This window comes from Tepidisphaeraceae bacterium (assembly GCA_035998445.1).
GTDB lineage: Bacteria > Planctomycetota > Phycisphaerae > Tepidisphaerales > Tepidisphaeraceae > DASYHQ01.
Genome location: DASYHQ010000018.1, coordinates 340,321 through 397,846 on the forward strand (window position 1 = coordinate 340,321; position 57,526 = coordinate 397,846).

Annotated in this window: 52 protein-coding genes and 1 tRNA gene (2 of these 53 running past the window's edge); 38 read left to right on the top strand and 15 right to left on the bottom strand. The window is 64.9% G+C overall.

Features of this window, described 5'->3' with window-relative positions:
• The 3 genes from aspS to VGN72_08150 form a co-directional block, all read left to right on the top strand.
• Window positions 1-846 carry the 3' portion of an aspartate--tRNA ligase gene (aspS, locus tag VGN72_08140; GenBank protein ID HEV7299319.1) on the top strand. It extends 960 nt beyond the left edge of the window, so the window shows 846 of its 1,806 coding nt (coding positions 961-1,806); its start codon lies beyond the left edge, outside the window; it ends in the stop codon at window positions 844-846.
• Between the two features lie 587 nt (window positions 847-1,433).
• The gene (locus tag VGN72_08145; GenBank protein ID HEV7299320.1) at window positions 1,434-1,853 is read left to right on the top strand and encodes a CidA/LrgA family protein; all 420 of its coding nucleotides are present in this window, start codon (window positions 1,434-1,436) and stop codon (window positions 1,851-1,853) included.
• On the top strand, window positions 1,850-2,560 hold the full coding sequence (locus VGN72_08150) for an LrgB family protein (GenBank protein ID HEV7299321.1): 711 nt from the start codon (window positions 1,850-1,852) through the stop codon (window positions 2,558-2,560). Before VGN72_08145 ends, VGN72_08150 begins: the two co-directional genes overlap by 4 nt.
• Before the next feature lie 573 nt (window positions 2,561-3,133).
• On the opposite strand, the gene VGN72_08155 is transcribed toward VGN72_08150, so the two are convergent.
• Complete coding sequence (locus tag VGN72_08155) at window positions 3,134-5,035, bottom strand: chloride channel protein (protein HEV7299322.1); 1,902 nt, start codon at window positions 5,033-5,035, stop codon at window positions 3,134-3,136.
• Window positions 5,036-5,118: 83 nt separating this feature from the next.
• Between VGN72_08155 and mnmA the strand changes: the two genes are divergently transcribed.
• Window positions 5,119-6,252, top strand: coding sequence for a tRNA 2-thiouridine(34) synthase MnmA (gene mnmA, locus VGN72_08160; GenBank protein HEV7299323.1), 1,134 nt, complete (start codon window positions 5,119-5,121; stop codon window positions 6,250-6,252).
• A gap of 248 nt (window positions 6,253-6,500) precedes the next feature.
• On the opposite strand, the gene VGN72_08165 is transcribed toward mnmA, so the two are convergent.
• The gene (locus VGN72_08165; protein ID HEV7299324.1) at window positions 6,501-7,253 is read right to left on the bottom strand and encodes a DUF1361 domain-containing protein; all 753 of its coding nucleotides are present in this window, start codon (window positions 7,251-7,253) and stop codon (window positions 6,501-6,503) included.
• A 251-nt stretch (window positions 7,254-7,504) separates the two neighbouring features.
• On the opposite strand from VGN72_08165, the gene VGN72_08170 reads away from it, so the two are divergent.
• The 3 genes from VGN72_08170 (at window position 7,505) to VGN72_08180 (ending at window position 10,636) form a co-directional block, all read left to right on the top strand.
• On the top strand, window positions 7,505-8,155 hold the full coding sequence (locus tag VGN72_08170) for a sigma-70 family RNA polymerase sigma factor (protein HEV7299325.1): 651 nt from the start codon (window positions 7,505-7,507) through the stop codon (window positions 8,153-8,155).
• 99 nt (window positions 8,156-8,254) lie between these two features.
• Window positions 8,255-10,114 carry a polysaccharide biosynthesis/export family protein gene (locus VGN72_08175; protein HEV7299326.1) on the top strand — a complete coding sequence of 620 codons (1,860 nt, stop codon included), beginning with the start codon at window positions 8,255-8,257 and terminating at the stop codon, window positions 10,112-10,114.
• 123 nt (window positions 10,115-10,237) lie between these two features.
• Window positions 10,238-10,636: a hypothetical protein gene (locus VGN72_08180; GenBank protein ID HEV7299327.1), complete on the top strand. Its 399-nt coding sequence runs from the start codon at window positions 10,238-10,240 to the stop codon at window positions 10,634-10,636.
• 624 nt (window positions 10,637-11,260) lie between these two features.
• On the opposite strand, the gene VGN72_08185 is transcribed toward VGN72_08180, so the two are convergent.
• Both VGN72_08185 and VGN72_08190 read right to left on the bottom strand, forming a co-directional pair.
• Window positions 11,261-12,217 carry a dihydroorotate dehydrogenase gene (locus VGN72_08185; GenBank protein HEV7299328.1) on the bottom strand — a complete coding sequence of 319 codons (957 nt, stop codon included), beginning with the start codon at window positions 12,215-12,217 and terminating at the stop codon, window positions 11,261-11,263.
• A 35-nt stretch (window positions 12,218-12,252) separates the two neighbouring features.
• Entirely contained in the window at window positions 12,253-13,221 is a 969-nt protein-coding gene (locus tag VGN72_08190) for a dihydroorotate dehydrogenase electron transfer subunit (GenBank protein HEV7299329.1), read from the bottom strand.
• A gap of 495 nt (window positions 13,222-13,716) precedes the next feature.
• Here VGN72_08190 and VGN72_08195 point away from each other — a divergent pair.
• Window positions 13,717-13,790 (top strand) — tRNA-Val (locus tag VGN72_08195).
• Here the strand turns inward: VGN72_08195 and VGN72_08200 are convergent.
• Entirely contained in the window at window positions 13,764-14,180 is a 417-nt protein-coding gene (locus tag VGN72_08200; protein ID HEV7299330.1) for a hypothetical protein, read from the bottom strand. The genes VGN72_08195 and VGN72_08200 overlap by 27 nt on opposite strands.
• A 16-nt stretch (window positions 14,181-14,196) precedes the next feature.
• On the opposite strand from VGN72_08200, the gene VGN72_08205 reads away from it, so the two are divergent.
• The 6 genes from VGN72_08205 to VGN72_08230 all read left to right on the top strand — a co-directional run bounded on the left by VGN72_08205 (window position 14,197) and on the right by VGN72_08230 (window position 19,357).
• A complete protein-coding gene (locus VGN72_08205) occupies window positions 14,197-15,294 on the top strand; it encodes an ATPase, T2SS/T4P/T4SS family (GenBank protein HEV7299331.1) in 1,098 nt (365 codons plus the stop codon).
• A 187-nt stretch (window positions 15,295-15,481) separates the two neighbouring features.
• A complete protein-coding gene (locus VGN72_08210; GenBank protein HEV7299332.1) occupies window positions 15,482-16,726 on the top strand; it encodes a type II secretion system F family protein in 1,245 nt (414 codons plus the stop codon).
• Window positions 16,723-18,015, top strand: a complete 1,293-nt coding sequence (locus tag VGN72_08215) for a type II secretion system F family protein (GenBank protein HEV7299333.1) — start codon at window positions 16,723-16,725, stop codon at window positions 18,013-18,015. The genes VGN72_08210 and VGN72_08215 overlap by 4 nt, the downstream gene beginning before the upstream one ends.
• Window positions 18,016-18,018: 3 nt before the next feature.
• Window positions 18,019-18,414 carry a hypothetical protein gene (locus tag VGN72_08220; protein HEV7299334.1) on the top strand — a complete coding sequence of 132 codons (396 nt, stop codon included), beginning with the start codon at window positions 18,019-18,021 and terminating at the stop codon, window positions 18,412-18,414.
• Entirely contained in the window at window positions 18,411-18,926 is a 516-nt protein-coding gene (locus VGN72_08225) for a hypothetical protein (protein ID HEV7299335.1), read from the top strand. The genes VGN72_08220 and VGN72_08225 overlap by 4 nt, the downstream gene beginning before the upstream one ends.
• The gene (locus VGN72_08230) at window positions 18,923-19,357 is read left to right on the top strand and encodes a hypothetical protein (protein HEV7299336.1); all 435 of its coding nucleotides are present in this window, start codon (window positions 18,923-18,925) and stop codon (window positions 19,355-19,357) included. Before VGN72_08225 ends, VGN72_08230 begins: the two co-directional genes overlap by 4 nt.
• An 18-nt stretch (window positions 19,358-19,375) precedes the next feature.
• Here VGN72_08230 and VGN72_08235 read toward each other — a convergent pair whose 3' ends face one another.
• A complete protein-coding gene (locus VGN72_08235; protein ID HEV7299337.1) occupies window positions 19,376-20,257 on the bottom strand; it encodes a sigma-70 family RNA polymerase sigma factor in 882 nt (293 codons plus the stop codon).
• A gap of 230 nt (window positions 20,258-20,487) precedes the next feature.
• Here VGN72_08235 and VGN72_08240 point away from each other — a divergent pair, with 230 nt between their 5' ends.
• The 16 genes from VGN72_08240 to VGN72_08315 all read left to right on the top strand — a co-directional run bounded on the left by VGN72_08240 (window position 20,488) and on the right by VGN72_08315 (window position 37,092).
• Complete coding sequence (locus tag VGN72_08240) at window positions 20,488-21,195, top strand: methyltransferase domain-containing protein (GenBank protein ID HEV7299338.1); 708 nt, start codon at window positions 20,488-20,490, stop codon at window positions 21,193-21,195.
• Window positions 21,188-22,369: an FAD-dependent monooxygenase gene (locus VGN72_08245; GenBank protein HEV7299339.1), complete on the top strand. Its 1,182-nt coding sequence runs from the start codon at window positions 21,188-21,190 to the stop codon at window positions 22,367-22,369. Before VGN72_08240 ends, VGN72_08245 begins: the two co-directional genes overlap by 8 nt.
• Complete coding sequence (locus tag VGN72_08250; protein ID HEV7299340.1) at window positions 22,366-23,493, top strand: type III polyketide synthase; 1,128 nt, start codon at window positions 22,366-22,368, stop codon at window positions 23,491-23,493. The genes VGN72_08245 and VGN72_08250 overlap by 4 nt, the downstream gene beginning before the upstream one ends.
• A 606-nt stretch (window positions 23,494-24,099) precedes the next feature.
• Window positions 24,100-24,705 (top strand): hypothetical protein, encoded by a 606-nt coding sequence (locus VGN72_08255; GenBank protein HEV7299341.1) that lies wholly within the window; start codon window positions 24,100-24,102, stop codon window positions 24,703-24,705.
• A gap of 107 nt (window positions 24,706-24,812) precedes the next feature.
• Window positions 24,813-26,537: a GspE/PulE family protein gene (locus VGN72_08260; GenBank protein HEV7299342.1), complete on the top strand. Its 1,725-nt coding sequence runs from the start codon at window positions 24,813-24,815 to the stop codon at window positions 26,535-26,537.
• Window positions 26,534-27,754: a type II secretion system F family protein gene (locus tag VGN72_08265; protein ID HEV7299343.1), complete on the top strand. Its 1,221-nt coding sequence runs from the start codon at window positions 26,534-26,536 to the stop codon at window positions 27,752-27,754. Before VGN72_08260 ends, VGN72_08265 begins: the two co-directional genes overlap by 4 nt.
• 45 nt (window positions 27,755-27,799) lie before the next feature.
• Window positions 27,800-28,216: a type II secretion system major pseudopilin GspG gene (gene gspG, locus VGN72_08270; GenBank protein ID HEV7299344.1), complete on the top strand. Its 417-nt coding sequence runs from the start codon at window positions 27,800-27,802 to the stop codon at window positions 28,214-28,216.
• Window positions 28,217-28,346: 130 nt separating this feature from the next.
• Window positions 28,347-28,865 carry a GspH/FimT family pseudopilin gene (locus VGN72_08275; protein HEV7299345.1) on the top strand — a complete coding sequence of 173 codons (519 nt, stop codon included), beginning with the start codon at window positions 28,347-28,349 and terminating at the stop codon, window positions 28,863-28,865.
• Window positions 28,862-29,329, top strand: a complete 468-nt coding sequence (locus tag VGN72_08280; protein ID HEV7299346.1) for a type II secretion system protein — start codon at window positions 28,862-28,864, stop codon at window positions 29,327-29,329. Before VGN72_08275 ends, VGN72_08280 begins: the two co-directional genes overlap by 4 nt.
• Window positions 29,326-30,039 carry a type II secretion system protein GspJ gene (locus VGN72_08285; GenBank protein HEV7299347.1) on the top strand — a complete coding sequence of 238 codons (714 nt, stop codon included), beginning with the start codon at window positions 29,326-29,328 and terminating at the stop codon, window positions 30,037-30,039. Before VGN72_08280 ends, VGN72_08285 begins: the two co-directional genes overlap by 4 nt.
• Entirely contained in the window at window positions 30,036-31,397 is a 1,362-nt protein-coding gene (locus VGN72_08290) for a helix-hairpin-helix domain-containing protein (protein ID HEV7299348.1), read from the top strand. Before VGN72_08285 ends, VGN72_08290 begins: the two co-directional genes overlap by 4 nt.
• Complete coding sequence (locus tag VGN72_08295) at window positions 31,394-32,812, top strand: hypothetical protein (GenBank protein HEV7299349.1); 1,419 nt, start codon at window positions 31,394-31,396, stop codon at window positions 32,810-32,812. The genes VGN72_08290 and VGN72_08295 overlap by 4 nt, the downstream gene beginning before the upstream one ends.
• Before the next feature lie 4 nt (window positions 32,813-32,816).
• Window positions 32,817-33,386 carry a GspMb/PilO family protein gene (locus VGN72_08300; protein HEV7299350.1) on the top strand — a complete coding sequence of 190 codons (570 nt, stop codon included), beginning with the start codon at window positions 32,817-32,819 and terminating at the stop codon, window positions 33,384-33,386.
• Between the two features lie 23 nt (window positions 33,387-33,409).
• Window positions 33,410-34,138, top strand: a complete 729-nt coding sequence (locus tag VGN72_08305; protein ID HEV7299351.1) for a hypothetical protein — start codon at window positions 33,410-33,412, stop codon at window positions 34,136-34,138.
• Between the two features lie 24 nt (window positions 34,139-34,162).
• Window positions 34,163-36,553: a type II secretion system secretin GspD gene (gspD, locus tag VGN72_08310; GenBank protein HEV7299352.1), complete on the top strand. Its 2,391-nt coding sequence runs from the start codon at window positions 34,163-34,165 to the stop codon at window positions 36,551-36,553.
• Window positions 36,550-37,092 carry a hypothetical protein gene (locus tag VGN72_08315; GenBank protein HEV7299353.1) on the top strand — a complete coding sequence of 181 codons (543 nt, stop codon included), beginning with the start codon at window positions 36,550-36,552 and terminating at the stop codon, window positions 37,090-37,092. The genes gspD and VGN72_08315 overlap by 4 nt, the downstream gene beginning before the upstream one ends.
• Window positions 37,093-37,253: 161 nt before the next feature.
• Here the strand turns inward: VGN72_08315 and mutL are convergent, their stop codons facing one another.
• Window positions 37,254-39,251, bottom strand: coding sequence for a DNA mismatch repair endonuclease MutL (gene mutL / locus VGN72_08320; protein HEV7299354.1), 1,998 nt, complete (start codon window positions 39,249-39,251; stop codon window positions 37,254-37,256).
• Between the two features lie 15 nt (window positions 39,252-39,266).
• Between mutL and VGN72_08325 the strand changes: the two genes are divergently transcribed.
• The gene (locus VGN72_08325; protein ID HEV7299355.1) at window positions 39,267-40,181 is read left to right on the top strand and encodes a hypothetical protein; all 915 of its coding nucleotides are present in this window, start codon (window positions 39,267-39,269) and stop codon (window positions 40,179-40,181) included.
• Window positions 40,182-40,199: 18 nt separating this feature from the next.
• Here the strand turns inward: VGN72_08325 and VGN72_08330 are convergent, their stop codons facing one another.
• From VGN72_08330 to VGN72_08345, 4 genes are all read right to left on the bottom strand, one after another.
• Window positions 40,200-40,424, bottom strand: a complete 225-nt coding sequence (locus tag VGN72_08330) for a hypothetical protein (protein HEV7299356.1) — start codon at window positions 40,422-40,424, stop codon at window positions 40,200-40,202.
• Window positions 40,421-40,726, bottom strand: coding sequence for a DUF4258 domain-containing protein (locus VGN72_08335; protein ID HEV7299357.1), 306 nt, complete (start codon window positions 40,724-40,726; stop codon window positions 40,421-40,423). The genes VGN72_08330 and VGN72_08335 overlap by 4 nt, the downstream gene beginning before the upstream one ends.
• On the bottom strand, window positions 40,723-41,853 hold the full coding sequence (locus VGN72_08340; GenBank protein HEV7299358.1) for an aminopeptidase: 1,131 nt from the start codon (window positions 41,851-41,853) through the stop codon (window positions 40,723-40,725). Before VGN72_08340 ends, VGN72_08335 begins: the two co-directional genes overlap by 4 nt.
• Window positions 41,854-42,262: 409 nt before the next feature.
• Window positions 42,263-42,952, bottom strand: a complete 690-nt coding sequence (locus VGN72_08345) for a hypothetical protein (protein HEV7299359.1) — start codon at window positions 42,950-42,952, stop codon at window positions 42,263-42,265.
• 88 nt (window positions 42,953-43,040) lie between these two features.
• Here VGN72_08345 and VGN72_08350 point away from each other — a divergent pair, with 88 nt between their 5' ends.
• The 7 genes from VGN72_08350 (at window position 43,041) to VGN72_08380 (ending at window position 53,682) form a co-directional block, all read left to right on the top strand.
• Window positions 43,041-44,048, top strand: coding sequence for a GNAT family N-acetyltransferase (locus tag VGN72_08350; protein ID HEV7299360.1), 1,008 nt, complete (start codon window positions 43,041-43,043; stop codon window positions 44,046-44,048).
• An 889-nt stretch (window positions 44,049-44,937) separates the two neighbouring features.
• A complete protein-coding gene (gene dnaA / locus VGN72_08355; protein HEV7299361.1) occupies window positions 44,938-46,494 on the top strand; it encodes a chromosomal replication initiator protein DnaA in 1,557 nt (518 codons plus the stop codon).
• A 572-nt stretch (window positions 46,495-47,066) separates the two neighbouring features.
• Entirely contained in the window at window positions 47,067-48,896 is a 1,830-nt protein-coding gene (gene dnaG, locus VGN72_08360) for a DNA primase (protein ID HEV7299362.1), read from the top strand.
• Between the two features lie 222 nt (window positions 48,897-49,118).
• Window positions 49,119-50,864, top strand: a complete 1,746-nt coding sequence (gene rpoD, locus VGN72_08365; protein ID HEV7299363.1) for an RNA polymerase sigma factor RpoD — start codon at window positions 49,119-49,121, stop codon at window positions 50,862-50,864.
• A 210-nt stretch (window positions 50,865-51,074) separates the two neighbouring features.
• The gene (locus VGN72_08370) at window positions 51,075-52,322 is read left to right on the top strand and encodes an aspartate kinase (GenBank protein HEV7299364.1); all 1,248 of its coding nucleotides are present in this window, start codon (window positions 51,075-51,077) and stop codon (window positions 52,320-52,322) included.
• Between the two features lie 18 nt (window positions 52,323-52,340).
• Window positions 52,341-52,949, top strand: coding sequence for a thermonuclease family protein (locus tag VGN72_08375; protein ID HEV7299365.1), 609 nt, complete (start codon window positions 52,341-52,343; stop codon window positions 52,947-52,949).
• A 277-nt stretch (window positions 52,950-53,226) separates the two neighbouring features.
• Window positions 53,227-53,682 carry a DUF4870 domain-containing protein gene (locus tag VGN72_08380; GenBank protein ID HEV7299366.1) on the top strand — a complete coding sequence of 152 codons (456 nt, stop codon included), beginning with the start codon at window positions 53,227-53,229 and terminating at the stop codon, window positions 53,680-53,682.
• 217 nt (window positions 53,683-53,899) lie between these two features.
• On the opposite strand, the gene xerC is transcribed toward VGN72_08380, so the two are convergent.
• From xerC to VGN72_08400, 4 genes are all read right to left on the bottom strand, one after another.
• On the bottom strand, window positions 53,900-54,979 hold the full coding sequence (xerC, locus tag VGN72_08385) for a tyrosine recombinase XerC (protein HEV7299367.1): 1,080 nt from the start codon (window positions 54,977-54,979) through the stop codon (window positions 53,900-53,902).
• A gap of 289 nt (window positions 54,980-55,268) precedes the next feature.
• Window positions 55,269-55,487 carry a hypothetical protein gene (locus VGN72_08390; protein ID HEV7299368.1) on the bottom strand — a complete coding sequence of 73 codons (219 nt, stop codon included), beginning with the start codon at window positions 55,485-55,487 and terminating at the stop codon, window positions 55,269-55,271.
• Window positions 55,488-55,680: 193 nt separating this feature from the next.
• Window positions 55,681-56,400, bottom strand: a complete 720-nt coding sequence (locus VGN72_08395; GenBank protein ID HEV7299369.1) for a hypothetical protein — start codon at window positions 56,398-56,400, stop codon at window positions 55,681-55,683.
• 37 nt (window positions 56,401-56,437) lie between these two features.
• Window positions 56,438-57,526, bottom strand: partial view of a hypothetical protein gene (locus VGN72_08400; protein HEV7299370.1) — the 3' portion only. Its footprint extends 105 nt past the window's final position; the window shows 1,089 of its 1,194 coding nt (coding positions 106-1,194); the start codon falls outside the window, past its right edge; the stop codon is at window positions 56,438-56,440.

The following is a 57,526-nucleotide window of genomic DNA, read 5'->3' on the forward strand; positions in this document are numbered from 1 at the left end:
AGCGCCGCGATGGTGAAGTGCATCGTGGTGCCCGGCGGCGCGAAACTGAGCCGCAAGGAGACCGACGCGCTGGCGGAGTGGTCCAAGGGCTTCGGCGCCAAGGGCTTGGCCGTCACCAAGGTGACCGCGACCGGCCTGGACACCGGCGTGGCCAAGTTCCTGGCGCCGATCGCGCAGGACCTCATCAGCCGCACCGGCGCCAAGGAAGGCGATCTGCTCGCCTTCGGCGCCGACAAGCCGAACATCGTTCACAAAGTGCTCGGCGAGCTGCGCCTGAAGATGGCGCGCGACCTCAAGATCGAGCCCAGCACGAAGTGGGCCTGGGTCTGGATCGTCAACTTCCCGCTGTTGGACTACGACGAGGCCGAGAAGAAGTGGAACAGCGTCCACCACCCCTTCACCTCGCCGCTCGACGAAGACCTGCCCAAGCTGGCTGCGGCCAAGCACGAGGAACTGACGACGATGAAGAGCAAGGCGTACGACATCGTGCTGAACGGCTCGGAACTGGGCGGCGGCAGCATTCGTATCCACCGGGCCGATATTCAGCAGCAGATGTTCAGCGTGCTGGGCGTGGACGCCGAGGCCCAGCGCAGCCGCTTCGGCTTCCTGCTGGACGCCCTGCAGTACGGCGCCCCGCCGCATGGCGGGCTGGCGCTGGGCGTCGACCGCATCGTCATGCTGCTGCGCAACACCACCAACATCCGCGACGTCATCGCGTTCCCCAAGACGCAGAGCGGCGCCGACCTGATGGTGGGCGCCCCGTCGCAGATCGACGACAAGCAGCTCAAGGAAGCCCACGTCCGCGTCGCTGCGCCACCACCGAAGGCGCCGGAAGTGAAGGCGTAGGGAGGTCTGGTCCCCTCTCCCGCCTGCGCCGGGAGAGGGCTAGGTTCTGTCTGAAAACCCAATTTGGGGCGATCGCCCGTAGGGGCAGGCCTCCGTGCCTGCCCGTTTTTTCGGCAGAAGACGAGGCGGGCATGCACGGAGGCCTGCCCCTACGAGACCTTTTCAGACAGAACCTAGGGTGAGGGTGGTTTCGAGCAGGTGACCGCACCAGCAGGAACAAGGGCACCCTCACCTAGCCTCTCCCGGAGTACCGGGAGAGGGACCGGAGCAAACTCGTCGCACTTGGTGAACACCCTCGGCTTACCTCAGAGGGTGTTAAGGAACAGTGCCGCGTCCGCTCCACCGTAACATGGGCGTCCCGCCCATGACCACCAGCAGGGCGACGAATCGGTTTAGTTGCAGAGGACATCGGTAAGTCGGTCGGCAGAACAACGGATTCTGCTTCGGCCACAGTCATGGGCGGGACGCCCATGCTACGGTGAAGAGCGAGCCCGACGCTGTTCATAAACGCCCTCTCAGGATGACGATCGGTTGCCACTCCCGACCGCATTTGTTCCGCCGCATCAACGCCCCTACACTCCGCCTCCATGCGTGGCTTTGCCATCCTCCTGCTGGCCAATCTGCTCGGCCTGTTCCTTCACCATTACGCCCACGTGCCGCTGCCCGCGAACGTGATCGGGCTGATTTTGCTCTTGATCGGCCTTGGCACCGGCATCGTCAAACAAAGCTGGGTCGAGACGGCGTCGACGTTCGTCCTGCGGCACATGCTGCTGCTGTTCGCCCCGGTGATCGTCGGTGCGCTGGCGCTGGGGCAGGTTTTAAAGGCCGATTGGCCTGCGTTGCTGGCGACGGGCGTCGTGTCGCCATTGGTGACGCTGATCGCATCGGCCATCCTTGCCAAGTTTGTGATCGATGACGCCGGCGAACCCGTCGCTGCGGGCGACGCGCCACTGGCGGCCACGGTGCTGCCCGAGTTTTCCACCAAACGCCCGGATGGCCTGCCGTGATCGCAAGCGAACTGACCGCCAATCCTATGTTTGGGCTCACGCTGACCGTCGTCGTCTACGCGATGTCGCTGGCGATCCAGCGTCGCGTGCGCTGGCTGCACCCGCTGCTGGTCACGTGTGCTGTGATCATGGTCTTGCTGACCGTCACGAAGATCCCATTGGCCGACTACCGCGCTGGCGGGCAGATGATCACGATCTTCCTCGGTCCCGCGACCGTCGCGCTGGCGGTGCCGCTGTACAAGCACCGGGCGGCGCTGCGCCGGCACGCGATCGGCATCGCGATCACCGTTTGCGCCGGCTGCCTGATCGGCATCGCGTCGGCCTTCGCGTGCGCGTGGCTGCTGGGCGGGTCGACGCTGGCGGTGATCTCGGTGCTGCCCAAGTCGGTGACGACGCCGATCTCGATGGAGGTCTCCCGCGCCCTGGCCGGTTCCCCGGAACTGACGGCCGCCATCACGCTCGGTTCAGGCTTGGTCGGCGCGGTGATCGGCATTCCCCTGCTGCGCGCCACGCGCTTGCTGAAACCCTCCGCCGGTGGATTGGCCATGGGCATCTCCTCGCACGGCGTCGGCACCGCATCGATCCTGCCGATCTCCGAACTGCACGGCACCTACGCCGCCCTAGGCATGGCACTGAACGGCCTCCTGACCGCGACGATCCTGACGCCCCTCGCCCCCTGGATCCACCGCCTGCTGTACGGCGTGTGACCTTCTCACCGCCTTTTGTAGAACAGGCATTCCTGCCTGTCACTCTTGCGCTCATTTATTGCGCACCAGAAGAGAACGCGTAGGCCGCAAAGGGCGGACGCGCGGGACCGCGAAGAAGACGATGAGCTTCGCGACGGCGGTTTGGGTAAGGCAAAACGCGATCTCGTGCACCATTATGCACCATTGTGCACCATCGAGTGATGTCGAAGAGGATGCACCATTCCAGGCGCGTCCGCTATTCGGTTGTCAAAGAGCACGCTATCCATCTCTACGCCCGCGCTGCGCACTTGACGTTGGATTGGCGCAACACCATCCGCATTTCTTCGCGTCCGCCTTCGCGTCCTTCGCGCCTTCGCGTCTCTGCCTCTTCGCCATCGCTGGCTAGCGTTGCATGCCAGACAAGATTGTCCGCCACACAAAAACGAAAACAGAAAGAGACGCAGGCCAGAATGCGTGTGCAACAGAAGAGAGAAGAAGGAATACGGGGGGAGATGAAGACGAGGGGGAGAGACAGGCAGGAATGCCTGTCCTACAGAAGAGGGGTGACGGCGTAGCGATCGTGAGCCGTCGCGGTCAACCTTGCTCGGCGATCGCCTGGCGGTAGCGGCGCATCAGTGCGGCGCGGCTGAGGATGCCGATGATCTTCTTGCTGCGCTTGGCGACGCAGACGGGCAGACAGTCGACGTTGGCCTGCGTGAAGCGATCCATGACGGTCGCGAGGTCGTCGGTCGTGCTGACGGGCCGCACGTCGCTGCGCATCACGTCGCGCACGAGCAGCAACGGCACGGCGTCGCGGTCGACCAGCGCGGCGCGCAGGTCGTCGTCGCAGATCATGCCGGCATAATCGCCCGCGGCGTCGATCGCGACGAAGTGGCCATCGGTGCCGCCAGCGACGGCGGTCAGCACGCGCTCGATCGGCTCGTTGGCCGAGACCACGTTGGCCGGTTGCAGTTCGACCTGTTCGATGCTTAGCCTGCGCAGCAGCAGCAGGTCGGTGCCGGTGCCGATCGGCACGCCGCGCTCGCGCAGCGCGTGCGTGTAGATGGAATCGGGCAAAATCAACCGTGCGATGCTGGTGGCGACGACCGCCGTCAACATCGCCGGCAGCACGAGCGTGCTGTCGCCGGTGATCTCCATGAGGATCAATATCGACGCCAGCGGCGCATGCACGACCGCCGCCAGCACGCCGGCCATGCCCAGCAGCGCGTACAGCTCGGGGCGAATGCCGTCGAAGACACCCGTGGCCTGCAACGCCAGGCCCATCAATCCGCCACCTGCGGCGCCGATGAACAGCGACGGCGCGATGATGCCACCACTACCACCGCTCGACAGCGTTACGCACGTGCCGAGCACCTTCAGCACCACCAGCACTGCCAGCAGCCCCGCAACGAAGGCCGGGCCGCGCAGCGTGTAGAACTCCGGGCCGAGCATCGATTGGATCGCGCCATATCCGTCGCTGAAGAACGCCGGCAGCGCGTAGTTGGACAGTGGGATCGGCTTCTCACCGGCATCGGCGGTCATGAACTGGTACGCCAGCACGTAGGCGACGCCCATCGCCCCCAGCATCGCCCCACCCACCGCCGGTCGGATGGCGCGTGGCCAGCGCCGCCGGCCGAACCATCGCTCGGACGCGAACATCGACTTCGTCAGCCAGATCGCCAGCAGCCCGCACGACACGCCGAGGATCGCGAACGCCGCCAGCTGGGGCCAGAGCACGTCGGCGTGGGCCTCGCGCACCCAGGGAGGAATGAAGAAGATCGAGTCGTACCCGCCGGCGTGTTCGGTCCAGTGGTGCAGCGCCCGGTAGATCGCCTGGGTCGTCACGTTCGCCACCACGCTGGCCACCACGAGGGGCGTGAGCGTGCGAATGGAGAAGTCCTGAAGGATGACCTCGAGCGTGAACAGCAGGCCACCGATGGGCGCGTTGAAGATCGAGCTGATGCCCGCCGCCACACCGCAACCGACCACCACGGGCATGTGCTGGCGCGTGAGCGCGAAGATCGATCCCACGCCCGATGAGATGGCCGCGCCGATCTGTACGATGGGTCCTTCGGCGCCCGCGCTGCCACCGGTGCCGATGGTGATGGCGCTGGTGAGAATCTTCTCGATCGCGCTGCCGGGCTTAACGAAGCCGCTGGAGCGCACGACCGACTCGATCACGTCGATCACGCCGTGCCCTTCGCGCGCGCGGAAGACGTAGTGACCGAGCACGCCCACCGCCAGCCCGCCCAGCGTGGGCCAAAGGATGAGCAGCCACAGGTGCGTCCCGTAGAGCGACGAGCCGTAGTCGCTGAACATGCGGCCGCGGAACAGCGCGATCAGCTCGTGAAAGCCGACCGCAGCGGCGCTGGCGATGATGCCGATGACCACCGCGACGATGACGAGGAACGAGTCGTCGCGGAAGCCCAGGGTGACCAGCAGGCGTTGCATCAGCAGGCGCATGCGCAACGCGATGCCGGAGATCACTGCATACATCTGGCGCAGCATAGCGAGGCCAGCAGTGGATGAGAACCCCGCGCCCTCAAGACCCACCCTCGCGAATGTGCTAGAATGCCCGCATGGCGGTTGCCCGAAAGAAGGTCGTGCTGGCAATGAGCGGCGGGGTCGATAGCTCCGTCGCCGCAGCGCTGCTGCTGCGCCAAGGGTACGACGTCATGGGCGTCTTCATGCGCCTCGGTTCGCCCGCGGGCGTGGAAGAGGCGCCCGAGACGTGCGACCCGACCGCTGCGGGCGCCACGAAAAACAAGCAGGGGTGCTGCAGCGTGCTGGACGCCGCCGACGCCCGCCGGGTCGCCGGGCTGCTCGACATCCCGTTTTACGTGCTGAACTTTCAGGATGACTTCGGCAAGGTCATCGACTACTTCGTCGGCGAGTACAACCGGGGCCGTACGCCCAACCCGTGCGTTCGCTGCAACGACTGGCTGAAGTTCGGCAAGCTCGCGCGGTACGCGGAGGCCGTTGGCGCGGAATACGTGGCGAGCGGTCACTACGCCCGTGTAGGCATCGACCCTGCGACGGGCCAGAAGGCGCTCATGCGCGGCTTGGATCACAAGAAGGACCAGAGCTACGTGCTGTTCGGCATGTCGCGGCAAACGATGGAGCACACGCTGCTGCCGATCGGCGGTTACGAGAAGCACGAGGTGCGCGCGATCGCCGAGGAAATGAAGCTGCCAGTCTTCAACAAGCCCGACAGCCAGGAGATCTGTTTCGTGCCCAACCAGGACTACGCCGGCCTCGTCCGCCGGCGCAGCCCTGAGACGTTTCGTGCCGGTGAACTCGTGACGACCGACGGCCAGGTCGTCGGCCAGCACGAGGGGCACCAGCACTTCACGATCGGCCAGCGCAAGGGCGTCGGCGTGGCGTTTGGCCACCCGATTTACGTCGTCGACATCAACTCGGAATCGAACCGCGTCACGGTCGGCACCAAGGAAGACACGCTGCGCTCGGAACTGGTCGCCAATCAGCTCAATCTGCTGACCGATCGCCTGACCAACCCCGGCGACCGCACGACCTGCACCGCCAAGATCCGCTACAACCACTCGCCCCAGCCCGCGACGGCGGAACTGTTGGATGGCGGTGAACTACGCGTGACGTTCACGGAACCGCAGAGCGCGATTACGCCCGGGCAGGCGGTGGTTTTGTATGACGGGGACGTCGTGCTGGGCGGTGGGTGGATCGACCGGGTCGTGTGAAACGCCTAGGGCATTTCCGGTCCCTCACCCGGTACGCCGGGAGAGGTTAGGTGAGGGTGGATTTTTCTTCCCCACGCGTTGCGATCAAAGAGTCGCCCACGAATTAGCACGAAGGAATACGAATAAGAGCTACGCAATCCTGCGTTTTCCTATTCGTGCCCATTCGTGGGCCGTCTGCATTTCGAAATCACCCTCACCCAGCCTCTCCCGGCGTACCGGGAGAGGGGCCGGAACGCCGTGCCCGCAGCTTACCCCGCTTTCAGCTCGTCCGTCCTCACGCTGCGTTCCGGCGCTGTCGCGGCGGCCACCTGAGCGACCATCACGATCGCCACGTAACCCAGCAACACGAACCCCGCGTACAAGCTCGACGTCAGCAACGTCTTCGGCAGCAGGTAATCGCTGGTGAACTGCTGGACGATCAACTCCATCGATCGCAGCGGCCGCGTAAAGACGTCCCAGCTGTTCAGGCGTACGAACCGCCCGAGGTAGATCGCAAACCCACTGGCCGCGCTAGCGAGCGTGATGATCGTCCACCCACCGGCCACGCCGAAGCGCCTGCGGGCCAGGTCGTGCACCAGCACGAGCGACGCGAACCCGGTCAACACGCCCGTCAGCACGAACGACCCCACCATCACCGCGTCAAACCAAAGCGGCGCCTCCGGCCGCCAGACGGCCAGGTGCTTTAGATCGCTCACCAGGTACGGCGCGTTCGGGAAGAACAACAACCAGAGCACCAGCGTTCCCAACAGCAGCAACCGCCGGCCCACCAGGTCGCGCGCCACGTAGGCCCAGTGGGCGATCGTCGCAAAGACCAGCGGTGCCCATGCCAGGATCAGGTTCCAGATGAGAAAGCGATACTCGGGCTGTCCCGTCTCCAGCCGCCTGGCGAGATACGTGCAGCAACAGACGAACGAGCAGAACCCCAGCACGAAGATCAGCAGCGCGTGCCGCTTGTGAAGTTCCCGGTCACGCGGATGAATAGCAGCGAAAATCGCAGTCATTGGTTGAGTCTACCATGCATGACGCTGAAAAAAGTTGCTGGCACGCCGTTGTCAGGAGAATGCCAAGCCCATTTGGTATCACCGACCATTCCTTCACTTCAGCTGGCGTCCGAAGAAAGTGGAGCCCGCATCCTAGATCCGCGTTTCGCAATCGTTTGACGTCTTCCGATCAGCAACCGATACTTTCCAAGGGGCCCGATTTATCGGACCGACACCCGTGGAACCTTCGGCACCGTTTTGCGTCTAACCCTATGACAAGCCTGCACGGCACAAAACCCGATCCCGCGGCCGACTTGCAAGTGGCGCGAGACGTCGACCTGTTGAAGAAGGCCCAGCTCGGCGACCGCGGGGCGTACGGGCAGATCGTCCTGAAGTACCAGGACCGGTTGTACAACGGTGTGCTGCGCATGGTCGGCGATGCCGACGAGGCGCGCGAGCTGACGCAGGAGGCGTTCACGCGCGGCCTGATGAAGCTCGACAGCTTCCGAGGTGATTCGGCCCCGTATACGTGGCTGTTCCGCATCGCGGTCAACCTGGCGATCAGCCAGCTGCGAAAAGTGCAAAGGCGTCGCGTCTTCTCGCTGGATGCCGCCACACCGGCTGCCAAATCCAACGGCCGGCACCCGCAGGACCAGGCCGCCGGCCTCGCCGACCGCTTTGGTCGGGCCGGGGCCCCATCACCGGCGCAGCAGGCCGAGAATCACGAGCGCGACGGTCAGGTGTTGGCGGCGCTGGGCCGATTGGACGCCGAGTATCGCGCGGTGCTGGTGATGCGCGACGTCGAAGGTTTCGACTACCAACAGATGGCCGACGTGCTCGGCCTGCCGCTGGGCACGCTGAAGAGCCGCCTGTTTCGCGCCCGTTTGGCGCTGCGGGACGAGTTGAAGGGATACTTTAAGTGAATGGCCGAACGCCGATTGCCAAATGCCGAATGAAGAGCAAGTCGCTCGCCATCCTCGCATTCCATTCGGCACTCTGCGTTCGGCATTCGGCATTGTTTTATGGCTGAATCACAGGAAAACATCGAAGCCAAGCTCATCGCCTTCGTCGAAGGCGACCTGGACGCGGCCGGTCGGGCTGAGATCGAGCAGCACCTGGCGGCCAACCCCACGCATCGCAAGCTGCTGGACGAACTGATGCGCACGCGCCAGTACGTGCGCCAGCTGCCCCGCGCCAAGGCGCCGCCGGAACTGGTGGAAACGCTGCAGGGGCAACTCGAACGGTCGGCGTTGCTGGACAACATCGGCACCGATGCCGGTTCGCTGCAGTTGCGGTCGAATCGCTGGCCACAGCTGATTTCGATCGCCGCCGTCGTGCTGCTGGCGCTGGGGTTGGCGGCGGTCGTCTACATGGCGTTGCCGCGCGACGACCGCCAGACGATTGCCCGCGACACGAACGATGGCGCCGCCACCACCACCCGCCCCGCGGCCCGCACGACGCGACCGAGCGGGCAGACCGTCTCCACGATCACGATCGCCCCACCGGAAGCCGCCATTCCCACCGCGGCCGTGCCCGGCGCCCCCGATACCACAGCGATGGTCGCGCGTGCCGGTGATCCTTCGAACGCCGCGACCCCGGAAGTCGCCGAGATGGCCGCTAAGGACGACGCCGCCGCCCCGGTGCCGCCCATCTCCCCCGTCGCCACCGCCAAGCCCACCGATCTGACCCCGATGGCCGTCGCCGCCGCAGCGAACGAGCAGACATCCACCACGCTTCCCGCAGCCGTCGAAGTTGCTACGGCCAACGAGCCGGCGCTGCAACGGCAGATGGCGCAACAACAGCAGATGCAGTTGCAGCCGCAGGAGTACGACGAGGCGCTGTACGTCGTGGTGAACGCCGCCAACCCCGCGATGGCGAACGACCGCGTGGCGTCGTACCTATCGCAGAACCAGATCGACTATCAAAACGTCGTGCCAAACATGACGGCGCTGGAGAACGTGCGCCAATCCCAGCGCGCCACCGTTGGCCTTACCGCGCCGCTGCACGGCGGCGACGTAGCGATGCAGAACAACACCGAACCCGGCAGCAAAGCGGAAGCCGGCGCCCTGTCCGACGCGTCGGTTGACGGGGAAGCCAGGTCGACCAATGCAGTGCAGGCAGATCGCCAGCTGCAGCAATTGCCGCTCGTTGAGGCGCGCGTCGCGCAACAGATCTTCGCCAAGCGAATGACGCGTCAACAGGTGACGGAACTGCAGACCGCCATCGCCGAGCCCGACGTTGCGCTGATCGAGCCACCGCCCCCATCGCCCGACGCGCTGCAACCCGGCGACGAGGTCGAGATCACGGTGAACGAACTGGTGGGCCCCGGCGTCGAAAAGACGAACCGCGCCAAGATCGCCGCTGACGGCAACGTGACGATGCCGATGGTGGAGCCCGTGCGGGCCCAGGGCCTGACGCCCGAAGCACTCTCGGCCGCCATAACCCAGCGGTACCAGGATTCCAGCCTGATCGACCGGCCGACCGTCACCGTCGCTCGCGTGTCGCCTGCCTTGCCAACCACGGCCCCCATTGGTGCACCGGCCGAGGGCGCCGCCACCACCTTGCCCGCGACGAACCCGACGACGCAAGCCATCGCGACCGTGGCGGCTGACCCGGACGCGCCGGTCGACGTGATGATCGTCGTGCAGACGGCCGCCCCGGTCGTGCCCCCCGCGGCCACCACGTTGCCCGCGACGCAACCGACGACGATGTCGGCCACCCAACCCGCAACCGCGCCGGCGACACAAGCCACGACTCAAACGACCACCGCCCCGGTGGAGGCCATCGCCGCCGAGCCGTCCGCAACGACACTGCCCGCGGCCACCCAACCCGCGACCGTACCTGCAGAGATGGAACCGGTCCTCGAAGGCATCATGCCTTAATCGCGATGCACGCGGTCCTCCGTCATCGGGCGGCATAGGCGATAGCGCCGCTGCCCTGTGAAGCCGGCGGACGATCACCTCACTTGATCGGCCTGCCCCCCATCGCCTACGCTGTAGTTGGATATGGCGAACCGGGATGTGCAGTCGTGGTTGGACGAGTTCGGCTTGGACGAGTTCGTGCGCCAGCACGTGCTGAACGTCCTGGCGACCCTGCCCAGCGACGTGCAGTCCGATTTGATCGACGATCCCGCATTCCACTTGAGCGACTACGAACCCGTGCCCGGCCGCGCGTTTATGGTTCGCGTCGCCAGCCCCATCGCGCGGTCGGCCAGTCGATCGGTCGTCCTGAAACGCACATTGCGCCACCGCCCCACCGCGTTCGTACGCTGGGTGATCGCCCATGAGCTGGCCCACGCCCACCTGCGCAACGCTGGTCGTTTCCCCGGTGAAGACCCCGAACGCGCCGCTGACGCCCTCGCCGCCCAATGGGGCCACCCCCGCCCCGGCGACGCGCGGTGGTAGTTCGCCTTCCTCCTCTTCTGTAGGACAGGCATTCCTGCCTGTCTCTCCCCCCGTCCGGTCTCCCCCCGTATTCTCTTGCCTGTGTCTCTTTCTGTCTTCTGACTCCGGCACGGCGGACATGCTTGTCTGCATGCGGTGGAGCCGCGATCGAATACGGGAAGCCACCAAGGCACGAAGACGCAAAGGTCGCGAAGGAAAACAGAGAGCTTTGCGCCGGAGCTGCCTCAATCGCGCAGCGCGTCCGTAGAGATGGATAGCGTCTTCTTTAACAACCGAATAGCCGATGGGGTGCACCTCACCTGCCCGCCTCGCGACCACCCGATGGTGCACAATGGTGCATAATGGTGCACGAATTCACGTTTCGCCTTACCCAGACCGCCGCGACGAACCATGTTTCTCTTCTTCGCGGTCCTTCGCATCCGCCCTTCGCGACCTTCGCATTCGTTTTGGTACGTGTGAGATCGCAGCCAGCGATGCGGCGCAGACAAAAATGTCCGCCCCGCCGGAAGAGGGAAACGACAGAAGAGACACAGGCAAGAATGCCTGTGCCACAGAAGACAGAATACGGGGGGAGAGACAGGCAGGAATGCCTGTCCTACAGAAGAAGAAATGCCCAGGTCGCCATCACGGGTACGGCGTCTTGCGCGGTTCGTCGCCAGGCATTTGGAGGGCGCCGACCAGGTCCGTCAGCCGTTCGATGCCCTGCTTTTGCAGGTAGTCGCTCAGGCCCGTCACCACCTTGTTCGGCGTCGCGGGGTCGACGAACAACGCCGTGCCGATGCTGACGCCGGTCGCGCCGGCCAGTACGAACTCCGCGGCATCCTGCCAGGTTTGCACGCCACCCATACCGATGAGCGGCGTGCCCGTGTGCTTGGCGACCGTTCGATACACCCGGCTGACCAGATGCAGCGCGATCGGCTTGATCGCTGGGCCGCTCAGACCACCGGTGACGTTCGCGAGTCGCGGGCGCTTCTTGTGGATGTCGATCGCCATCGCGGTGAACGTGTTCACCAGCGACAGCACGTCCGCCCCGCCTTCGATCGCGGCTTTGGCGGTGACCGTGATGTCCTCCACGTTCGGTGACAGCTTCACGATCAACGGCTTGCTCGGCAGCACCTTCTTCACCTCGGCCACCAACTCCTTGAGCCGACCGGGATGCGTGCCGAACGTCAGGCCGTCCTTGACGTTGGGGCACGACACGTTCAGCTCGACACCGGCGGCGCAATCGAGGCCGTTCATCGCGGCGACCGTCTCGGTGTATTCGTCGAAGCTATGGCCGGCGACGTTCACGATCACCGGGCACGGCATCTTGCGCAGCTGTGGAACCTTCTCGTCCAGGAAGCGCTTCAGGCCCACGTTGGCCAGGCCGATGGCGTTCAGCATGCCGGCGCGCGTCTCGACGATGCGCGTCGGCTCATTGCCGCGGCGTTCCTCGCGCGTGATCGACTTCGTCACGAACGCGCCAAGCTGCGACAAATCCATGAAGTCCGCGTACTCGAACGCGTACCCGCACGTGCCCGAGCAGGTCATGGTGGGGTTGGCGAGCTTCAGGCCGGCAAGGTTGATCGAAAGGTCAGGCATGTTTTTGAGATCGCTGGAGAGACAGTGGAATGACGTTACCAGAGCAGATCGCTGCCGGCGAACACGGGGCCATCGGTGCAGGCCAGCTTGTATCGCCACGGGGCGGCGGCGTCGTCGGTCTTCACCTTGATGACGCAGCTCTGGCAGGTGCCCATGCCGCAGGCCATCGCGCGTTCGACCGCGATCTGCACCGGCAACTGGCGAGACGCCGCGATGTCGGCAATGCGCTTCATCATCGGTTCAGGCCCGCAGGTGTAAATTGTCGGCCGAGGCGCTGGCCCGCCGGTGGGGAAGAATTGGTCGAGGTACTGCTCCAGCGCCTGCGTGACGAACCCGCGGTAACCGTACGACCCATCGTCGGTGCTGATGACCGCCGGCACACCATGGCGGGCGAACTCGGTGATGTTCATCGCCCCGCCAACCGCCGGCGGCTCGCTTTTCGGCTCGATCGACAGCGCCAGCAAGTCGCGTGTCAGTGCCCCGCAAAACGCCACCGCCGGCGTGCCACTCAGTTGCGACGCGAGGTAAATCATCGGTGGGATACCGACGCCACCCCCGACCAGCAACGCCGTCCCACCATTCTGCGGCAGCGTGAACGTATTACCCAGCGGCCCGATGACGCTCACCGTGTCACCGACCGACAGCCGGCTGAGCCAGTCCGTCCCTACCCCCACCACGCGATGGATCAAGTCGATTTCGACGCCCTCCGCAGTGTCGCGCCGCCCCGCCAGTGAGAACGGCCGGCGCAGGATTGCGGTGCGATCGGCGATCTCCGTTCCGCTCAACCGCGGTGGCCGGTTCTCGTCCCATTCCACTTCCGAAAGCTCATCCGGCCAGTCGGCGCACGTCACCTGCACGAACTGCCCCGGCGCCGTCACAGAGAACGAAGGCAGGCGCAGCGTAAGCTCGAAATGCTCGCGGCAGAGCGTGCGATTCACCGCGACCGTGGCATCAAACTGCCCGCGCTTCGAATTCAACTGGGGAACACTGGAACCAAAGGTCATGAGACGTGAAATACTACCACACTAAGCCGGAAACGCACCCCGCCCCAAGGCCTTGCCACTTCAGTGCCACGATGCCTCGCGTCCGACACTGCTTCCCCTTCGCCATACCGAAGCATCACCCCAAAACCATCCGCGCAAAAAAAGACTTCCGGAGGGGTGGCTCCTATCCACCTCCGGAAGTGCGCCACGGCTAAGAAGCCGCAAAAACCGCATATGATTCGCGTCGAAGCACATCATCCGACGGCCGGAACTATACCGGTCTTGGCGATCCCATGTCAACGAAACAATTATGTCGCCGCCGAAAAACGACATCGCCATAACCTATTTATTAACATATACTTATAAAAATTCCCTCTGGCCCCGTTTTCGCTAGTCGCAAGCGACGACAGCGGCTGTTATGGGCTTGTACGTATCCCCAACTTGCCACGGCGAGCCACACATGCAAACTCACTTGCGTTCCAATTTCAAACGTGTAAACTTCCCCTCTCGTTTCACGGGCGTTTAGCTCAGTTGGCTAGAGCGCAGGTATCACACACCTGAGGTCACAGGTTCGAGCCCTGTATCGCCCATTTACTGTAACTCCTGTCGGTAGCTGTATCAGCGGCCCACCCAACTTCCAGTTCTGCAGCCTTGTTATGTTTGATGAAGGCGGTCTTTCGGATCGTCTGTTTCAGGCGCAGCACGCCGTGCCGATGCTTCCGGCCAGTCCCGTTTAGAATGGGTTCCAGCGCGCTGGACACGTGTACGCTGAGTTCGATGGGTGCCAAAATCACGATCAAGTCGGGTGATATGTGGCGGGCGGGCGGGCGACCTTTGACGATCTCGCCGAAGTGAATTTCATCGAGTTCCCACGCTAGCAACACCGACTTCCGCGCCACTTGCTGCGCAACATCTAGCATAACCTGACCGCCGACCTCAGCTGGCCCGCCGGCCGTTGCGCCCACCGGCCGTGCGGACATGTATATTGACCCGACCATGGCCGCCCCAACTTCACTACCGCCGTCCGATCCGCGTCTTGTGGTCGACGAAATGTTGGCCGACGCCGTTCGTCGGTCGGCGTCGGACGTGCACGTGGAACCGACCGCCGATGGCTACGAACTGCGCTACCGCATCGATGGTCTGCTGCATCCCGTGCGGCAGCTGGACCCGACCACCGGGCGAACGGCCGTGACGCGCCTGATGGTGATGGCGCAGTTGCTCACCTATCGGCTCGACGTGCCGCAGGAAGGACGCGTGCGCTATGGCGGAGATGACGCGAGCCAACGGCCGCTCGAACTGCGACTGGCCGTCATGCCCACCACGCACGGCCTGCGCGCCGCGATCCGGCTTCCCGCGGAACTCGATCGACCCCTTCAATTGGACACGCTGACGCTGCCCGACAAGGTGCTGCAGGGCCTGAGCCAGTTCACTAAAGCCGACAGTGGCATGCTGCTGCTTACCGGGCCGGCGGGCTCGGGGAAGACCACCACCATCCACGCGTTGCTCGCACAGCTGGCATCCCAGGCGCAGGGCATCAGCATCATTGCGCTGGAGGACCCGGTCGAGCGTGACCTGCCGGGCGTCACGCAGATCGAGGTGTCGCGCTTTGGCGAACTGACGTACGAACGCGCGCTGCGCAGCATCCTGCGGCAAGATCCACAAGTGCTGATGATCGGTGAGATTCGCGATGCCGCGACGGCATCGTTGGCGGTGCAGGCGGCGCTATCGGGGCACCGCGTGGTGTCGACGCTGCACGCCGCGAGCCCCGGTGGCGCGGTCTCGCGACTGCTGGAGATGGGCTTGGAGCCCTACCAGATCACCAGCGCGCTCTTCGCCGTCGTTGCGCAGCGACTGCTGCGGCGGCGCACCGGTGACGAAGGGGTGTATCGAGGTCGCGCGCCGGTCGCGTCCATCGCGATGATCGACAACGCCGTCCGGCACGCCATCCTGCAGCGGGCCGACGCTGCGGAGATCGGATCGCTTTTCGCAGCACAACCCCTGTACAGTTCCCTCCACGACGCCGCGGCCGACCTCGTTCGGTCCGGTGTGACGGACGCCGCAGAGGTCACACGCGTGCTGGGCACGCCGGTGTAGAATTGGCGGTGGTTTATAGAGCCCGCTCCAAACATGGCGAACCGAATTGCGGTTAGCATTGTCGCTCGGCCGGACATTCTAATGAACGGCGGGGACGACCTGCGGCCCGTTCGGCGGAACTCGCCGAGCGGTGCCCGCGGATCGTTTGAGTGGCACCTTGATGCGCAACCTTGGGAGGGCCGGCAGCATGCAATCGCAAGACGCAGTTTCGACGGGCGAGCCAACAGCGACGGGCCCCGTCGTCAGCTTCGCCTACCGCGCCCAATCCAACGCGGGCGATGCGATCAACGGTTCCATCGACGCGCGCGATGCAGACGATGCGCAGGCCCGTCTGTCGCGCCTGGGATTGCGCGTGCTGGAACTCAACAGCGCAACGCCCGTCAAACCAAAACCCCTTCGCGGCGACGATTTCGTCGCGTTCAACCAACAGCTCGGCCAACTCGCCAGCGCTGGCCTGCCTTTGGAACAGGGCTTGCGGTTGATTGCGCAGGACATGCGGTCCGGCCGACTGTCGCGCACCGTGAACCTGGTGGCCGAGGAACTCGAACGGGGCGTGCCGATCGGTGAGGCGTTTCAACGGCACCAGACGCAGTTCCCACCGCTGTACGGTCGGCTGATGGACGCGGGCGTGCGCAGTGGCAACCTGCCGGCGATGCTGCTGAACCTCAGCCGGTACAGCGAGCTTGTGCAACGCCTGCGCGGCCTGCTCTGGCGATCGGCGGCGTACCCGTTGATGGTGCTGATCGGCCTGGCGCTGGTGCTGCTGTTCCTCAGCCAGTTCGTCCTGCCCCAGTTCGAATCTATCTTCGAATCGTTCCGCGTGCAGCTGCCTGCCGTCACTCAGTTGCTGCTGTGGTTTGGTCGCGTGCTGCCGATGCTGCTGATCGTGGTCGTGATCCTCTGCGTCGGCGCGTTCGTCCTGTTGCCCATGTTGCGCCACCGGGGCGATGGGTTCGGTCAGTCGGCGATGCTGTCACTACCGTTGGTTGGCCCGGTCCTTCGCCGCAGCCTGCTGGCGCGCTGGTGCGACGCGGTGAAGCTCGCGGTGGACGCCGGCCTCGACCTCCCCGCCGCGGTGGGCCTGGCGTCCGACGCGGTGCGCTCGCCAGCGTTGCGACATGATGGCGACGCGCTGTTGGACTGGCTGCAATCGTCTCCCGTGGCGCACCAACCCCCGCCGGGCCTTCGCCTGCTGCCGGCCAGTGTGACCGCGACGGTCGCGCTGGCGGTGCGCGAGCAGCAACTGTCGAACGGCTTGGGAACGCTCGCGCAGATGTACGCCCAGCAGGCCGAGCAACGGATGGCTGTCATCCCGGCAGTGCTCGGACCAGTGCTGTTGATCGTCGTCACGATCATCATCGGGTTCATCCTGCTGGGCATCCTGGCGCCGATGATCAGCCTTTTGAAATCGATCACTGGAGGCGGGCTATGAACAGTGCATCCCGCGCGCCATTGGCCGCCCCCGCGCCGCCGCGCGCGCCGGGCGATCGTTCGGTATTGCACGCACTGGCCGCCAGCCTTTTCTGGTGTTTCGCTGCGGTCGTGATCCTCGTGCTGCTGGGCGGCGCGTTGTACTTCACGATCCCGATGATGCTCGTGGTGGCGCCCCTGCTGGCGTTGCTGCTTTTGGCATCGGCCGCCGAGGCGGTTCGCTACGTGCGCCGGCAGCGCAGCATGGCGATCCTGAGCTACCTTGACCAGGCCGTGCGCCTGAACCTGCCGTTGCCCGCGATGCTCGCCAGTGCCGCGCGGTCGGAGCGTGGCGTGACGCGCCGGCGACTGCGAGACCTGCGCGCGATGGTCGAACAGGGTCACCCGATCAGCAACAGCCTGCGCCACACGACGCCGGAGATGCCGGACCGCGCGGTGGCGCTCATCCGCGCCGGCGAAGCGACCGGCGCCGTGGCGCCCGCGCTGCAACGGCTGCTGCGCGAGAACGGCCGGGCAATGCTGCCCGACCCGCTAAACGTCGCTTTCTACCGGATTTATCCGCTCGCCCTGGCGCTCATGATCACGCTCGTGCTGACGATGTTGATGATCTTCGTCATGCCCAAGTACGAGCAGATCTTCCTCGACTTCAAGATCTCGTTCCCACCGATCACGCTGCTCGTGCTGAGCTTCAGCCGGGACATCCTCTTCCCACTGACGTTCCTCCTCGCCGTCGTAGCGCTGCTGGTCGCCGGGCGGGCGGCCGAGCGATTTTTCGTCGTGCGGTCCGGCTTCCACGGCGTGTTTCGCGGGCTGACCGATCGGGTCACGTGGTTCATCCCACTGGCCGGCGCCGCAGCGCGCGACCGGGGACTGGCCGACACGTTCGCGACGCTCGGTGATGCCGTGCGCAGCGGGCGTCCGCTGCCGCGTGCCGTGGAAGAAGCGGGCCGGATCGACGTGAATGCCGTACTGGCAGCGAAGCTGTCGCGCTGGCGTCGCGAACTGGAAGCCGGCGCGAGCATGGCCGATGCCGCGCGGCTCGCGGGCTTGCCGCGGCTGGTGGTTGGCCTGCTGGCGACGGCGCACGGTAGCAACGGCGCGCTGGTGGTGTGCGATTTTCTATCGCGCTACTACGGTTCGAAGTACAGCCGATCGCGCGCGCTGATCGTCGGCGCGTACGTGCCGGCGGTGACGCTGGTCCTGGGCGTGTGCGTGGCCGCCGTCGCGCTGGCCATGCTGGTGCCGTTAACGCGAATGGCCGACCAGGTGTCCATCGGCTTTGGAGGATAAGGGATGCGACAGCGAAACGCGTTCGTGCTGCTGGACGTCGTCGCGGGGCTCACGCTCATCGGCATCCTGCTGGCAGCGCTCACGGGCGTCATCGTCCGCCATAACCATGTGACGGCGACGCTGGCCGATTCGCGGTCGACGACGGCCGCGGTGGAGGAAGCGATGAACCGCCTGCAGGCCGGTGCCCCACCAGCGCCCACCGCGGGCCTGAGCCTGAAGCTGCGCCGGCTGGATGCCGACCCGGTCGACGGCCGTGCTTGGGTCGAAATGACCGGCCAACGTGGACGGCAACGCATCACGCTCGCAGGTCTCGTTCCCGAGCAGTCGATCGCAAGCTGGCAGGATGTGGAAAGCGCGAACCCGCGACCGGCGGAGAACGCCGGCAAGGAGGAGCGATGATCTGTTGCTCCACATCAACTCGTCCCATCTCGACATCGTCCGTTGCCGGTCAACTCAACGGCTTCATGTTGATCGAGATGCTGATCACGCTCGTGCTGTTCAGCACGTTCGCCCTTGTCGCGGGCCGACTGTTTCACACGACGTTCCGCACGACGCACCGCGTGGAGGTGGCTCATACGGCGATGTCGCAATGGGCAGATGCCAGCCTTCAGCTTCGGCAGGACGTTTGGGGCGCCCGCGACATCACCGTCGCCAACCCGCAACGGTGTGAGATTCGACTGTCAGGCGCAGATACCGCCATCTGGGAAGCCACCGAGTCGGGCGAGCTCCAGCGAACGTTAAAGCGCAATGGCGAACCCACTTCGCCGCGTCGATGGAACGACCTGCAGCGTACGACCACATTCGAGCGAGATGACGCCGGCCTGGCCGTCCTTTCGCAGGTTACGGGTGCGCCACCCGCGCGGCTGTCGCTGGCCCGCGCGATCCCCCTGATGCAGGAGGGCCAACCATGAGACGGCACAGACGTGGGCTGGCGATGTTGACCACGATCCTCACGCTGCCGCTGGTCGCGACCGCGATGCTCGCGGTCGCGCTGTTGGCAACCGCCGACGCCCGGCGAACCGCCGGCGAAACGCACGACGCCCAACTACGGCAACTGCTCGTCGCGGGTGGGACCGTGCTGCTGGACCAATCGCGATCGTGGCCGGCGGCACCGAAAGCGACAACGTTCGAAGTGCCGGTGCCGCAATACGCAGCGACCGAGGGGGATGGCATTCAGATTTCAACGCAGCCCGATGGCGATGCCGTCATCGCAACGGTGGCCGCTCGCCATGCCGGTCGGCAGGCGACGCAGCGGCTGCGCCTGACGCGTTCCGGGAATGCGTGGACGATCGAAAGCGTCGCGTTAGATGCGCCGGATGCACTGGATTCTGAACAAAAATGACCCATGAAATCACGCCGGCTAATCCATCACCATCGCGCGGTCCGGTGGCGCCTTGATCGGCGTTGGACGGGCGATCGTCCACATCAGATGACACAGCACGCAGATCGCCAGCACGACCGCGGCGGTGGTCGCGGTTAGCCGTAGGAGCGCGACCGCGCGGTCGTACCGCATGGCGCGGGTGGCGTCGCCAATGATCTCGATCATCGGGTGCGAATCGCCGGCGGCGGGTGCGGTGGGATCGGCAGGCGTGGCGTTGATCGTCATGGCGGCTTGGGAGGTCGTCTCGGCCAGTTGCGGTGGCGCGTTGCGGACGGCGATCGCCATCATCAGCGTGCCGGCCTCGGTGGCGTTCAGCGTGAGCTTGCGCGACTGGAAGAACTGCCGCAACTTGCCGATCGCCCGGCTGACCCGCATCGCCGCGGCGTCCTCGGAGACGCCCATCGCGGCGCCAGCCTCGGCCAGGCTGCGCTGCTCGAAGAACCGCAGCACGATCGCGGCCCGCTCGCGGTCGTTCAGCTGGTTCATGCCCTCATCGAGCAAATCGGACATCGTCGACGCCACGTCGCCCACCGCTAGCGAACGGACGCTCATTTCCGCCGCCTTTCTCTCGTATTTTCGCCTGCGATTCTCGTATTTCAGCGTATTTTTGGACATGTAATACGCGGCCTTCAGCAGGTACGCCGACAGGATCACGCCCGCGCCCAGCGAGTGCGCCTTCTGCGCCAGCAGCACGAAGACCGCCTGCGTCACCTCCTCGGCGAGGTGCCGGTCGCGCACCTGGCGCAGCGCCGCCGAGTAGACGAGGTCGATATGCCCGGACACCAGCCGCGCAAACGCGGCTTGGTCGCGGTCGCGCACGTAGGCCTGCAGCAGTTCCCAGTTGTCGCGCTGTGAGATCATCCCCCTGCTATGTACGCCGGCGCCCGGCAGGTAACAAACGAATTTCGTTTTTCGCATCCGTTGGGCGCAACGCGCCGTACCGTCCGGCGGGCGCACGGTGGGATGTTCCGACCGACCGTCCCGCGCGTGACGTTTTTTCGGTCGTGTTCAGAAAACTCGCCGACCGGTAATGTGTTGACCGGCCGCCGCCTGGGCTTAGGACGACGGATGATCGGCTGCGGTATGGACTTATGGTGATCGCTCGCAAGCACGTCGCCGAACGAATGGATGCGCCCGACCTGGCGCCGCAGTCGCACCTGCGCGCGCTAGCCGGCCTGCGGCGGATCAACCGCATCTCGTTCGCGGCACGATCCATGCTCGGCCCGCTTCGCCAGGTGGCGGCACGCGAGAGGTGGCGCACCGTGCGATTACTGGATGTGGCATCGGGCGGGGCTGACGTGCCCATCGCACTCGCGACCGCGGCGAAGCGGCACGGGTTGGAACTGAACCTCACGTTGTTCGATCAGAGCGATGTTGCCCTCGACCACGCCCGCCAGCAGGCTGAGCAGGCGGGGCATCGCGTGAAGGTGCATGCGGGCAACGCGGTGGACACATTGCCGCCCGGCGAATTCGACGTCATCACGAGCAGCCTGTTCTTGCATCACCTCACCGAGGCCGATGCCGTCGCGGTGCTGGCCAACATTCGCCGGGCGGCGCCGCGCGTTCTGCTTATAAGCGATTTGCGCCGTTCGCTGCCGGGCCTGGCGGCGGCGCATGTGGGATGCCGGGTGCTGAGCCGGAGCGAGATCGTCCACTACGACGGCCCCGCGAGCGTGCGCGGCGCGTGGACGATCGACGAGATGCGGCGGATGGCGACGCGCAGCGGCCTCGAGGGTGCGACGGTGCGACGGCAATTCCCCTGGCGCATGCTGCTGCAGTGGGAGGCCCGCCATGACTGAACGCGCGCTCGCGGCAGCGGCCGAACAAACGTGGGATGCGATCGTGGTCGGCGCCGGCCCTGCGGGCGCGACGGCCGGCGCGATCCTCGCGCGGCGCGGCTGGCGCGTCCTGCTGCTGGAACGATCGGCCTGGCCGCGCAGGAAGGTGTGCGGCGGTTGCCTGAACGCCACCGCCGTCGAGATCCTGCGCCAGGCCGGCCTTGGCGCTGCACTGCGGTCGGCGGTTCCATTGGAACGCGTGCGGGTGCGCATCGGTCACCGGGTCGCCGACGTGTCGACACCCGGTGGCGCCGCGATCGATCGCAAGACGCTCGATGAGCAGTTGGTCGCCGTCTTCATCCAACGCGGTGGCACGTTCATCACTGGCGCAACCGCGAGCGTGCAGCCGCAGGATGGCGACACCGCGATGCGCTCCGTCAACGCGCGGTGTGGTTCGACGACCGTCTCGTTGCGCAGCCGAGCGGTGCTGGCCTGCGACGGCTTGGCCGGCACGAGCGTCAGCGATGAACCGTGGGCCGGATGGCGCGTCGCCCGGCACGCGTGGATGGGCGTCGCGGCGCCGGCGGCGCAGCTCCAACTGGACCTGCCGCACGGCACCATCGAGATGAACGTCGGCGAGCGCGGTTACGTCGGCCTCACGCGATACGATGACGCTTCCATCCACCTCGCCGCAGCGCTCGACCCGTCTGCGTGCCGCGAATTGGGTGGGCCGGCGGCTTTGATTGAACGCATTCTGCGCGGTTGCGGCTACGCGATCAACGCGGACCAGTTCGGCCACCTGCAGGGCACGCCGTTGCTGACGCGGCAGCGCGTCGGCAACGGGGGGCATCGCGTGCTGGTGGTCGGCGACGCGTGCGGCTACGTCGAACCGTTCACTGGTGAAGGTATCGCGTGGGCGCTTCGCGGCGCGACGGAAGTTTCCGCCCTGCTTCCCGATCCTTCAGAGGCGTGGCCGGCCGATCTCGCCACTAAATGGGCACAGCGTCATCATCGCACTGTTCATCGCCAGCAGTACGCCTGCCGTGCGGTCCGGTATGCCGCTCGCCGGCCGACCGTTGCCACGGCGGCCGTGGCGATGCTGAAGCGCTGGCCGGCGCTTGCACGATTGGTCAACCGTCCCGCGGAATCAGCGCCGCTCGACAGACCATCGTACGAGAAGGCGGTGACGGCATGAGCAGCGCGACCGTCGATCGCCCCCCCGTCATCGGCCTGCTGAGCATCGGGCTGGCAACGCCGCGCTCCATCGCGCAAACGGAATCGGCCGCCATGGGGGAACGGCTGTCGTGCGACGAGGAACAGCAGCGCTCGTGGCTTCGCCGCGTCTTCTCGCGCGCTGGTGCCGTGAACCGCGGCAGCGTGCTGCAACAATCGGACGATCCCAATGACGGCCGTTCCATCGCCGAGTTCTATCCACCTCGCGCAGAACCGACGGATCGCGGCCCCGGCACCGCGCAGCGAATGAATCGGTACGCGATCGAAGCCCCGCAACTGGCGCATCGCGCCGCCGGTGATGCGCTGGCCGATGCCGCGGTTCCGCCCGAGCGTGTGACGCATCTGATCACGGTCTCCTGCACCGGCTTCACCGCGCCGGGCCTGGACGTGGAGCTGATCGAACGCCTGGCGCTTCGCCCGAGCGTGTCGCGGTTGCACGTGGGGTTCATGGGATGCCACGCGGCCTTGAATGCGCTGGGCGCCGCCCGCGCGATCGCGCTGGCAGACGCGGATGCCGTCGTGCTGGTTTGCTGCGTGGAACTCTGCAGCCTGCACTTCGCCTACGGCTGGAGCCCCGACCGCGTCGTCGCCAACTCGCTTTTCGCCGACGGCGCCGCAGCGGCGGTCGTGGCCAACGTGGATCGTGTGGGGCGCCCGCACCTCTGGCAGTTGGATGCGGTCGCGAGCCTGCTCGTACCCGGATCGCGCGAGGCGATGACCTGGCGCATCGGCGACCACGGGTTCGAAATGACCCTGTCTGCCCAGGTGCCCGAGATGATCGAGCGCCACCTGCGCCCGTGGTGTCAGGAATGGCTCGGCAGCAACGGCGTGCGCATCGCCGACGTCGATCAATGGGCCGTGCATCCTGGCGGCCCGCGCATCCTGACCGCGGCTGGCACGGCACTGGAACTGCCCGACGATGCGCTTCAACGATCGCGCGATATCCTCGCGGCCCGTGGCAACATGTCGTCGGCGACCGTCCTGTTCATCCTGCGACAAATGGCCGACGAGAACGCCCACGGCCGCTGCGTCGCGATGGGATTTGGGCCGGGGTTGATGCTGGAAGGCGTCTTGTTGTATCGGTGATGCACGGCTGGGTCGATCGTCATCTCAAAAGGGTGTCACAGGACAGGATAGCGTCCGCTCCAACCGTGGCATGGGCGTCTCGCCCATGCATGTCATGAGGCCGGAAGACACAACTCGTTTCAGCGGCTTGATCAGCGCGGTAACCAGCAAATCGAACTACCCGTTCCAGTCCACACGCATGGGCGGGACGCCCATGCCACGGTAAGGCAGCCGCGAACCGTCGCCATTCGGCCGGACGAGTACGCTCCGGTCCCTCTCCCGGTACGCCGGGAGAGGCTAGGTGAGGGTGATTTCGAAATACAGTCGGCCCACGAATGGGCACGAATCGACACGAATAAAAAGACGCAGCGGCTCTCCGCTCTTATTCGTGTTCCTTCGTGCCTGTTCGTGGGCAACTCTGCGATCACGACGCCCGGGAAGTTCAGATCATCGTTCCCTGTCCCCTGCCCGCCCGCGGGGAATCCACCGAATTCCACCTGCAGGAATAAATCTCGACCCGTGGCGTTTGTAGGGGTGTTGCAAGCCGTCGGATGAGACGGCAAACCCAAAACGGGCTCAACCGGGCGACCAGGCGCCTTATCTCCCCCTGGCTACTGGAGGAACGCAATGAATTGGAAACTTCTCTGCAGCAGTCTGGCCCTCGGCGTCGCGGTTATCGCGAGCCCCACCCTGGCCCAAGATGCCCCCCAAGGTGACGGCGGTGGCCGCCAGCGCGACCGTGGTGGTGAAGGTGGCGGTGGTGGTGGCGACCGCCAGCGCGGCGACCGCCCGCGCATGGATCCCGAGCAGATGCAGCAGCGCATGCTGGAGCGCATGAAGGAACAGCTGGACGTGCCGGACGACGAGTGGGCCGTCCTGGAACCTAAGATCAAGCGCGTGGCCACGGCCCAGCGCGAGGCCCGCGCCGGCATGATGATGGGCGGCGGACGCTGGGGTGGCGGGCCCGGTGGCCCCGGTGGCCCGGGCGGTGGCCAAGGCGGCCCCGGTGGTGGTCAGGAGCCCACGACCGAAATGGGCAAGGCCGCTCGCGACTTACGCGAGGCCGTCCGCAACGACAACGCCTCGGAGACCGACCTCACCGCCAAGCTGACCGCCTACCGCGCGGCCCAGGAAAAGACGGCCGAGGAACTGAAGACCGCCCGCGCCGAACTGAAGGAAGTCGTCACCGTGCATCAGGAAGCGGTGCTCGTGCTGACCGGCATGCTGGAGTAACATCCATCGCATCCAATTTTCGTCCCCGCCATGGTGTAAAGCCATGGCGGGGGCTTTCGTTTCTCGTGACGAAATCGTCTCCCCCCGCTGGCCCAAGGGAACCCGAAGTGAATCAGTTGCTGGACCAGATGTTTCGCCGCGGCCTGCTGGACGCCGATGCCCGCGATCGCGCCGCCGGCGCGATCGACACCGGCAAGCCACTGGAAGAGGCCGTGCTGTCGGCCGACGGGGTGACCGAAGAGGTCATGCTGCGCTTCCTCGCCGATTCGCTCGAGCTGCCGTACATCGACGTCGAGCAGCAGACCCCCACGAAGGAATTCCTGGCCGCGTTTCCCGCGCGCGTGCTCGTGCGGCACAACGTGCTGCCGATCTACGAGGCTGACGGCGCGGTCGTCGTGGCCTCGTCGCGCGTGAGCGACCATACCGCCCTCGACGAGCTGCGCCTGCTGACCAACCGCGAGTACACGCTCGGCCTGGCGCCATCCACCGAGATCGACCGCGCGATCAAGCGGCTGCTGGGCGTTGGCGCCGACACGCTGCAATCGCTGGATGCCGAGGCCGGACTGAGCGTCATCGACGCCGAGGGCGACAACGACCTCGACGATGCGTCGGCGGCGCAGGACGCGTCGATCATCCGCTTCGTCAACCAGGTGCTGACCGAGGCGATCGAGTCGCGCGCGACCGACGTGCACATCGAGCCGTTCGAGGACCAGCTGCGCCTGCGATACCGCATCGACGGCGTTCTGGTCGAGGCCAACGTGCCCGGCTCCGTCCGCCGGTTTCACGCGGCCATCGTGAGCCGGTTGAAGATTTTGTCGCACCTGGACATCGCCGAGAAGCGCCTGCCGCAGGACGGCCGCATCAAGCTGAAGCTGGCGGGCAACGAGATCGACGTGCGCGTGAGCATCATCCCGATGATCCACGGCGAGGCGGTCGTGCTGCGCATCCTGCACCGCATGAGCGCGCTCATGGGCACCGAACACCTCGGCATGGCGTCGCGCGACCGCACGCTGTTCGACCAGGTGCTGGACATGCCGCACGGCATCGTGCTGGTGACCGGTCCCACCGGCTCGGGCAAAACCACCACGCTGTACGCGGCGCTCAGCAAGATCAACGACGTGCAGCGCAAGATCGTGACGATCGAGGACCCGGTCGAATACCAGCTGCGCGGCGTGAACCAGATTCAGGTATCGAACAAGACCGGCCTCACCTTTTCGGCCGGCCTTCGCGCCATCTTACGTCACGACCCGGATGTGGTGCTGGTGGGCGAAATTCGCGACCGCGAGACCGCCGAGATCGCCGTGCAGGCATCGCTCACCGGTCACCTGGTCTTCAGCACGCTGCACACGAACGATGCGCCCGGCGCCGCCACGCGGCTGGTGGATATGGGCGTCGAACCTTATCTGGTCGCGTCGTCGCTGGAAGTGGTCATCGCCCAGCGATTGGTGCGGTTGATCTGCGAGAAGTGCAAGCAACCGCTCGGTCGCGACGAGACCGACCGCCTGCGGCAACTGTACGGCGACCGCACGCCCGAGGTGATGTACCACGGCACCGGTTGCCGCGCGTGCAGCGGCACGGGTTTCCGCGGGCGTCAGGGCGTGTTCGAGATGATGGGCATTAGCGATGAGGTGCGCTCGCTGATCCTCAGCCGTGCGCCGTCGCAGGCCATTCGCAAGGTGGCGATGCAGCAAGGCATGCGCAGCCTGCGCGACGACGGTTGGCGCCTGCTGCGCAGCGGGCAGACCACGGTCGAGGAGATCCTGCAGAACACGAAGGACGAAGAGTCGCACCTGAGCTTCGCCGACCCCGTGGTGGAGGCCACGCGCACATGAGCGCCTTCACTTACGTCGCGATCGACAAGGCAGGCAAGCGGACCACCGGTACCGTTGGCGCCGACACGCGCGCCGCTGCGATGGACGAGGTGATGCGCCAGGGGCTGTCGCCGTTGTCGCTTCAGGAATCGGGCGGCAACGCCGGATCGTTCATCACCGCCACCGATGGCGTGCCGGCGAAGGTGCCGGGCAAGGCGGTGGAGGCGTTCACGCGTGAGCTGGCCAACCTGCTGGCTGGCGGCCTGCCTCTGGCCCGGGCGCTGGCGTTGCTGAAGCGCGAGGCCGCTCATCCCGCAGCGAAGGCCGCGTGGACGAAGATTCACGATGACGTGGTGGGCGGTGAATCGCTCGGCGATTCGCTGGCGAAGTTTCCGCAGGCGTTCTCCGGCGTCTACGTCGCCATGGTGCGCGCCGGTGAGGCGGGCGGCTTTCTGCCCGTTGTGCTGCAACAGATCTCCGACTTCCGCGAACGCGAACGCGACCTCACCGGCAAGGTGAAGGCCGCCATGATCTACCCGCTGGCCCTGGCCACCGTGGCGACGGTCGTGCTGATCTTTTTGCTGACGTTCTTCATCCCGAAGTTCTCCGGCATCTTCGCGCAGTTCGGCTCGAAGCTGCCGTTGCTCACGCAGTTCGTCGTCGCAATCAGCAACAGTTTGCTGAGGTACGGCCCGTTTATCGCGATCGTGTTGGTCGTGGTCGTCGTCATGATCCGGCGATGGTTCGCCACGCCCCCGGGCCGGCGGTTCCTGGAACGGCTGATCCTGCGCACACCGGTGCTCGGCACCGTCGCGGCGCGGTTTGCGCTCGTGCGCTTCTGCCGCATGCTGGGCACGCTGATCGCCGCCGGCGTGCCGCTGGTGGCATCGCTGCGGGTGGCGCGGGAAGCGCTGGGCAATCAGTCGCTGGCCGACTCCATCTCGCACGCGATCGAACAGGTGCAGCGCGGCACGGCCCTCAGCAAGGCGCTGGCGGTTAATCAACAGCTGTTCCCGCCAAGCGTGATCGAGATGATCGCGATGGCCGAGGAAACCAGCCGTGTGGATAAGGAACTGGTTCGGCTGGCCGGTGCGTACGAAGGGGATCTCGACCGCCACCTGCGCATGTTCGTCGCGCTGGCCGAACCGTTGTTGCTGGTCATCATGGCGGCGCTGATCGGCACGGTGGTGGTCAGCATGTTGCTGCCGGTGTTTACGTTGCAGGACATGATCAATTAGCAGTGCTCAGTGAAGAGGAATGTGAGAAGAGACATGAATCGACAAATGCGAAACAACACGCGGCGAAGTGGCTTTACCCTGATCGAGCTGTTGCTCGTGCTGGTGATCCTGGCGGTGCTGGCGGCGCTGGTGGTGCCGAAGTTCACCAACCGTTCCCAACAGGCCCGCGAGACGGCGGTGAAGACGGACATCTCGAACATGCAGACGTCGCTGAACGCGTTCGAGATCGACACGGGTCGCTTCCCAAGCTCCGAAGAGGGGCTGGGCGCCCTGCTGCAGCAGCCGGCCAGCGTGCAGGGTTGGCGCGGGCCTTACCTGGAGCGCGGCTTGCCGAAAGACCCGTGGGGCAACCCGTACGGGTATCGCTACCCGGGCCAGAAGAACACGAGCGGTTTCGATCTGTACTCGCTCGGCGTCGATGGCCGCGAGGGCAACGACGACATCGGCAACTGGGATAATTGATGCGTCATGAGCGACCTGTAGTGGCGACGCCTGTGTCGCGGTCGATGCGCAGCATCGACGCCGATTGAGGATCTATATTGCGGCTGCGCCGCAGCGCGACGCAGGCGTCGCCACTACAACGAGGAATTTGTTGAACATCCGTAGCGTCCATCATCATCAGCTTCGCACGAGTCATTGCGATGATCGCCGCGCGTTCACGCTCATCGAAATGGTGCTCGTGATGGTCGTGCTGGCGATCGGCGTGTCCCTGACCGCCCCTTCGCTGCGCGGCTGGAGCCAGGGCGCGACGCTACGAGATGCCGGCCAGCAGTTCCTGGCCGCCACACAACTCGCGCGCTCGCAGGCGGCCGCGACCGGGGTGCCGCATCGGTTGCAGGTCGACACGGCGGCCAACACGTACGTGCTGGGCGCGCTCAACGGCGCCGAATGGCTCCCCGTGCCCGGCGAGTTCGGCCAACCGACGGCGCTGCCCGCCGAGCACCGCATCGAGATCAACACGACGGGCACCGAGCCCAACGCGATCGACTTTTATCCCAACGGCCGCACTACCCCCTGCAGCGTGCGGCTGATCGGGCGCACCGGTGAGGCGATCGAGTTCGCCTGCGCTTTCCCGGCCGAACCGTTTCAACGCGTGATCGCTACGCCATGACGCAACCGCCCGTCCAACTTCCGCAGCCGCTGAGCCGTGGTCACCGAACGACCGCGCGACGTGGGTTCACGCTGATCGAAGTGCTGGCGGCGCTGGTGCTGGTGGCCATCGTGCTGCCGGTGGCGATGCGCGGCGTAACGCTGTCGATGCAGGCCGCGGCGCGTTCACGGCAACTTACCGAAGCCGGCCAGTTGGCTGCCAGCAAGCTCGCCGAGCTCACCGTACTGAAGGACGTCACGCTGTTCAGCAGCTCGGGCGCGTTCCCCGATTTCCCCGAGTACCGCTGGGAGACGACATCCGCCCAGCGCGACAACGGGCTGTACGAGGTGAACGCGCGCGTGATCTGGACCGCGCAGGGCTTGGAACAGTGGGTCACGCTAACCACCCTCATCTACCCCGCGGCCGCGACGTCCAGTTCAACCAGCGGTGCCGCCAGTGGCGGCACAACGGGGGCGACACCATGACGATGCCCCACCATCACCGCCGCCGCCATCGTAGCGCGTTTACGCTGCTGGAACTGATCCTGTCGCTCGGCATGGTCGCGATGATCTCGCTAACGTTGTACGGTTCGATGCGCACCGCCTTCCGCGCCCGCACGACTGCCGAGAATCAGACCGCGGCCGCCAGGCCCGCGCAAATCCTGCTCGATTTGCTGCAGAGCGACTTCGAGTCGATCCTGCCGCCCGGTGGCACGCTCGCAGGCGCCTTTATCGCCACCCCCGCCACCACCGGTTTCGGGTCGGCCGACCGCGTGAACTTCTTTACGATCGGTCGCGATCTATACGGCCAGGTGCCGGCGCCGTTTGCCGAGGGCGTGCGGCAGGTCGAACTGGCGCTCGACACCACCGGCCCACAGCCACTGCTGGTGCGGCGCGTGAGCCGCAACCTGCTGTCGCAGAACGAGGCGCCAATCGAGCAGGAAGTGCTGTCGCCGCGCGTGCGGGCGCTGTCGTTGCGGTACTACGACGGCACCGAATGGACCGACACGTGGGACTCGGCCGCGCTCGCCAACGCGCTGCCGCAGGCCGTGCAGATCGGCATCGAGATCGATCAACCCACGCGCGACGGCAGCGGCCCGTACCGGATGTCGCGCATCGTACCAATCGTCTGCATCGCCGCCCCCCCGGAAACAACGTCCACCACCGCGACGGAGGCGCCCGCCGAAACGCAATGATGTGCCCCACCCGCACAACTTCGCTGCACGGCACGCGCCTGCGGTCACGGCGCGGCAGCATCCTCATCATCACGATGGTGGTCGTGTTCGCGATCGCGTCCATGGTGTTGTCGCTCGGCCGCTGGTCGCGCGCCGAGTCGCTCACCGCTGCCAATGGCGTGGCCGCGATGCAGGCGGTCGCCGTGCAGCGCGGGGCGGAACAGCACGTGCTCGCGCTGCTCGCCACCCAGCGCGATAGCCTGGCTACCCTGAGCGAGTCTGAGTTTGCAAACGTGCCCGTGGGGGCCGGCTACTTCTGGATCGTGCGCCCGACTTTTGGCGACACCACGCTGCCGCAGTACGGGCTGCTCGACGAATCGGCGAAGGTGAACCTGAACACCGCCGATCAGCGCACGCTCGAATCGGTCCCAAACATGACGCCCGAGCTCGCCGCCGCCATCATCGATTGGCGCGACGAGGACGACACGCTGTCGGCCAACGGCGCCGAATCGCAGGAATATCAGGCTGCCAGCGCCGCCTACGTGGCCAAGAACGCGCCGTTCGAGACGGTCGAGGAACTGCTGCTGGTGAAGGGCATGACGCCAGCACTGCTGTACGGCACGTCGGCCACCGGTAGCGTGATCACCGATAGTGCCCAGGCCAGCGTCAGCGGCACGTATGGCCTGTTTGACCGCTTCACCGTCTGGAGCAGCCGCCCCAACACCGCCGCCGACGGCACCGCACGCGTGCGCATCAACGGCCGCGGGAATCAGGACGCGCTGGAGAAGCTGCTGCAGGAAAAGCTCGGCCAGTTGCGCGGCAGCGAGATCGTGCGCGCAACGCGTCGCGGCAACTCGCGCGACCTCTTCGACTTCGCCAACCGCGCCGGCCTGAAAGCCTCGGAACTGGCACTGATTGAAGACCAGATCACCACTGCCGACCCCGCGCAACCGTTGAAGGGGCAGATCAACGTTTTCCAGGCGCCGCGCGAGGTGCTTGGGGCCGTGCTGAATCTGTCGACCGACGACGTCGACGAGCTGGTCGCCCGCCGCGACGCCGAGCGCGCCAAGAGCCCGACGTCCATCGCGTGGGTCTATGATGCGCTGGAGGGCCGCGCTGTCGGCCTCGGCGATCGCATCGCCGGGCAGGGCCGGCAGTTCTCGGCCGACATTGTGACGGCGACGGCGAACGGTCGCGCGTTCCGGCACGTTCGAATCGTGATCGACGCGAGCGACGACACGGCGCCGCGGATCGTTTATCGTCGCGAGCTGTCCGACGGTGGCTGGCCGCTGGACCCGGCGATCCTCACATCGCTTCGTGACGGTCGGGGGTTGAACGGCGGTGGCTTCGCGTCCTCTTTCCAAGGTTCGATGCAATGAAGTTTCGCGCATCACCGATGCTCGGTCTCGTGTTCAGCGACGGCGCCATCCTGTGCGCGCAGGTCGCCGGTGGCGCGCGCGGCATAGTCGTTCAGAAGGTGGGTCGCTTCACGCCCACCGCCGATGCCACGGGTGATGGCACGCAACAGGGGGCGGCACTGGGCACGTTCCTGCGCGAGCACGGCTTCACCGCCAGTCGCGCCGTGATCGGGGTGCCGGCGCGATGGCTGCTGTCGCAGGAGAAGGAACTGCCCCCGACCGGTGACGAGGAAGCCAAGGCGATCCTTCGGCTGCACGCCGAGCGCATGACCATGGCCGACAACGCCCCGATGGTCGCCGACTTCACCGGTAGCTTTAGCGCGTCGACCGCGTCGCGCGTGCTGCTGGTGGCGATGCTGCGGACGCACCTCGACCAGGTGACGAGGACCGCCGAGGCCGCCGGCCTGTCGATCGCAGCCGTTACGTCGACCGCGCTGGCGACCGCGCGATACCTGAACGCCGCCAGTGAATCGCCGCTCGTGCTGCTGAGCGACAGGGGCGCCGAACTGGTGGTGCCGCGGGACGGTGCGCCGCGCACGCTGCGACACGTCGCCTTCGCGACCCGCGGCCCGGGTGGGCTGGCGGCAGCATCGGCGGAGCTGCGCCGGGCACTGGCGATGGCCGGTGGCGCCGGTACCGGCGTTATGCTGTGGGACGGCGCCGGCCTGGCCGGGCCAGAATCGCGCGAGCTGGCCGAGCGGTTGAAGGTCGACGTGCGGTCGCAGCCGACCATCGCGTCGCTTGGCGCCACGGTCGAGCAGACCGCGCTGAACGGCGCCGCCGTCGGTCGCCCGGCCGAGGCGTACCTGCCCGCGATCGCGCTCGCCGGCGCGGGGCTGGATCGCTCGCGCCTGCCGGTGGACTTCGCATCCCCGCGCTTGGCGCCGGTGGTGCAGGGCCGCTTCGGGCGGCGCACGGTGTGGGCGATCGCGATCGCCGTGCTGTCCATCGTCGGCCTCGCCACGCTCTACACGATGGTGCAACAGCGCGAGGCCGAGGCCGTGATGCTGAACACGCAGCTAACGACGCTCGAGGCCGACGTGAAGGCCGCCAAGGCCAACATCGAGCGTGTCTCCTATGGCCGCACGTTCTTCGAGGCTCGGCCGGATGCGCTGGCATGCCTGCGCGAGGTCACGCTGGCGTTCGACTATGACGAACCGATCTGGACGACCGCCTTCAACCTTCGCAGCAACGGCAAGGGACAGATCCAGGGCAAGGCCACGAATCAGCAGATCGTGCTGACGGTAACCGACCGGTTGCGCGCCAACCCGCACTTCGCCAACGTGCAGCAGGACGACCTGCGCGAGGCCGGCGGCAGCAGCGGTGGCCAGGAGGTCACCTTCACGATCAGCTTTACCTACCTGGGGGACGAGTAACGCGATGAAGCTATCGAACCGAGAAAAGTACGTCGGCATCGGCGCTGCAGTGGTGATTGGGCTGTTCGCGCTCGACAGCGTTCTGTTGTCGCCGTTGCTGGCACGTCTGAATGATGCCGACCAGCGAGTTGCGCTTGCCAATCGCGAACTGCGCGAGGCCGACCAGCTGTTCCAAAACAGCCTGCGTGCCCGCCGGAAGTGGAAGGATATGGCCGGCGACACGGTGAAGACCGACGAGTCGGCCGGGCAAAGCCAGTTGCTGAACCGCGTGGACGGGTGGGCACAGGACGCCGGCCTGCCCCTGAGCGCGCTAAAGACCGGCCGCGGCGAGGGCGAGCAGGGCTTCCAACGCATTTCGGTGCAAGCCACCGCCGCCGGCACGATGGCGCAGGTGTCGCGATTCCTGTACTCGGTGCACACGGCCAAGGTGCCGGTGCGCGTGAGCGAGTTGCAGATCGCATCGCGCAAGGAAGGGACAGACGACCTGGCGCTGCAGGTCTCGATCTCGTCGATCTACGCCCCACCGCCTCCCCCGGCCGGCGATGCCGCGGGTGGAAGGACGGGTGCCCGATGAGCCGATGCGCGTTGACGATGCTCTTGAGCACACTGCCCCTGCTGTCGGCCGCGTCAGCCCTGGCCCAGGACGAGCCGACAACGGATGAGGTCACCATCTCGATACCGCTGCCGCCGTCGATCGCAGCGACCACGATTCCCGCGGCGGAGGCGGATGAAGCCGAGGCGGACGAACAATTACCGGCGACGGTCCCCGCGCCCCCGACCGCCGCGCCACCCGCCACCGCGGTGGCCCCGGCTTCGTTCGCGGGCCAGTATGGAATGCTGAGCGAGCGCAGCATCTTCCTGCGCAACCGCCCGCGCCCGCGGCCGGCCAGTGCCGTGCAACAAGTCACGTCGCGACCCGTGGCACCACCGGCGGCACCGGAGCGCGATTTCGTGCTGCGCGGCGTGGTGCTGGAGGACGTCGACCTGCGCGCGTACGTCGAGGACACCCGCGCAAGTCGCATGTTGCGCCTGTTGCCCGGCGAAGACGTAGCGCGCGGGCAGATCGTCCAGATCGAGGCCGACGCCGTCCTGTTTCAACACGACGGTGAGCAGCTTTGGATCGAGGTCGGCCAGAACTTCACCGGCACCCGCGCAACCTCGCCCCTGCCGCAACCCACGACCGAAGCAACCAACGGCAGCGGTGGCGCTACGACATCGACATCGACATCGGCGTCACCGTCGCCGCCCGGTGGAAGCGCCACCAGTATTGAAGAACGAATGCGACTGCGCCGCCAGCAAAGCGGTGGTGGACGACCGACCCGGTAACGTTTCAGGCAAGGATTTACGTACATGATCAATTCCGTCCCACCGCAGCGCTCCCGTTCGATCCCCCGGCCGCGCGCCACCGGGCTGCTCGCCACTGCCGTCGCCACCGCGATGGCCTGCGTCTACCTGCCCGCGCCGCAACGGGCGCACGCGCAGGTCGCGCCCGCCGCGTCGCCCACCACGCTGCCCGCGACACAGCCGACCACGCTACCGGCGACGCAGGCGAACGGTCGACCGGCGACGACGCGCGGCATCACCGAGCAGCGCGGTGGCCTCGTGCTGAACTTCCAGGACGCGTCGATCGACGTCGTCCTCGATGAACTCTCGGCCGCCGCGGGATTCATCGTGGTGAAGGAGGTGCGACCCGAGGGCCGCGTGACGCTCGTCAGCCGGCAACCGGTCAACCCGTCCGACGCCGTTGCGCTGCTGAACACCGTGCTGCGCAACGCCGGCTACACCGCCATTCAGCAGGAGCGCATCCTGAAGATCGTCGCGCGCGACGCCGCCAAGCGCCTGAACATCCCCGTGCGCACCGGCAACGACCCCGCGCAGATCGCCGCGACGGACGAGCTGATCACGCAGGTCATCCCGCTGCGCTTTGCCGACGCAACGCAGTTGAAGGCCGATTTGCAACCGCTGATTAACCCCGAGGCCGACTTCGCGTCGAACGCCTCCAGCAACGCGCTGGTGATCACGGACACGTCGGCCAACGTGAAGCGCGTGGTGCAGATCGTGGCGGCGCTGGACACGTCGCTGGCCGACGCGGTCGACGTGAAGGTGGTGCAGATGAAGCACGCCACCGCCTCGACCGCCGCCACGCTGATCAACAGCATCTTCGGCAACCTGGACGCCGCGCGGCCGCAAGGCAGCCAACCGGGTGAACAGAACCAGGGTGGTGGCGGCGACCGTCGCGACCAGTTCCGGCGCTTCATGCAGCAGCAGGCGCAGGAAAGCGCCTCGCGCTCGGGCAAGCTGACGGCCGGTTCCGACGATCGCACGAATTCGGTGGTGATCAGCGGGCCGCCCGACACGTTGGAGGTGGTCGAGCGCGTGCTGAAGGAACTGGATTCAAACCCCGCGGCCGAGGAATCGGTCTTCGTCTATCGCCTGCTGAACGCGCAGGCGGTGAACCTGGAGACGGTGCTAAACAGCCTGTTCAGCGGCAGCCCCCCGCCGCAGCGCACGATCACGAGCAACGCCGATTTGCTACGGCAGGCCCGCAGCAGCCGGACGTCGAGCGGCTTCGGTGCCGGTGGCTTCGGCGCCAACGTGAACACCGGCCAGACGCGCACGCAATCCAGCGGCTTTGGCAACGCCGGTGGCTTCGGTGGCGGCTTCGGTTCGCTGTTCGGCGGGCAAGGCCGCCTTTCCCAAGGCGCCGCGCAGACGGCTTCGGAACTGGCCGGGCGGGTCTACCTGATCGCCGACGTCGATACGAACTCGCTGATCGTGCGCACGTCGCCCGCCAACTTCGAACGCGTGAAGACCGTGCTGGAGGAGATCGACCGCCCGGTGCCGCAGGTGCTGATCAAGGTGCTGGTGGCCGAGGTGACGCACGACAACGGTCTGGACATTGGCGCGCAACTGTCTGTGCTGAACCTGCGCACCGGCGTGAACGCCGCAGGAGAGACAGTGGAGTCCGGTTCGCAGATCGGCACAAATTTCGGCATCCCCACCGATGGCGGCACCGGCCTGGTGTTGCAGATTATGGAGACGAACTTCACCGCCGCCATCCGCGCGCTGGAGACGACGGGCAAACTCGACGTGCTGTCGCGGCCGTACATTCTGGCGTCCGACAATCAGCTGGCGAGCATTACGGTGGGCCAGGAGGTGCCGCGCATCGGCACGTCGATCATCGGTGAGAACGGGCAGGTGACGAACACGGCTGAATACGAGGACGTGGGCATCCTGCTCGACGTTATCCCGCACATCAACGCCGATGGGCTGGTCATCTTGGACGTGGCCCCGGAAATTTCGTCGCTCACCGGCACCAGCGTGCAGATCTCCCCGGGCGTGACGCAACCGGTAATCGCCAAGCGGTCGGCACAGTCGCGCGTGTCGGTACGAAACGGGCAGACGATCGTGATCGGCGGATTGATGGAAGATCGCGTTACCAACACGATCAGCAAGGTGCCGATCCTGGGCGACATTCCCCTGCTCGGCGAACTGTTCAAACGGCGGCAGAAGACGAAGGCCAAGACGGAGCTGCTGATCTTCCTGACGCCGCACGTTGCGACCGATGCCAAGCAACTGCCAGCGATGTCGGCCGAGGAACTGGAGGGCACGAAGCTGGTGCCGAAGGCTGTGGCGCCGGGCATGTTCGACTATCATATGCAAGGCCTTCAGCGCGGCAGCACGACGCAGCCGACGACCGACCCTGGCGCACCGCTGTCGCCACAACCATGGACACCGTGATACACCGATCCTCGATCGCCAGCCGAGTTCGCACCGCAGGCGCCATCGCCTGCGGCTGGCTCGGCCGGTGCGCGGTCGTAATCTGCTTGATGCTGGCCGGCTGTGGCAGCGGTAAGCAGACGTCAAACGCGGGGGCCGGTTCGACAACTGGTGCCAGCACGGGAGACCTGCAGGCGAGCCAGCCGATTTCCAACACCGACCCCTGTGCGATGCGCCTGCATGACATCAGCGGCGGCATCCTGCTGTACTACGTGACGCACCACACGCTGCCCGAAACACTCGCCGACCTGAAAAGCAGCCCGGGCATGGACAGCCTGCCTGACACGGTCTGCCCGGTGTCCGGCCGGCCGTTCCTGTACACGCCGAACGGCATCTTCATCCCCGAGCGTAACCTTCGCATCATTCTGGCCGACCCCGCGCCATCGCACTCGCGGATGCGCTGGGCGATCAGCATCGTCGAACCCACCCCGAACGAACCGCTGCAGACCAAGGTGATCGCGCTGCCGGAATCGTTTTTCTTATTGCGCCCGCCAGAGTAAGGAATGCGTGTGCTCTGGTCCCCTCTCCCGGTACTCCGGGGGAGGGTTAGGGAGGGGGCGGAGCGACCGGAATAAATACTTAGACGAAGACCCCCTCCCCAGCCCTCCCCCGCGAGTACGCAGGAGAGGGGGCCAGACGCGATCGGGCGAGCGGCTCAGCTCTAGAACCCGGTCCGCTTGAACTGCTTTTCCAAATCCTTCAACGTCAACCGCAACGTCGTCGGCCGGCCATGGGGGCAGTTGCTGGCGCGTTCGAGCAAGTCCCGGCGAGCGAGCAAGGCTTCGATCTCCGGCGCGGTCAGCGGATCGCCCGCCTTTACCGCGGCCTTGCAGGCCATCATGTCGAGCACCTCGTGCAGCAGTTCCTCGTCGTGCAGGTCCAGCAGTTCCTGTTCACCGCGCTCCAGCAGTTCGCGGACGAACGTGGTTGGCTGCAGGCGATGCAGAAAGCTGGGGAACGAGTGGATTGCGACGGCGTTCGGGCCGAACTCGGTCACCTCGATGCCCAGCCGTTCGAGCAACGGCTTGACGTGCTCCAGCAGCGCGACCTGACTTGAACTGACGTTCACCGGCTCGGGAATCAACAGCCGTTGTGCTTCCAGTGGCCCCCGGCGCACGCGGGTGAGCAGGTCCTCGTACATGATGCGCTCGTGCAGCGCGTGCTGATCGATGATCACCAGCCCGTCCGGCGACTCGGCAACCAGATAGCTGTTGTGCAACTGCAACGCCGGCGCAGCGGATGCGAAGGCGCTGGCCGACGATGGAGCAGCGCGTCCGGTTCCCTCTCCCTCCGAGGGAGAGCCAGGGTGAGGATGCTCGGGCAACGGGTCAGCTGCGTAGCTATGCCTCACTTGCGGTGCCGCGGGAGAGAAATCGTCGGTCGGTTCCGCACGTCGCTCGGCATTCCACGTGCCACTCTGGCCCTGTCCTGCAGGAACAGGCAGTGGTGGCCCCTTGTGTTGAAGCGGCGACGAGAATGACGAAGGCATCGGTGGCAACGGCGTCGCGGGCGGAACGGGGGCAGTCGTCTCCGGCAGCAACATCTGGGTGGCCGGTGTGTCGCGGAAGAAGGACGCCAGCTTGTGCCGCATGTCCTCGCGTACCGGCTCGGGCAGCGTTTGCGGCGATGCCGCATCGCTTCGCATCGGCACGGCCGCGGGGGTTAGGTCGCTGTCGAGCAGGCGTTCGCGCACGCCGCTGTAGACGAGGCTGTGGATTCGGCCGCCGTCCTTGAAGCGCACTTCGATCTTGGTCGGGTGAACGTTCACGTCGACGTCACCAGGTGGCACGTCGAGCATGAGTATGGCGGCCGGATGCCGGCCGGGCTCGGTCAGGCCGCGGTAGGCCTCGCGCACGGCGTGCTGGATGAAGCGGTCCTTGATGTGCCGGCCGTTCAGGTACAGATACTGGTACTTGGCCGTCGGCCGGGCCAGTTCGGGCAGGCCGACGATGCCCCTTATGTGCAGTTCGGCGTCGCGCGCATCCACCGCGATGCGCAGCGGGCGAAAGTCGGCGGGCCAGGCCGACAGCATGCGCTCCTCGGCGGTCGTCACCGGCAGGTCCATCGACGTGCGGCCGTTGTGCGTCAGCTTGAATGCGACGTGCGGGTGCGGCAACGCGATGCGCTGGAGGATATCGGAGATGTTGCCGATCTCGGTGGGCGCCCCCTTGATGAACTTCCGCCGCGCCGGCGTGTTGAAGAAGAGGTTACGGACCTCGACGGTCGTGCCCACGTTCCCCGCCGCCGCCTGCGGGTCGGAGATGGCGCCACCGCGGTTGTGGATTTCGTACGCCGCGTCGGATTCCGGCACGCGCGACAGCACGCGCGCCTGCGACACCGCCCCTATGCTCGCCAGGGCCTCACCGCGAAATCCCATGGTGGCGATGGCAAACAGATCATCGTCATCCCGAATCTTGCTGGTGGCGTGCTGGGCGAACGCCAGCAACAGTTCTTCAGGTGGAATGCCCCCACCGTTGTCGATCACGCGGATCGTCGCGCGGCCACCGTCCTCGGCTTCAACCAGAATGGAGGTCGCGCCGGCGTCGATCGCGTTCTCGACCAGTTCCTTCACAACCGCCGCGGGGCGCTCGATCACCTCCCCAGCGGCGATGCGGTTGACGAGGTGCGGATTTAACTGCTGGATCGAGCGACGCGACATACCCACGAGTATAGGATGATGCGTGCCGGCGACCAATTCGTCGGTGACGTTCGCAGTGGCACTTCAGGGGCGAGTGGCGTTATGGCGGACTTGGTCTGGGCAGTCATCGTGGTTGGGATCGCCACCGCGGCTACCTTTATCGCGGCACAGCGCATCACCCGGCGGTTCAGCCGATCGAGCCTGTTGACCGTCCTGCTGTTGGTGTCGGCCGGGCTGGCGCTCTACCTGCAGCATGGAATGGACAAGCCGTGGGTCGCACGGCTCATCCCGCTCAGCAACGCGATCATCCTCGGAAACTTCTCGCCGTTGATCGCCGCGGTGCTCGCGGGCACGGCGTGCAACGCGATCTCCGGGGCGTGGTGGCGCAAACTGCTCATCCCCGGGTCGATGGTCCTGCTGGCATGCTGGGCGGCGTGGCAGCCGCTTAGCGCAGTTCAACCGATCGACGGCGCTCGGCTGGTCAAGGGCATCTGGCGGCAGACCGACCAAGCCTCCTGCGCGCCATCGGCAGCGGCCACGTTCCTGAACGCACAGGGCATCGCCGCGACGCAAGATGAGATGGCCAGGCTCTGCCGTACGACCGATCAAGGCACCGCCACGCTCGGCCTGTATCGCGGGCTGGTGCTGAAGACCGCCGGCACGCCTTGGAAGGTGCAGGTGGTGACCGCCGACACGATCGCGGCGCTTCGCGATGAGGCGACCTCGCCGATCATCATCAACACTCAGTTGAGGACGATCGCGGACGTCGACCCCCTCTACGTCACCGACTGGGGTTGGGCCCCCGGCGTGCGCCATACCGTGGTGCTGCTTGAGTTCATCGGCAACCGCAATCTGGTCGTCGCCGACCCCGCCGTGGGCCGCGAGCGGTGGGACTTGGATAACTTGCGCGTGCTATGGCACGGCGAGGGGTTTCAGTTGGTGCCAAGGTAGGCAGTATTCAATTGGCCGTCACGCCGCGAAATCGAACACTGGCGTCTCGATCGTCCGGGATGGCTTTTTGCCTTCTCGGACGATCTGGTGAATGCGCTCAACGGTGGTCGGTGAAAACAGCTGTTCTCCGGTAGCGACGTTGACGCGTGCCGGAACCTGTTCAATGACGTACAGCTTCCCGTCCAACTCGACGGTGTAGTTCACGCGCTGCTCGACCAGCACTTCATCGTTCGCTGCACTCATGCTTTCCTCACTCGGTGGTCAATCCACTGCTGGGGATCCGGCTCGTAAACCGTAATGATCTTAATCAGTGGCCGCGTTGGATAGCTGCATAAAATGCGGAGCGGCCGTTTCGCCTGAGTATACCCCAGAATGAGGCAAGTCGGGCCGTACTTATCCTGCGGATAATCTTCGATGAGTTCCGCAATGGCGATCGCCTCGAGCATTTCGGCGATCGTTATCCCTCGCTTCAGCGATTGATCCACCGCGTGCCGAGACAGCTCAAACAGGTCGACCGCAATTTTGGCCCGGATCTCCTGAATCATGCCCCCAGCCGATCCGGGTTCAGCCCCGTCAGTTCATCGATCACGAACAGCCCATCCTTGCGGATCAGTTTGCCGTCGAACCAGATTTCGCCACCGCCGTACTCGGGGCGTTGGATGCAGACCATGTCCCAGTGGATCTGGCTCTTGTTGCCGTTGCCGGCCTGCTCGTAGGCCTGGCCGGGGGTGAAGTGGAAGCTGCCGGCGATCTTCTCGTCGAACAGGATGTCCTTCATGGGCTTGAGGATGTGCGGGTTGAAGGCCAGGCTCCACTCGCCGATGTAGCGGGCGCCGTCGTCGCTGTCGAGAATCTCGTTCAGTTTGGATGTCGTGGCCGATGAATCGGCTACGCCGTTGACGATCTTTCCGTTTTTCAGTTCCAGCTTCACGTGGTTGAAGACGGTGCCGCGGTAGAGGGTTTCGCAGTTGAAGGCGATCGTGCCGTTGACGCTGTCGCGCACCGGGCAGGTGAAGCATTCGCCGTCGGGAATGTTCGATTCACCGCTGCAGCCGACGGCGCCGATACCCTTGATGCTGAAGCGCAAATCGGTGCCGGGGCCCTTAATGTGCACCTGATCGGTGCGCGACATCAGCTCCTGCAGCGGCTGCATCGCCTTGGCCATGGCGGCGTAGTCGACGCCGGCGCAGACGCGGAAGTAGAAGTCCTCGAACGCCTCGGTGCTCAGGCCGGCGGCCTGTGCCATGCTGGAGGTCGGCCAGCGCAGCACGACCCACTTGGTCTTCGGCACGCGAATGTCCTGGTGCACCGGCGTCCACCAGTGCCGCTCGTACAGTTCCATGCGCTCGCGCGGCACGTCCGACAGCTCGGAAATGTTGTGGCTGCCGCGCACGCCGATGTAGGCGTCCATCGCGCTCATGCGGGCGGCCTCCACCTCGCCGAGCAACTTCATCTGCGCCTCGGTCGCGGTGCCGAGCAGCGCCCGCATGACCTGCTGGTGATACGTGCTGACCAGCGGCACCGCCCCGGCCGCCGCGACGCGCTTGACCAGTTCCACGGTGAAGTCGGTCGGAATGTCGAACGCCTCAATCAGCACCTTCTGGCCCGGTTCCAGCCGGCAGGAATGGCGGACGAGGACGTCGGCAAGTTCAGCAAATCGTGGGTCTTTCATGGCGGCGATTAGGAATGGAAAGCGGCGCGGAGTCAACTTGGTCGGCCACCCCGGATTCCGCGAAACGATCGAACCGCAAGTGGTGGCCGCTTGCGGTTCGTCGGTGCATTGATTCGGGAGTGGGTGCTTTAAGGCTAGCGGACGAAATCTCCGCGCGATGCGTTGCCTGTCATCCCGATGGGAGCCTTGGCGACCTGAGGGATCTCGTATGACCCGCCGGGTGCCACGGGTCAGCGTACTCGCAGACCTGTGTCTTCTCGATGGCGAAAACACAGGTCTCGGAGCACCGCGACCTGTGGCCCCAAGGGACGAGTGCATGAAGCATATTAGTGCCCAGGAATGCCTGTCCTACAGAAGATGCAAGCGAACGGTCGGATCGCGGGGGCGGGGCCAGTGGCCTTGGTCTGCCCTACCGCATCACCCAGTTCTCCGCGTTCTCGTTGACGGCGTCTTCGCCGGGGTAGACTTCGTCGCCGCGGATCAGGTAGTTCAGTTGGAGGGTCTTGCGGAGGATGACCGGGTTGCCGTCGGGCGTCTTCACGTCCGTGCCGCTGGCGTCCTTCAGGAAGGTGTACTCGCCGCTCAGGCCACCCACGAAGATGCTGAACGTGCCCATCTCCGGCGACACCTCTTCCCAGATCGCCACACCGTCGCGAGCTTGGTCGGGCCCAAGGCGGAGCGCCCCACCGATGTTGTACTGCGACTCCAGGAAGCCGTTGCGCTCGCGATCCTTAATCGTGCCGAAGACCTGCGGCGGCACCTTGCTGTCGCTTCGGAACACGCGGCCATCTTTAGCCAGCAGTTCCAGCACGGGCAGGAAGGTGTGTTCGTCGTTCGTGTTGTTCGTGACCGTGTACGTGAGGTACCAGTAGGCCTTGGGCTTGTCGTTGCCGATGTCGACGACGATGCGCTGCGGCGTGCCGTGCTCGAACTTCAGCTCCCACGCCTTCGGGTACGGGCTGGGCACCGGGAAATCGCCGCGCCGCTCCTCTTTCTGCTGGGCCGACGCAAAGGGCGTCCCGGCGAGCATGGCAATGGCGAGCGCGCCGGCGACGAGAAAGCGGGAAGCGGAACGAGTACGGGTGGTGCGTTGGGTCATCGGGTGCGTCTCCGCGGGTGAAATCGTTCGCGAGCGAATTTGGGTCTGGACCGCCGCTGTAGACGGTGTATTGTGTTTGTGCGTGGGGATGCTGTCAAATTTCTTTCGCCCCATCACACCCGCCACTTCCGTTGACGGTCCGCTGTTGTGTCGCGCTGCGCAACGCGGCGAGTTCAACGACGCGATCAAGTTGATCCTGTCGACCAATAATAGACCCGCGAGCGACGCACAAGTTGTGGATTTTCTGCGTTATGCCGTCCATCGCGACATCAACCTCAACGACCTCTGGCTCGCGCTGCGCGATGGCCGATTGGTGTGGGCGGCGCTGCCCGTGGTGAACCCCGGCCGCACGATGCTGCTGTTGATGCCCGACGAGCCCCCCACCACCGATTCCCCTGCCGCCGTGGCGCTGTTAAACGCAGTCTGCGATCACTTCGGTGGCCGCGGCATTACGCTTGCCCAAGCCTTGCTTGAACCGGGCGCGACCGTTGCCGACCTGCTTGCCACGCAAGCGGGCTTTCTGCCGCTGGCCGAGTTGATCTACCTGCAGGCCGACATCCGCCGCGTGCCCACCGCGGCGCAGGTGGGCATCCATTGGCGGACCTACTCGTCCGCCGCGCACGACCTGTTCGCCCGCACGATCCTGCAGACCTACGCCGACAGCCTCGACTGCCCCGCCCTCAACGGTTTGCGCGATATTGAAGACATCATCGTCGGCCACAAGGGTCCCGGCGCCTTCCGGCCCGATCTGTGGTTGCTCGCGACCGACGACACTGGCACCCCGCTCGGCGTGCTTCTGCTGGCGCAAATTGCCGACGGCGACACGCTGGAACTCGTCTACTTGGGCGTCGTTCCCGCCGCCCGCGGGCGCGGCATCGCGCAGGCGATGATGCGGGAAGCGATGGCGATCGGTCGCTCGCTGCAGGCCACGCGCCTCACCCTCGCGGTCGATTCGCGCAATACGCCGGCGCTTCGCCTCTACTACGGTCACGGCCTGCAGCGCTTCGCCTCGAAGGTTGCCCTGATCCGCGATCTGCGCCGGCCGGCCTCCGTCACCGCCCCCGCGCTCTCTACGCCGCTGGCGGAACCGGTGTAGCGAACGAGGACATGCAGGTCTTCACCGTGGCATGGGCGTCTCGCCCATGCGTGTGGATTGGAATAGAAGCCGCAATTTGCGGCAGAACAGTTCGACCGCGCAACGACCGTCAATCTAATCGCTCTTCCTCACCACACGCATGGGCGAGACGCCCATGCCACGGCCAATGCCCGCCATCCGGGTGGTCTTCGCAATGCTTCGCGCCTCCTTCGTGCCTTCGCGTCTTCGCGTCTCTTACGCACGCTTGTCAGTCGCGCAGGAGCACGACATCCCTTGGAAACCATCCCGATCCCGCCCCCATCCCACCGCCCGTGGGTCCGCATAAATCCGATCACTCATCCACCGGTCATGCACAAGTCCGGTAAGAATGTGCACCAGACGTTGATAAAAGAATTTCATCGTTCGCCGCCTGTGGTGCCACCGTGAGTTGGGTCGTTGTGAACGGAAAATCCAATAAAGACGGCCTTGCCAGCACAGCCGGTGCGACTTAGAGTTCGCCCGTCAGGTTCAGGGATGAAGAGAACGGCATGAGGATCGTGCTAAGGACCCGTTGGGGAACAATGGGGTCAGGCACGCGACCGATACGTCCGGGCAAGACGTGCTCATCGCCGCTCTCCACCACGTCGTAGGATGCGACTCACGGATGAACAACTTATAGGCAGGACGCCTCGTTACCGCCTCGTTTGAGAAATGCCACTGTGGCATGACGCAAGTCATATCACGGTGAACGGCGGAATGGAGGACCAATCGCGCTGCGCCACGTCCCGGGAGGGAACGCGGTCATGCACGATGGTCTGGCTGTCGCAATCGTCTTGGGAAACGGGCGCCATTTTGTGGCCCGTGGACGGTTCCGACTCAAGCGTCGCAAGACTGCTTAGAAGGAGCATTCGTGAGCTGCATCGGTGCCCAGGATTTGCAGCTGGCGCGGTTGGCTGATGCCATCGCACAGCGCGTCGGACCGCAACGTTTTCATGTCTGGTTCAACAATTCGACCCGCTTGGACCTGAAGCAGGACGGCCTGGAGATCGCCGTCCCCAACGACTTCATCTCGGACTGGATCGGCACCCACTTCAACCGCCCGATTCAGGAAGCCGCCCACGAGGTGCTCGGCGGTCCGCTGCCCGTGCGATTCTGCGTGGTGCCCGAACTGTTCGAGGTGGAGGCCGCGCTGAAGAACGCCGGCGTCGACACGAAGGCCGCGCCGGTCATCGCCAAGGCGCGCATCGGTGAAAGCACGACCGCGATCATCGCCAACGAGGTCCGCCGCGCCGCTCAGTCCGTCACCGCGCTGCCGGTCATGCGCACGATCCCGCAGTCTTCGACGCAACATGGTGGCTCGTCCACCGAGATGTCAGGCCTGTCGTCGGCCAACTCGCCCTACTCGGCCCGCCCGCGCCTGCGTCACGATATCGAGACGTACGTCGTCGGCCCGAGCAACCAGCTCGCCTACAATGCCGCGTTGTACGTCGCCGAGTTCCCCGGCGCCCAGTACAACCCCCTGTTCATCCACGGCGCCTGCGGCCTGGGCAAGACCCACCTGCTGCAGGGCCTGTGCAAGAAGTTCATCGAGCACCACCCCACCAAGCGCTGGATGTATTTGACGGGTGAAGAGTTCACCAACGAGTTCCTGCTCGCGCTGCGCAGCAACAAGCTGGACACGTTCCGCCGGAAGATGCGCGACCTGGATCTGCTGGTGATCGACGACGTGCACTTCCTGGGTGGCAAGAAGGCGACGCAGGAGGAGTTCCTGCACACGTTCAACGCGATTGAAGCAATGGGCCGCCAGGTCGTGCTGGCCAGCGACGAGCACCCGAAGATGATCGAGGAGTTCGGCGAGTCGCTGATCAACCGCTTCGTCAGCGGCATGGTCGTCCGCGTCGACGCCCCCAACTACGCCACCCGCTGTGAGATCCTGCGTTCGCTGTCGCTACGAAGCCGGTTGGACTTGAGCGAAGAGGTGATCAGCTGGGTCGCCCGCCGGGTGACGCAGAACGTGCGCGAAATTGAGGGCGCGGTCATCCGCATCGCCGCCCACGTGAAGATCAGCGGCCAGCCCGCGACGGTCGAACTGGCCCAGGCCGCCTTGGGCGACTTGGATCGCCAGCTCGTGCAACCGGTGAAGCCCGAGAACGTGCTCGCCAGCGTCTGCGAGTACTTCGGCTTGGAACAGAAGGACCTCATGTCCGGCCGCCGCCAGCGCACGATCAGCCTCGCCCGCAGCGTCGCGATGTTCCTAATCCGCAAGATGGCGAAACTGAGCTTCCCCGAGATCGGCACGCGGATGGGCAAGCGCAACCACAGCACCGTCATCAGCGCCTGCCGTCGCATCGAACGGGCCGTGGCCAAGAATGAAACCTTGGTCTGGACGAGCTCGGTTGGTGACCGGGAAGAGGAAGCCTCGGAACTGCTGCAACGCCTGGAAGAGCAGAGCCGGGCGAAGGGGTAAGGTTTGAGTCCGGTCCCTCTCCCATGGCCCCATGGGAGAGGTTGGGTGAGGGTAATTTTGAACGGCTGACGATTCTGCCCGTTCGAAATCACCCTCACCTATCCTCTCCCGGCATACCGGGAGAGGGACCGGAGGAACTCATCTACCACGTTCTTAGCTTGGCCACGACCAACCGCCCCAGTCCCCGTGTTCGTCTCACACGGCAAGCCGATGCATTTCAACGTATCAACTGACCCGGCTGTGACTTATATCCCGCCAGCTGCAGTTCCCGCGCCGCAAAAAATCACAGGACGCGGGTCATTTCATGTTGTATGTTACGGGGGCTTGACAACGTGCCGACCGGATGCCCATGCGACACCGAAAGGGTGGGCGGCCACAACCGTAGGCTCGGTAATTACTTGTGAACGGGCGATGTCACCGTTCGTTGACCCTGTTGGGAAATGCGGCTATATTTGCTTAGCCTGCGCAGTCCTTTTGATTCGGAAAAGCCGAGGTGACGCTTGAGTATGCCAGCGTCACAACGAGGACATTCGGGACCAAACCCTGGCCAAGGGGGCGACTTTAAGGCCGCGGTGATAGGGGCCACGGATATCGTGGAGGTCATTGGTAAGACGGTCGCCCTGAAAAAGCGTGGCCGAAAGTACCTTGGCCTCTGCCCGTTCCACAACGAAAAGACGCCGTCCTTTAACGTCGACTCCGAGCGGCAATACTTTCATTGCTTCGGGTGCAAGGCCGGTGGGAACGTGATCGACTTCGTGATGAAGCGCGACGCGTTACCGTTCGTCGACGCGATGAAACAACTCGGTGAACTGGCCGGGCTGGAGATGCCGAAGTATGGCGTCTCGAAGGAAAAGGCTGGTGAACGCCAGCAACTGTTGGACGCCAACGCGGCCGCAGTGATGTTCTTTGAAAATCAGCTCGCTCATGCCGAACTCGGTCGGCCCGCCCGCGACTACCTCGCGAAGCGCGGCATCAACGACGAGTCGGTCAAGCGCTTCCGCATCGGCGCCGCGATTCCCAGTTGGGACGCGCTGCTGAAGTCGCCCGCGATGCGCAAGTTCCCACCCGGAGTGCTTGCGACCGCAGGGTTGGCCAAGCCGCGCACGAACGGCGAGGGTCACTACGACACGTTCCGCAATCGGTTGATGTTTCCGATTCGCGATGAGAACGGTCGGACGATTGCATTCGGTGGTCGAGTGATGCCGGGTTCGGACGACCCCGCCAAGTACCTGAACAGCCCGGAGACGCCGCTGTTCAGTAAGAGCCGCTCGGTCTTCGGGTTGGATCTGGCCCGCCAGCGAATCGTCGAGACGGGGATGGTCGCCGTCGTCGAAGGGTACACCGATGTGATCATGGCGCACCAGTTCGGGGTGACCAACGTCGTCTCAATCCTGGGCACCGCGATGACCGAGCAGCACGTGACACTGCTCCGACGGTTCGCATCGAAAATCGTGTTGCTGTTCGACGCCGACGCCGCCGGTGACATGGCCGTCAACCGCGCCGTCAGCCTGTTTCTCACGCAACCGATCGACATCTCGATCGCCGCGATGCCGGCAGATGTCGACCCTGACGAGTTTTTGCTGGAACATGGGGCCGAGGCGTTCGAGAAGGTGCTGGCGAACGCTCAGGACGCCCTGACGTTTAAGTGGAAGTTGCTGTCGAAGCAGTTCAACGACACCGGTGACCTCACCGTCCGCCAAAACGCCGTCGGGCAATATCTGGAGGAACTGGCGGCCGCCCGTGGATCGGGCCCGGTTGACGCGATGCGCTGGGGCATGGCGTTGCAGCGTGTGAGCCGGATGACAGATATCTCGGTTGAGGACCTCAACCGACAGTTCAAACCGGCCCGGCCGCAGTTCAATCGCCAACCGGTGCGGAACGCTCCGCCACGGTTCGAGTCGGACGGTCAAAGCCCGGCCGAATCGGACTCCGAGCCGGTCTATAAGGCCCCGGCCGGTCCTAAGACCGCCCGCGACCGCGCCGAGCGTTGGATTCTGGGAATTCTGCTCGCACAGCCAGAACGGTGGCATACTGTTCAGCAGGACGTGCTGGTGGAGGACTTCACCGAGGTCGGCCGACGCAAGCTGGCCCAGCGGTACTGGGACCACCAGCGCGACGAGGGCGAGCCGGTGTTCAGTGAGTTTCTGGGCGAGCTGAAGGACGCCGGGTTGGTGGAGCTGACGATCGACTTGGTAGACGAGGTTGAATCGCTGACCGACATGGACGCGTTGCTGAGCGAGTCGGTCGCGCACCTGAGCGAGTCGCGCCTTCGTCAGGAAGGCCAGAAGTTGATGTCGGCGCTTCGTCGCACGAACGACGAACGCCTGCCGGAGCAGACCGAGGTCGATCTGCTCCGCCAGTTGCAGGAAAAAGCCCGTCGCCCGGACCTGCGGCGAGGCTAGAATTGGGCTAGTCCGTGGATGTTAGTCGACGGTCGTAGACCGGTCGACCTGATGCATCCGTGGTCATGATGGCCTACGGAAGACCGACCACGGATGGATGTACGAAAAACTAAATAGCGTTGCCCGCCCCCGTTACAGGATTCAGGAACGAACCTGAGATCTTGGCCCGGGCGAGAAAATCGAAGCTTGGCCGCGGTTGGCCGAGTGGCTCTTAGGAAGATCATGAAGGATGCTCCCGTTATCGTTGAAACGCCCCTGATTGGCTCAGGGTCGCCCGAGGAAGTCGAGAATCGCGTCAACGCGATCCTCGAGCTGGGGACCTCGCGCGGCTACCTCACCTATGAAGAATTAAACGAACGCCTGCCCGACGAGATCGTCTCGCCCGACAAGCTCGACTCGCTGCTGATGACCATCGATGAGATGAACATCCGCCTGATCGACGAGTCGGACATCGGCGAGTTCGTGAAGGTGCCCAAGCCGCGCAAGAAGAAGGTCGAAGAGGCCGAGATCGAGCCGATCATCGACGACCAGGGTGAAGTCCTGGACATGAACCTCGAGGCCGAGCTGGCCGAGGCAAGCACGAAGCGTATCGACGATCCGGTGCGCATGTACCTGACGCAGATGGGCGAGATCCCCCTGCTGACGCGCCCGGAGGAAATCTACCTCGCCAAGAAGATCGAGATCACGCGCAAGATCTTCCGTTCGAAGGTCTTGGAATCGGATTACTGCCTGCAGAGCGCAGTGGAGATTCTTCAGCAGGTGGACGACGGCAACCTGCCGTTCGACCGCACGATGAAGATCAGCACGGCCGAGGATCAGGCCGACAAGGGCACGATCGGCGAACGCATCCCGATCAACCTCACCAGCGTGCGCAAGATGCTCCAGCGCAACCGCGACGACTGGGAGGCCCTTCGCCAGAGCAAGAGCAAGCAGCAGACCGACGAGCTGATGCTCGCGATCCGCCGCCGGCGCCGCCGCAGCGTGAAGCTGTTGGAAGAGCTGTCGCTGCGGACCAGCAAGGTCACGCCGCTGATGAAGAAGCTGGCGTCGATCAGCACGAAGATGGTCGAGCTCGAGCACCGCATCGCCGAGCTGTCGAAGGTGAAGGACCCCGGCGAGGACCTCGAGGTCTGCCAGGAAGAGTGCAGCGGCCTCGAAGACCTCGTGCTTGAAAAGGCCGGTGACCTGCACAAGCGCGTCGTGCAGATCCGCAAGATCTACTTCAAGTACGAAGACGCCAAGCGCAAGCTGAGCGGCGGCAACCTTCGTCTCGTGGTGTCGATCGCCAAGAAGTACCGCAACCGCGGGCTGTCGTTCCTGGACATCATCCAAGAAGGCAACACGGGCCTGATGCGGGCCGTCGACAAGTACGAGTATCGTCGCGGCTACAAGTTCAGCACGTACGCCACGTGGTGGATTCGCCAGGCGATCACCCGCGCGATCGCCGACCATGCCCGGACCATCCGTATTCCGGTCCACATGATCGAGACGATGAGCAAGCTGCGCAACATCAGCAAGGGCCTGATGCAGGAGCTCGGCCGCGAGCCCACCATCGAGGAGATCGCCAAGCGCGCCAAGATGAGCGTCAGCGAGACGCGCCGCGTTCTGAAGATCAGCCGTCACCCGATCTCGCTCGACCGCCCGGTCGGCGAATCGGAGGACAGCTACTTCGGTGACTTCATCGAGGACGAGAAGGCCGACAACCCGGTCGAGTCGGCCACGCAGGAGATGCTGAAGGACAAGATCGAGCAGGTGCTGAAGACGCTGACCTACCGCGAGCGCGAGATCATCAAGCTCCGCTACGGCATCGGCGACGGCTACACCTACACGCTCGAAGAGGTCGGCCGCATCTTCAAGGTCACCCGCGAGCGCGTACGCCAGGTTGAAGCGAAGGCCATCCGCAAGCTACAGCATCCGGTCCGGGCGCGTAAGCTGGAAGGCTTCCTGCCGGGTGGTGGCGCGGACTAGGTCGTCTCAATTCGTTGATTTCAAACTACCAGATGGCGTGTTCACATTAGTGAGCACGCCATCTGCCATTTCATGCGCACGCCTGATTGCGTGATTTTTGTCAGGGTAACTGAGCACGACTTCATCAGGAGAAATCCTGCGACCGGGTACAGGGTGATGCCTCCCCGTTGTGCCCGTGCCTCCCCTTCACTATCATTTGTCCCCTCAACCATGGGCCTAATCGTACAAAAATTCGGGGGCACGAGCGTCGCGAACGCCGAGCGGATTCACAAGGCCGCCAAGCGGGCCATCGCGACGAAGGAGCGCGGGAATCAGGTGGTCGTCGTCGTCAGCGCGATGGGCGACACGACCGACGACCTGCTTGACCTCGCCAAGCAGGTCTGCTCGTTCGGTGGCTGCGAGACCAACCCGCCCAAGCGCGAGATGGACCAACTGCTCGCCACCGGTGAACAGGTCACCATCGCACTCATGGCCATGGCCATCCACGCGCAGGGGCACGAGGCCATTAGCTTCACCGGCGGGCAGATCGGGCTCGTCACCGACAACGTGTTCTCCAAGGCCCGCATTCAGTCGATCAACAAGCAGCGGATCTTCGAACAGCTAAACCACGGCAAGATCGTCATCGTCGCCGGCTTCCAAGGCATCACCCCGGAAGGCGACTTCACCACGCTCGGCCGCGGGGGCAGCAACGCGACGCTGGTCGCGGTGGGCGCGGTGTTGCAGGCGGACGTGTGCGAGAACTTCACCGACGTCGACGGCATCTACACCGCCGACCCGCGCATCGTGAAGAACGCCCGCAAGATCGACCGCATCAGCTACGACGAGATGCTGGAACTGTCCGGCCTCGGCGCCAGCGTCCTGCAGACGCGGGCGGTGGAGTTTGCCAAGAAGTACAAGGTGCCGCTGCACGTGCGCAACAGCCAGAACGACAACGAGGGCACCTGGATCGTCGCGGAGACACCGAACATGGAACACATCGTCGTATCCGGCGCAGCGCTCAAGAAGGACCTGATCCGCGTGACGATCAAGAGCGTCCCCGACCATCCCGGCGTGGCCGCTCAGATCTTCGGCACGATCGCGACGGCCAACATCGTCGTCGACGACATCATCCAGAACGTGATGGACGACAACACCGCCAACATCTCCTTCACCGTAGAGCACGGCGATTTGCAGGACATCAAGCCGGTCGTCGACAAGCTCGTCGCGCAGCTCGGTGGCGCCACGCGGGCGAACTACCAGGCCGGCCTGGCGAAGGTGAGCGTGGTCGGAGTGGGCATGCGCACGCACACGGGCGTCGCCCAGCGCATGTTCGGCGCGCTGGCCGAGGCGAAGGTGAACATTCAGAACATCACGACCAGCGAGATCAAGATCAGCTGCATCATCTCGATCGAGGACGCGCCCAAGGCCCTGCAGATCGTCCACGAGGCGTTCGAGTTGGGCGCCGCCGCGAAGGTGTAGAGCGAGGTCGGCGTTCGCATGGCACGACCGACACGAGACATCTCCATCCCCGATCTGCTTCGCCGGCGCGGCCGATATCGCAAGTTTGGCTGGGGGGCGCTGATCCTCGTCTTCCTCTCGATCCTGCTCGACCGCTCGGGCACCTTCGGTTACCACGGCGACGACTGGTCCCGTTTCGACAAGCAGAGCGTCCAGGTCGTCCACGTCAGCGATGGCGACTCGATCATCATCACCGATGCCGGCAGCAACAAGCAGACGAAAGTGCGCCTGATCGGCGTCGATACTCCCGAACTTGAGGGTGACCAATACTGGGCCCAACAGGCCCACTCGTACACGCGGGGGCGGCTGGCAAATCGCAGCGTGACGCTAAAGCTCGACGGTACGCAGACCCGCGACCGTTACGACCGCCTGCTGGCCTACGTCTACGTTACCGACAGCGACAACCTGAACCTCGCGCTCGTGCGCGACGGTCAGGCCTACGCCGACCGCCGGCACGACCATTCGATGCGCGCGCAGCTCGAGTCGACCGAAGCGGAAGCGCGCAAGAAGGGCCGCGGACTGTGGAAGGACGTCCGCGACGACCAGCAACCCCAGTGGCGGCAGGATTGGCTGAAACGTCGGCGGTGATGGAACCGAATTGGCTCCGGGTGCGGTCGGACCAGATCACTTTCGGGTGCGCCAGGACCAACAATTTCTCATTCCGATGGGAGGCTGGCCGACCTGAGGGATTTCGACCGACCGGGCGACTCGCGACCATTCGAGATCCCTCAGGTCGCTACCGCTCCCTTCGGGATGACATGCTCTCGCTTACACGCGCGATGCGTTGACAGAATCGCTAACGTGTGACGTGAAGCGGTGTCTGCTGTATCATCAGGGAAAATCGTAATAAAAGGAGATGAATCGAATGTCGCAAGACCCGCAATCTGACCCCACGCCGAACACGACGCCCCCCACGACCACACCGGTCGAACCGGTAAGCTATCAGACCCCCGCGACGGCCGCTGGCGATTACATGGGCCCTACGCCCGACAAGGACGCCAAGATGTGGGGCATGCTCGCTCACGTGTCGGCAATCGTAGCGTACTTGGTCGCGTTCCCGTTGCTGGGGCCGTTGATCGTCTGGTTAGTAAAGAAGAACGAGATGCCGTTCGTCGACGACCAGGGCAAGGAGTCGTTGAACTTCCAGATCACTGTGCTGATTGCCGTCTTGGTGCTCACACCCACTTTCTGCATCTTCATTGGCTTCATCCTCGTGCCGATCGTCCTCATCGCGGCGCTCGTGCTGACGATTATCGCCGCGATGAAGGCCAACGAGGGCATTGCGTACCGCTATCCGTTCACGCTGCGGTTGATCAAGTAGGCGACGCAGGTCGCGCGTCTGTCATCCCGATGGAGTTTTACCGACTGAGGGATCTCCCAGAGCCAGGCAGTTCTCGCCGTTCGAGATCCCTCAGGTCGCCCTAGGCTCCCATCGGGATGACAACGGTGTCGTTGCATAGAAGGCAGGAACAAAAAGGGACGATCACGTTTGACCGTGATCGTCCCTGTTTCGTTTGAAGCGTCGACCGAACCGCGTCTTACCCAGCCTTAGCCGGGTAGTAAGGCTTTGAGTGCAGCCCTGGTGACGACGGGTGCGGGATGGTGGAGGCCTCGGCCCGCGGGTGGGCGGCGTCGTAGGCTTCCTTTAGCCGCTGGGTCGTCAGGTGCGTGTAGATCTGCGTCGTGCTGAGCGACTGGTGGCCCAGCAGTTCCTGAACGCTGCGCAGGTCGGCGCCGTTGTTCAGCAAATGCGTCGCAAAGCTGTGACGCAGCGTGTGCGGGCTGATGCCGGGATCGAGGCCGGCCGACACGAGGTACTTGTCCAGCTTTCGGCGGACGCTGCGCGTGCTGAGCGAGTCGCCGTGCTTGTTCAGGAAGACGCGCTCGCTGCCGTTGGCCTGGCTCTTGCCATCGACGGCCCGCATTTCGAAGTAGCGCTGCATCGCCTTGATCGCTTGGCTGCCGATCGGCGTCAGGCGTTCCTTGCGACCCTTGCCGGTCACGCGGAGCACGCCCTCCTGCAGGTCGATGTCGCTCATCGACAGCTCGACCAGTTCGCTGACGCGAATGCCTGAGCTGTAGAGCACTTCGAGCATCGCCTTGTCACGGCAAGCGAGAATGTCGCCTTCGCCGGGCGCGTCGAGCAGCTTCTGAACCTGTTCGAGGTCCAGGCACTTGGGCAGGCGCTTTTCCTGCTTGGGGGTGCGGATCGTGCTCAGCGGATTGAGGCTGACCAGGCCGCGGCGGATCAGGAACTTGTAGAAGCTGCGCAGCGTCGCGAGCTTGCGCGCCGTCGTGCTCTTCGTGTAGTTCTGCCCGTACAGGTAGGCCAGAAACTCGCGGATCGCGAGCGGCTCGCACTTCAGCTGGCGATCGTCGATCTCCTCGCCACTGGCCACGCGGCCGAGGCTTGCGCCGGCGAGCTGACCGATCTGGCCGGTCAGGAACTGACCGAACTGGAACAGGTCGGCGCCGTAGCTCTTGATCGTGTAATCGCTGAAGTGCTTCTCGAGCTTCAGGAACTGCAGGAACTGCTGCACCAGGGGCGAGAAGGTCTTTTCGGGCGCGTTGGCCGTGTCGCCGGGAATAGAGGTTGCAAATGCGGTATCGGTGTTCATACGTACCGGTCGCGGTATCGAAGCGGTAACCAGAAGAGATTGCCGCACGGCCGGCGAAACCGTGAAGCCCAAGCGCGGCCGATCCTCGTCCGCACGGTCGATCTGAATCGGGGAGATCGCCTGCGTCGTTCGACGTTTGGCCCGGTCACTCTCGTGACGAGGTTCGCGTGAACGCGCCACCGAAATCCCGACGCATCCGACATTCGCAAAGCGACCGAAGCCCGAGGTGCGTTTGATTGCAAGGGTCGTTACCGATCCCGCAACGTCCGCATACGAACTCCGATAAACCTCACGCTGCTTTCTTCGGCAAATAGGCTTTTAATTCTTTGGCCAAATGTTGGCCCAATTGGTGGGACAGGACGGCGGCGTCAAACCAGTCGAACGACAGGTCGCGGCGTTTCACCATGTCGACGAGCGCGTCGAGCACGTGCGATTCCTCGCCGGCCTCGTACTTGAAGCAGAACTGATGCTTACCCTTCACGAGGCTCAACGTCTTCGTTGCCGACATGAACGTAACTCCAAAGGAGGAACTCGGTACCGATGCTTGGTTCGGTCCCCTCGCCCGGTACTCCGGGAGAGGGTTAGGGTGAGGGTGATTTTGAGCTACGCGCGATCTGGCTCTTGCAGGCCTTGGATCGCTTGTGACTCGAAATCACCTTCACCTAGCCTCTCCCGGCGCATGCGGGAGAGGGACCGGAAACTTACTTGCCCATATCCGCTGTCGCCGGCGTTAGCCGTGGCGACTGGATCAATTGCCCGATTAACTCGTGGTAGACGAACCCGCAGTAGCGTTCCATGCTCGCCAGGTACTCTTTGTTGCCCAGCGGCCCGACCGGGTCGTTTCGACCGGCGGCGTAATAGAACAGCCGCTGGCGGACGGACCCGTTGGCGGCGTCGAACATGCCGACGGCCTGCTCGAAGTCCGGCCGTTTCTCCAGCGATTCCAACTCGCCCGGCGTCGCCATGCGCGATAAGGCGTACGGGTCGACCGCGCTGTCGCGCTGGTACGCCCCCGGCTTGATGAACAACTGCAACGACGCGCCCAGCTTCGGCGGGTTGTACGGGTCGTAGATCGTGATCGTCGGGACCATCAAAGCCTCGACGCCCAACAGGTCGCACACTAAGGCCGCCTGCTCGGTCGACTGCACCTTTTCCAACCCCAGGCTCAGGTAAAGCTCGGCCACCCGGTTGACCGGGACCACCGTTACGCCTTCCACCTGCTGCAATTGCTGGTAGAGCAGATCGGCCTGCAATAGAGGGTCGACGCTCGATTGGCCGCTCAGGTTGATCGCCGGCGCCACTGCCCAGGTCACCTTGCGGTTCGGGCCGAGCGACTGCCGCACCTCCGTGCCGTACTTCGGTGGCTTGGCGCAGCCCATCAGGCAGAGCGCCGCGATCAAGATACAAGCGATGCTCCGCATCGATCCGTCCTTACTTCATCCTTGAAGTTGGCTTCCATTAATCCTTCGGCACGTCCGCGACCGCGGGCTTTTGTTGGTCCATCAGGCCGGCGGTCATCGTTTGCCGGGCGTCGGTGCGCGAGGACCAGATGGCCTCCGTGCCGCCGCGGTTGCTGACGAAGTAGACGCGGTTGTCGGTAGCCCAGAACGGTGCCACGCTTACGCCGCTACCGTCGGTCAATCGCTGGCGGTTGGTGCCGTCGGCGTTGATCGTCCAGACGTCCTGTTGCGTCTTGCCCTTGCCCTGCGTCGGGTCGACCACGGTCGCGAACGCCAACTTCTGGCCATCGGGGCTCCAGGTCGGAGCGACGATGGCCGAGTTGGTGCTGGCGACGACCTCGGTGATCCGACGCGCCTCACCATCAATCAGGTCCAGCGTCCACAGGCTGAACCAGCGGCTGCCCCGCTGCCGCGCCCGTTGGAACGCGATGCGGTCCACGCCCTTCTCAGGCGACCACGTGGGAAACAGCCCGTAGCCGATCATCCGCTTTTCGCCCGACTCGAGGTTGGCAACCCACAGCTCCCACTGCTGGCTGCGACCTCCGATCGAACAGTAGACCAACCGGCGCCCGTCGGGGCTGAAGCTGGGTTTAATGTTCTGACCGAACCCGTTGGTGACCTGCACCACGTTTCGGCCATCGACGTCCATCACATATACCTGCCACGACCCCGTCCGGTTCGAACAGAACGCGATTGTCTTGCCATCCGGGCTGAACGCCGGGTAGGCGTCGTCCGCGAGGCCACCGGAGATCTGCGTGACCGACTGGCCGTTGGTGCGCTGCAGGTAGAGCGACGGATGCTCGCTGTGCCGCGTGCTGGCGAAACAGAGCCACTTGCCGGTCGGGTCGACGGCGACGTCGGCGTCGAAGCCTTCGTCGGAAAACGTGTGCTGTTGAAAGCCGTTGTCACCCGCGACGTTGCGCACCGGGCCGGCGCTCGCCTGTCCGCCGAACTCACCGAAGATGTTCGTGGGCTTGGGTGCATTGGCTGACGCGGGCTCGACATCGTCGTAGATGAAGCTGGAGATCGTGACCGGCGACGCGTCCTTCGCCACCGGCGTCGGAGCGTCCGCGACGGGAGCCTTCTT

Coding starts and splice junctions, on each gene's coding strand:
- VGN72_08145 (HEV7299320.1), top strand. CDS start 1,434: ATGCGTGGCTTTGCCATCCTCCTGCTGGCCAATCTGCTCGGCCTGTTC.
- VGN72_08155 (HEV7299322.1), bottom strand. CDS start 5,035: ATGTATGCAGTGATCTCCGGCATCGCGTTGCGCATGCGCCTGCTGATG.
- mnmA (HEV7299323.1), top strand. CDS start 5,119: ATGGCGGTTGCCCGAAAGAAGGTCGTGCTGGCAATGAGCGGCGGGGTC.
- VGN72_08165 (HEV7299324.1), bottom strand. CDS start 7,253: ATGACTGCGATTTTCGCTGCTATTCATCCGCGTGACCGGGAACTTCAC.
- VGN72_08170 (HEV7299325.1), top strand. CDS start 7,505: ATGACAAGCCTGCACGGCACAAAACCCGATCCCGCGGCCGACTTGCAA.
- VGN72_08175 (HEV7299326.1), top strand. CDS start 8,255: ATGGCTGAATCACAGGAAAACATCGAAGCCAAGCTCATCGCCTTCGTC.
- VGN72_08180 (HEV7299327.1), top strand. CDS start 10,238: ATGGCGAACCGGGATGTGCAGTCGTGGTTGGACGAGTTCGGCTTGGAC.
- VGN72_08185 (HEV7299328.1), bottom strand. CDS start 12,217: ATGCCTGACCTTTCGATCAACCTTGCCGGCCTGAAGCTCGCCAACCCC.
- VGN72_08190 (HEV7299329.1), bottom strand. CDS start 13,221: ATGACCTTTGGTTCCAGTGTTCCCCAGTTGAATTCGAAGCGCGGGCAG.
- VGN72_08200 (HEV7299330.1), bottom strand. CDS start 14,180: ATGTCCGCACGGCCGGTGGGCGCAACGGCCGGCGGGCCAGCTGAGGTC.
- VGN72_08205 (HEV7299331.1), top strand. CDS start 14,197: ATGGCCGCCCCAACTTCACTACCGCCGTCCGATCCGCGTCTTGTGGTC.
- VGN72_08210 (HEV7299332.1), top strand. CDS start 15,482: ATGCAATCGCAAGACGCAGTTTCGACGGGCGAGCCAACAGCGACGGGC.
- VGN72_08215 (HEV7299333.1), top strand. CDS start 16,723: ATGAACAGTGCATCCCGCGCGCCATTGGCCGCCCCCGCGCCGCCGCGC.
- VGN72_08220 (HEV7299334.1), top strand. CDS start 18,019: ATGCGACAGCGAAACGCGTTCGTGCTGCTGGACGTCGTCGCGGGGCTC.
- VGN72_08225 (HEV7299335.1), top strand. CDS start 18,411: ATGATCTGTTGCTCCACATCAACTCGTCCCATCTCGACATCGTCCGTT.
- VGN72_08230 (HEV7299336.1), top strand. CDS start 18,923: ATGAGACGGCACAGACGTGGGCTGGCGATGTTGACCACGATCCTCACG.
- VGN72_08235 (HEV7299337.1), bottom strand. CDS start 20,257: ATGATCTCACAGCGCGACAACTGGGAACTGCTGCAGGCCTACGTGCGC.
- VGN72_08240 (HEV7299338.1), top strand. CDS start 20,488: ATGGTGATCGCTCGCAAGCACGTCGCCGAACGAATGGATGCGCCCGAC.
- VGN72_08245 (HEV7299339.1), top strand. CDS start 21,188: ATGACTGAACGCGCGCTCGCGGCAGCGGCCGAACAAACGTGGGATGCG.
- VGN72_08250 (HEV7299340.1), top strand. CDS start 22,366: ATGAGCAGCGCGACCGTCGATCGCCCCCCCGTCATCGGCCTGCTGAGC.
- VGN72_08255 (HEV7299341.1), top strand. CDS start 24,100: ATGAATTGGAAACTTCTCTGCAGCAGTCTGGCCCTCGGCGTCGCGGTT.
- VGN72_08265 (HEV7299343.1), top strand. CDS start 26,534: ATGAGCGCCTTCACTTACGTCGCGATCGACAAGGCAGGCAAGCGGACC.
- gspG (HEV7299344.1), top strand. CDS start 27,800: ATGCGAAACAACACGCGGCGAAGTGGCTTTACCCTGATCGAGCTGTTG.
- VGN72_08280 (HEV7299346.1), top strand. CDS start 28,862: ATGACGCAACCGCCCGTCCAACTTCCGCAGCCGCTGAGCCGTGGTCAC.
- VGN72_08285 (HEV7299347.1), top strand. CDS start 29,326: ATGACGATGCCCCACCATCACCGCCGCCGCCATCGTAGCGCGTTTACG.
- VGN72_08290 (HEV7299348.1), top strand. CDS start 30,036: ATGATGTGCCCCACCCGCACAACTTCGCTGCACGGCACGCGCCTGCGG.
- VGN72_08295 (HEV7299349.1), top strand. CDS start 31,394: ATGAAGTTTCGCGCATCACCGATGCTCGGTCTCGTGTTCAGCGACGGC.
- VGN72_08300 (HEV7299350.1), top strand. CDS start 32,817: ATGAAGCTATCGAACCGAGAAAAGTACGTCGGCATCGGCGCTGCAGTG.
- gspD (HEV7299352.1), top strand. CDS start 34,163: ATGATCAATTCCGTCCCACCGCAGCGCTCCCGTTCGATCCCCCGGCCG.
- mutL (HEV7299354.1), bottom strand. CDS start 39,251: ATGTCGCGTCGCTCGATCCAGCAGTTAAATCCGCACCTCGTCAACCGC.
- VGN72_08325 (HEV7299355.1), top strand. CDS start 39,267: ATGATGCGTGCCGGCGACCAATTCGTCGGTGACGTTCGCAGTGGCACT.
- VGN72_08330 (HEV7299356.1), bottom strand. CDS start 40,424: ATGAGTGCAGCGAACGATGAAGTGCTGGTCGAGCAGCGCGTGAACTAC.
- VGN72_08335 (HEV7299357.1), bottom strand. CDS start 40,726: ATGATTCAGGAGATCCGGGCCAAAATTGCGGTCGACCTGTTTGAGCTG.
- VGN72_08340 (HEV7299358.1), bottom strand. CDS start 41,853: ATGAAAGACCCACGATTTGCTGAACTTGCCGACGTCCTCGTCCGCCAT.
- VGN72_08345 (HEV7299359.1), bottom strand. CDS start 42,952: ATGACCCAACGCACCACCCGTACTCGTTCCGCTTCCCGCTTTCTCGTC.
- VGN72_08350 (HEV7299360.1), top strand. CDS start 43,041: ATGCTGTCAAATTTCTTTCGCCCCATCACACCCGCCACTTCCGTTGAC.
- rpoD (HEV7299363.1), top strand. CDS start 49,119: ATGAAGGATGCTCCCGTTATCGTTGAAACGCCCCTGATTGGCTCAGGG.
- VGN72_08370 (HEV7299364.1), top strand. CDS start 51,075: ATGGGCCTAATCGTACAAAAATTCGGGGGCACGAGCGTCGCGAACGCC.
- VGN72_08375 (HEV7299365.1), top strand. CDS start 52,341: ATGGCACGACCGACACGAGACATCTCCATCCCCGATCTGCTTCGCCGG.
- VGN72_08380 (HEV7299366.1), top strand. CDS start 53,227: ATGTCGCAAGACCCGCAATCTGACCCCACGCCGAACACGACGCCCCCC.
- xerC (HEV7299367.1), bottom strand. CDS start 54,979: ATGAACACCGATACCGCATTTGCAACCTCTATTCCCGGCGACACGGCC.
- VGN72_08390 (HEV7299368.1), bottom strand. CDS start 55,487: ATGTCGGCAACGAAGACGTTGAGCCTCGTGAAGGGTAAGCATCAGTTC.
- VGN72_08395 (HEV7299369.1), bottom strand. CDS start 56,400: ATGCGGAGCATCGCTTGTATCTTGATCGCGGCGCTCTGCCTGATGGGC.